General features: G+C 67.5%; 57 protein-coding genes (2 of these 57 running past the window's edge). 29 read left to right on the top strand and 28 right to left on the bottom strand.

Annotation, left to right across the window (positions count from 1 at the left end):
- Together ACWV14_RS29380 and ACWV14_RS29375 are read right to left on the bottom strand one after the other, a co-directional pair.
- Positions 1–605 carry the start of a sensor histidine kinase gene (locus ACWV14_RS29380; protein WP_454905247.1) on the bottom strand. Its footprint begins 856 nt before the window's first position, so only the first 605 of its 1,461 coding nucleotides appear in the window; it begins with the start codon at positions 603–605; its stop codon lies beyond the left edge, outside the window.
- A gap of 38 nt (positions 606–643) precedes the next feature.
- Positions 644–2,176, bottom strand: coding sequence for a class I adenylate-forming enzyme family protein (locus ACWV14_RS29375; RefSeq protein ID WP_454906121.1), 1,533 nt, complete (start codon positions 2,174–2,176; stop codon positions 644–646).
- 193 nt (positions 2,177–2,369) lie between these two features.
- Between ACWV14_RS29375 and ACWV14_RS29370 the strand changes: the two genes are divergently transcribed.
- Entirely contained in the window at positions 2,370–2,612 is a 243-nt protein-coding gene (locus ACWV14_RS29370) for a GlsB/YeaQ/YmgE family stress response membrane protein (protein WP_081266107.1), read from the top strand.
- A gap of 13 nt (positions 2,613–2,625) precedes the next feature.
- Positions 2,626–3,120, top strand: coding sequence for a hypothetical protein (locus ACWV14_RS29365; protein WP_454905245.1), 495 nt, complete (start codon positions 2,626–2,628; stop codon positions 3,118–3,120).
- A gap of 19 nt (positions 3,121–3,139) precedes the next feature.
- Here the strand turns inward: ACWV14_RS29365 and lipA are convergent, their stop codons facing one another.
- From lipA to ACWV14_RS29340, 5 genes are read right to left on the bottom strand one after another with little or no spacing between them, the layout of a single operon-like run.
- Positions 3,140–4,141, bottom strand: coding sequence for a lipoyl synthase (gene lipA, locus ACWV14_RS29360; protein WP_454905244.1), 1,002 nt, complete (start codon positions 4,139–4,141; stop codon positions 3,140–3,142).
- Positions 4,142–4,148: 7 nt separating this feature from the next.
- Positions 4,149–4,844, bottom strand: a complete 696-nt coding sequence (gene lipB, locus ACWV14_RS29355; RefSeq protein ID WP_454905242.1) for a lipoyl(octanoyl) transferase LipB — start codon at positions 4,842–4,844, stop codon at positions 4,149–4,151.
- Positions 4,841–6,046, bottom strand: coding sequence for an MBL fold metallo-hydrolase (locus ACWV14_RS29350; protein WP_454905240.1), 1,206 nt, complete (start codon positions 6,044–6,046; stop codon positions 4,841–4,843). The genes lipB and ACWV14_RS29350 overlap by 4 nt, the downstream gene beginning before the upstream one ends.
- Positions 6,043–6,351 (bottom strand): YbeD family protein, encoded by a 309-nt coding sequence (locus tag ACWV14_RS29345; RefSeq protein ID WP_081266103.1) that lies wholly within the window; start codon positions 6,349–6,351, stop codon positions 6,043–6,045. The genes ACWV14_RS29350 and ACWV14_RS29345 overlap by 4 nt, the downstream gene beginning before the upstream one ends.
- Positions 6,348–7,241, bottom strand: coding sequence for a D-amino acid aminotransferase (locus ACWV14_RS29340; protein ID WP_454905238.1), 894 nt, complete (start codon positions 7,239–7,241; stop codon positions 6,348–6,350). Before ACWV14_RS29340 ends, ACWV14_RS29345 begins: the two co-directional genes overlap by 4 nt.
- 157 nt (positions 7,242–7,398) lie before the next feature.
- Here ACWV14_RS29340 and ACWV14_RS29335 point away from each other — a divergent pair, with 157 nt between their 5' ends.
- The 20 genes from ACWV14_RS29335 (at position 7,399) to ACWV14_RS29240 (ending at position 28,299) form a co-directional block, all read left to right on the top strand.
- Positions 7,399–7,884 carry an ATP synthase subunit I gene (locus ACWV14_RS29335; RefSeq protein WP_454905236.1) on the top strand — a complete coding sequence of 162 codons (486 nt, stop codon included), beginning with the start codon at positions 7,399–7,401 and terminating at the stop codon, positions 7,882–7,884.
- A 4-nt stretch (positions 7,885–7,888) separates the two neighbouring features.
- On the top strand, positions 7,889–8,758 hold the full coding sequence (gene atpB, locus ACWV14_RS29330; protein WP_454905234.1) for a F0F1 ATP synthase subunit A: 870 nt from the start codon (positions 7,889–7,891) through the stop codon (positions 8,756–8,758).
- Positions 8,759–8,818: 60 nt separating this feature from the next.
- Positions 8,819–9,082 (top strand): F0F1 ATP synthase subunit C, encoded by a 264-nt coding sequence (gene atpE, locus ACWV14_RS29325; RefSeq protein ID WP_019657641.1) that lies wholly within the window; start codon positions 8,819–8,821, stop codon positions 9,080–9,082.
- Between the two features lie 82 nt (positions 9,083–9,164).
- Complete coding sequence (locus ACWV14_RS29320) at positions 9,165–9,635, top strand: F0F1 ATP synthase subunit B (RefSeq protein WP_081266099.1); 471 nt, start codon at positions 9,165–9,167, stop codon at positions 9,633–9,635.
- An 8-nt stretch (positions 9,636–9,643) separates the two neighbouring features.
- Positions 9,644–10,174 carry a F0F1 ATP synthase subunit delta gene (locus ACWV14_RS29315; RefSeq protein ID WP_081266098.1) on the top strand — a complete coding sequence of 177 codons (531 nt, stop codon included), beginning with the start codon at positions 9,644–9,646 and terminating at the stop codon, positions 10,172–10,174.
- Positions 10,175–10,212: 38 nt separating this feature from the next.
- A complete protein-coding gene (atpA, locus tag ACWV14_RS29310) occupies positions 10,213–11,826 on the top strand; it encodes a F0F1 ATP synthase subunit alpha (protein WP_106936601.1) in 1,614 nt (537 codons plus the stop codon).
- Positions 11,827–11,847: 21 nt separating this feature from the next.
- Positions 11,848–12,723, top strand: coding sequence for a F0F1 ATP synthase subunit gamma (gene atpG, locus ACWV14_RS29305; RefSeq protein WP_081266096.1), 876 nt, complete (start codon positions 11,848–11,850; stop codon positions 12,721–12,723).
- 99 nt (positions 12,724–12,822) lie between these two features.
- A complete protein-coding gene (locus tag ACWV14_RS29300; RefSeq protein WP_454905231.1) occupies positions 12,823–13,215 on the top strand; it encodes a hypothetical protein in 393 nt (130 codons plus the stop codon).
- Positions 13,216–13,342: 127 nt separating this feature from the next.
- Complete coding sequence (gene atpD / locus ACWV14_RS29295) at positions 13,343–14,743, top strand: F0F1 ATP synthase subunit beta (RefSeq protein ID WP_081266094.1); 1,401 nt, start codon at positions 13,343–13,345, stop codon at positions 14,741–14,743.
- Positions 14,744–14,755: 12 nt separating this feature from the next.
- On the top strand, positions 14,756–15,175 hold the full coding sequence (locus ACWV14_RS29290; protein ID WP_454905229.1) for a F0F1 ATP synthase subunit epsilon: 420 nt from the start codon (positions 14,756–14,758) through the stop codon (positions 15,173–15,175).
- A 245-nt stretch (positions 15,176–15,420) separates the two neighbouring features.
- Positions 15,421–16,590, top strand: a complete 1,170-nt coding sequence (locus ACWV14_RS29285; protein WP_454906119.1) for an ROK family protein — start codon at positions 15,421–15,423, stop codon at positions 16,588–16,590.
- Complete coding sequence (locus ACWV14_RS29280) at positions 16,587–18,209, top strand: sugar ABC transporter ATP-binding protein (protein ID WP_454905227.1); 1,623 nt, start codon at positions 16,587–16,589, stop codon at positions 18,207–18,209. The genes ACWV14_RS29285 and ACWV14_RS29280 overlap by 4 nt, the downstream gene beginning before the upstream one ends.
- Complete coding sequence (locus ACWV14_RS29275; protein ID WP_454905225.1) at positions 18,172–19,197, top strand: ABC transporter permease; 1,026 nt, start codon at positions 18,172–18,174, stop codon at positions 19,195–19,197. Before ACWV14_RS29280 ends, ACWV14_RS29275 begins: the two co-directional genes overlap by 38 nt.
- A gap of 44 nt (positions 19,198–19,241) precedes the next feature.
- Positions 19,242–20,204, top strand: a complete 963-nt coding sequence (locus tag ACWV14_RS29270) for a substrate-binding domain-containing protein (RefSeq protein ID WP_454905224.1) — start codon at positions 19,242–19,244, stop codon at positions 20,202–20,204.
- Positions 20,205–20,241: 37 nt separating this feature from the next.
- Complete coding sequence (locus tag ACWV14_RS29265) at positions 20,242–21,369, top strand: Gfo/Idh/MocA family protein (protein WP_454906117.1); 1,128 nt, start codon at positions 20,242–20,244, stop codon at positions 21,367–21,369.
- A 25-nt stretch (positions 21,370–21,394) separates the two neighbouring features.
- The gene (locus tag ACWV14_RS29260) at positions 21,395–22,102 is read left to right on the top strand and encodes a phosphatase PAP2 family protein (RefSeq protein WP_454905222.1); all 708 of its coding nucleotides are present in this window, start codon (positions 21,395–21,397) and stop codon (positions 22,100–22,102) included.
- Positions 22,103–22,182: 80 nt separating this feature from the next.
- The gene (locus ACWV14_RS29255) at positions 22,183–22,704 is read left to right on the top strand and encodes a DUF3617 domain-containing protein (protein WP_454905220.1); all 522 of its coding nucleotides are present in this window, start codon (positions 22,183–22,185) and stop codon (positions 22,702–22,704) included.
- A 101-nt stretch (positions 22,705–22,805) separates the two neighbouring features.
- The gene (locus ACWV14_RS29250; protein ID WP_454905218.1) at positions 22,806–23,891 is read left to right on the top strand and encodes a ligase-associated DNA damage response exonuclease; all 1,086 of its coding nucleotides are present in this window, start codon (positions 22,806–22,808) and stop codon (positions 23,889–23,891) included.
- Positions 23,888–25,543, top strand: coding sequence for an ATP-dependent DNA ligase (locus ACWV14_RS29245; protein WP_454905216.1), 1,656 nt, complete (start codon positions 23,888–23,890; stop codon positions 25,541–25,543). Before ACWV14_RS29250 ends, ACWV14_RS29245 begins: the two co-directional genes overlap by 4 nt.
- On the top strand, positions 25,540–28,299 hold the full coding sequence (locus tag ACWV14_RS29240; protein WP_454905214.1) for a ligase-associated DNA damage response DEXH box helicase: 2,760 nt from the start codon (positions 25,540–25,542) through the stop codon (positions 28,297–28,299). The genes ACWV14_RS29245 and ACWV14_RS29240 overlap by 4 nt, the downstream gene beginning before the upstream one ends.
- 22 nt (positions 28,300–28,321) lie before the next feature.
- Here the strand turns inward: ACWV14_RS29240 and trxC are convergent, their stop codons facing one another.
- Positions 28,322–28,771 carry a thioredoxin TrxC gene (trxC, locus tag ACWV14_RS29235; RefSeq protein ID WP_454905212.1) on the bottom strand — a complete coding sequence of 150 codons (450 nt, stop codon included), beginning with the start codon at positions 28,769–28,771 and terminating at the stop codon, positions 28,322–28,324.
- A 77-nt stretch (positions 28,772–28,848) separates the two neighbouring features.
- Between trxC and pdeM the strand changes: the two genes are divergently transcribed.
- Positions 28,849–29,529: a ligase-associated DNA damage response endonuclease PdeM gene (gene pdeM / locus ACWV14_RS29230; RefSeq protein ID WP_454905210.1), complete on the top strand. Its 681-nt coding sequence runs from the start codon at positions 28,849–28,851 to the stop codon at positions 29,527–29,529.
- A gap of 117 nt (positions 29,530–29,646) precedes the next feature.
- Here the strand turns inward: pdeM and ACWV14_RS29225 are convergent, their stop codons facing one another.
- The 3 genes from ACWV14_RS29225 to ACWV14_RS29215 form a co-directional block, all read right to left on the bottom strand.
- Positions 29,647–30,174 (bottom strand): TPM domain-containing protein, encoded by a 528-nt coding sequence (locus ACWV14_RS29225; protein ID WP_422084737.1) that lies wholly within the window; start codon positions 30,172–30,174, stop codon positions 29,647–29,649.
- Between the two features lie 5 nt (positions 30,175–30,179).
- Positions 30,180–31,070, bottom strand: a complete 891-nt coding sequence (locus ACWV14_RS29220) for a TPM domain-containing protein (protein ID WP_454905208.1) — start codon at positions 31,068–31,070, stop codon at positions 30,180–30,182.
- An 87-nt stretch (positions 31,071–31,157) separates the two neighbouring features.
- Positions 31,158–31,757: a LemA family protein gene (locus tag ACWV14_RS29215; RefSeq protein WP_422084739.1), complete on the bottom strand. Its 600-nt coding sequence runs from the start codon at positions 31,755–31,757 to the stop codon at positions 31,158–31,160.
- Between the two features lie 45 nt (positions 31,758–31,802).
- Between ACWV14_RS29215 and ACWV14_RS29210 the strand changes: the two genes are divergently transcribed.
- On the top strand, positions 31,803–32,561 hold the full coding sequence (locus tag ACWV14_RS29210; RefSeq protein WP_454905206.1) for a hypothetical protein: 759 nt from the start codon (positions 31,803–31,805) through the stop codon (positions 32,559–32,561).
- A 10-nt stretch (positions 32,562–32,571) separates the two neighbouring features.
- Here the strand turns inward: ACWV14_RS29210 and ACWV14_RS29205 are convergent, their stop codons facing one another.
- From ACWV14_RS29205 to ACWV14_RS29175, 7 genes are all read right to left on the bottom strand, one after another.
- Positions 32,572–33,246, bottom strand: a complete 675-nt coding sequence (locus ACWV14_RS29205; protein ID WP_454905205.1) for a cysteine hydrolase family protein — start codon at positions 33,244–33,246, stop codon at positions 32,572–32,574.
- Positions 33,243–34,175: an ABC transporter permease gene (locus ACWV14_RS29200; RefSeq protein ID WP_454905203.1), complete on the bottom strand. Its 933-nt coding sequence runs from the start codon at positions 34,173–34,175 to the stop codon at positions 33,243–33,245. Before ACWV14_RS29200 ends, ACWV14_RS29205 begins: the two co-directional genes overlap by 4 nt.
- Entirely contained in the window at positions 34,172–35,320 is a 1,149-nt protein-coding gene (locus tag ACWV14_RS29195) for an ABC transporter permease (protein WP_422084743.1), read from the bottom strand. The genes ACWV14_RS29200 and ACWV14_RS29195 overlap by 4 nt, the downstream gene beginning before the upstream one ends.
- A complete protein-coding gene (locus ACWV14_RS29190) occupies positions 35,313–36,839 on the bottom strand; it encodes an ABC transporter ATP-binding protein (RefSeq protein WP_454905201.1) in 1,527 nt (508 codons plus the stop codon). The genes ACWV14_RS29195 and ACWV14_RS29190 overlap by 8 nt, the downstream gene beginning before the upstream one ends.
- 4 nt (positions 36,840–36,843) lie before the next feature.
- A complete protein-coding gene (locus ACWV14_RS29185; RefSeq protein WP_454905199.1) occupies positions 36,844–37,953 on the bottom strand; it encodes a BMP family ABC transporter substrate-binding protein in 1,110 nt (369 codons plus the stop codon).
- A 60-nt stretch (positions 37,954–38,013) separates the two neighbouring features.
- A complete protein-coding gene (locus ACWV14_RS29180) occupies positions 38,014–38,400 on the bottom strand; it encodes a VOC family protein (protein WP_454905197.1) in 387 nt (128 codons plus the stop codon).
- Between the two features lie 99 nt (positions 38,401–38,499).
- On the bottom strand, positions 38,500–39,501 hold the full coding sequence (locus ACWV14_RS29175) for an isopenicillin N synthase family dioxygenase (RefSeq protein WP_454905195.1): 1,002 nt from the start codon (positions 39,499–39,501) through the stop codon (positions 38,500–38,502).
- A 226-nt stretch (positions 39,502–39,727) separates the two neighbouring features.
- Between ACWV14_RS29175 and rutR the strand changes: the two genes are divergently transcribed.
- Positions 39,728–40,435, top strand: coding sequence for an HTH-type transcriptional regulator RutR (rutR, locus tag ACWV14_RS29170; RefSeq protein WP_454905193.1), 708 nt, complete (start codon positions 39,728–39,730; stop codon positions 40,433–40,435).
- Positions 40,436–40,574: 139 nt separating this feature from the next.
- On the opposite strand, the gene rutF is transcribed toward rutR, so the two are convergent.
- The 6 genes from rutF to rutA are packed head-to-tail and all read right to left on the bottom strand — an operon-like array spanning position 40,575 to position 44,885.
- Positions 40,575–41,126 (bottom strand): NADH-dependent FMN reductase RutF, encoded by a 552-nt coding sequence (rutF, locus tag ACWV14_RS29165; protein WP_454905191.1) that lies wholly within the window; start codon positions 41,124–41,126, stop codon positions 40,575–40,577.
- A 14-nt stretch (positions 41,127–41,140) separates the two neighbouring features.
- The gene (locus ACWV14_RS29160) at positions 41,141–41,740 is read right to left on the bottom strand and encodes a malonic semialdehyde reductase (protein WP_454905189.1); all 600 of its coding nucleotides are present in this window, start codon (positions 41,738–41,740) and stop codon (positions 41,141–41,143) included.
- Positions 41,737–42,543, bottom strand: a complete 807-nt coding sequence (gene rutD / locus ACWV14_RS29155) for a pyrimidine utilization protein D (RefSeq protein ID WP_454905187.1) — start codon at positions 42,541–42,543, stop codon at positions 41,737–41,739. The genes ACWV14_RS29160 and rutD overlap by 4 nt, the downstream gene beginning before the upstream one ends.
- An 8-nt stretch (positions 42,544–42,551) precedes the next feature.
- Entirely contained in the window at positions 42,552–42,944 is a 393-nt protein-coding gene (rutC, locus tag ACWV14_RS29150) for a pyrimidine utilization protein C (RefSeq protein ID WP_285413130.1), read from the bottom strand.
- Between the two features lie 22 nt (positions 42,945–42,966).
- A complete protein-coding gene (rutB, locus tag ACWV14_RS29145; RefSeq protein WP_454905186.1) occupies positions 42,967–43,758 on the bottom strand; it encodes a pyrimidine utilization protein B in 792 nt (263 codons plus the stop codon).
- A gap of 14 nt (positions 43,759–43,772) precedes the next feature.
- Entirely contained in the window at positions 43,773–44,885 is a 1,113-nt protein-coding gene (gene rutA, locus ACWV14_RS29140) for a pyrimidine utilization protein A (RefSeq protein ID WP_454905184.1), read from the bottom strand.
- Between the two features lie 217 nt (positions 44,886–45,102).
- On the opposite strand from rutA, the gene ACWV14_RS29135 reads away from it, so the two are divergent.
- The 3 genes from ACWV14_RS29135 (at position 45,103) to ACWV14_RS29125 (ending at position 47,176) form a co-directional block, all read left to right on the top strand.
- The gene (locus ACWV14_RS29135) at positions 45,103–45,555 is read left to right on the top strand and encodes a YybH family protein (RefSeq protein WP_422084756.1); all 453 of its coding nucleotides are present in this window, start codon (positions 45,103–45,105) and stop codon (positions 45,553–45,555) included.
- 66 nt (positions 45,556–45,621) lie between these two features.
- On the top strand, positions 45,622–46,599 hold the full coding sequence (locus ACWV14_RS29130) for a YheT family hydrolase (protein WP_454906115.1): 978 nt from the start codon (positions 45,622–45,624) through the stop codon (positions 46,597–46,599).
- Between the two features lie 19 nt (positions 46,600–46,618).
- Positions 46,619–47,176 (top strand): DUF2946 family protein, encoded by a 558-nt coding sequence (locus ACWV14_RS29125; protein WP_454905181.1) that lies wholly within the window; start codon positions 46,619–46,621, stop codon positions 47,174–47,176.
- Between the two features lie 48 nt (positions 47,177–47,224).
- Here the strand turns inward: ACWV14_RS29125 and ACWV14_RS29120 are convergent, their stop codons facing one another.
- From ACWV14_RS29120 to ACWV14_RS29105, 4 genes are all read right to left on the bottom strand, one after another.
- Positions 47,225–47,911, bottom strand: a complete 687-nt coding sequence (locus tag ACWV14_RS29120) for a c-type cytochrome (protein WP_454905179.1) — start codon at positions 47,909–47,911, stop codon at positions 47,225–47,227.
- Positions 47,912–48,035: 124 nt separating this feature from the next.
- Positions 48,036–49,460, bottom strand: coding sequence for an efflux transporter outer membrane subunit (locus ACWV14_RS29115; protein ID WP_454906114.1), 1,425 nt, complete (start codon positions 49,458–49,460; stop codon positions 48,036–48,038).
- Between the two features lie 156 nt (positions 49,461–49,616).
- The gene (locus ACWV14_RS29110) at positions 49,617–52,781 is read right to left on the bottom strand and encodes an efflux RND transporter permease subunit (protein WP_454905178.1); all 3,165 of its coding nucleotides are present in this window, start codon (positions 52,779–52,781) and stop codon (positions 49,617–49,619) included.
- Between the two features lie 18 nt (positions 52,782–52,799).
- A complete protein-coding gene (locus tag ACWV14_RS29105) occupies positions 52,800–54,068 on the bottom strand; it encodes an efflux RND transporter periplasmic adaptor subunit (protein WP_454905176.1) in 1,269 nt (422 codons plus the stop codon).
- A 206-nt stretch (positions 54,069–54,274) separates the two neighbouring features.
- Between ACWV14_RS29105 and ACWV14_RS29100 the strand changes: the two genes are divergently transcribed.
- Positions 54,275–54,294, top strand: the beginning of a protein-coding gene (locus ACWV14_RS29100) for a TetR family transcriptional regulator (RefSeq protein ID WP_454905174.1). Its footprint extends 622 nt past the window's final position; 20 of the gene's 642 nt are visible here — the first part of the coding sequence; the start codon lies at positions 54,275–54,277; the stop codon falls past the right edge of the window.

Raw genomic sequence — 54,294 nt, 5'->3', positions numbered from 1 at the left:
ATGAAGCCCAGCCACAGGCCCGAGGCCAGCACCAGCACCAGCAACACGCCCAGGCCGGTGCGCAGGCTGTCCTGGGCGGCCAGCGCGCCGCCGCTGGTGCGCGTCATGGTCCAGGCGGCCAGGTCATTGCGCGGGGTTGCCAGCGGGCAGGCCGAGACGATCAGCGCCTCGCGGCTGCCGCGCACCACGTCGGTCTGCGGCTGCTGCGTGCGCGCCGCGAGCTGCGCCAGCTCGGCGATCAGCGGCTGCTCGGCCGCGGGCACGTCGCGCTTGACGCCGCTGCCTTCGTAGGTGGGGTAGGCGTAGGCCAGGTGGCCGCCGCTGGCCTGCCATACGCCGCCTTCGACATGCGGCGCCTCGATCAGCACCAGCTGCAGCAGCACCTGCAGCAGGTCGACCTGCGGCTGGGCGGCCGGGGGGGCGGTGGCCGAGCGGACATAGCGCGCCGCGATGGCCCGGCACGACTGCTCGGTGGCGGTGCGCCCCGCCGCCACCTGCGCGCCCGCGCTGCTGCGGTACAGCGTGAGCATCACCACCGCCAATGCGGCGCACATGCCGAACAACAACACCCAGAAAAAGAGCAACTGACCGCGTAGAGATTTCATCTGCCGCAATCGTGCCCTGTTTTCAGGGCTTCGGCGTGTCAGCTGCGGTCGCGTTCGCGCAGTTCGCGCTTGAGCACCTTGCCGATCGCGCTGCGCGGCAGTTCGTCGATGAAGCTCAGCCGCGCCAGCCGCTGGGTCTTGCCGAGCTGGTCGTTGGTCCATTGCAGCAGCGCGGCTTCGGTGGTGGCGTCGCCCTCGCGGCGCACCACGAAGGCCACCGGCGTCTCGCCCCATTGCTCCGACGGCACGCCGACCACGGCCGCGTCGGCCACCGCCGCATGGCCGCGCAGCACGGCCTCGAGGTCGCTCGGATAGATGTTGAAGCCGCCGCTGATGATCATGTCCTTCTTGCGGTCGAACAGCGTGAGGAAGCCCTCGGCGTCGAAGCGGCCCACGTCGCCGGTGCGGATGAAGCGCTTGCCGGTGGCGTCGAACCACTCGGCCTCGCGTGTCTTCTCGGGCTGGCGGTGGTAGCCGGTCATCATGCCGGCCGAATGGCCCACAACCTCGCCGGCCACCTCGGTGTTGTCGCGCGGCAGTTCGTTGCCTTGCTCGTCGATCAGGCGGATGTCGCTGCCCTCGGCGGGTCGGCCCACGGTGTGCAGCTTGGTCGGGTTCAGGTGCGCTTCCAGGATGCAGGTGCCGCCGCCTTCGGTCATGCCGTAGAACTCGACCAGCCCGCCGGGCCAGCGCTTGAGCACGTCGGCCTTGAGCGTGGCGTTGAAGGGCGCGCTGGTGCTGAACTTGTGGCGGAAGGAGGAGAGGTTGTGCTCGTCGAAGCGCGGGTGCGCCATCAGCCGCTGGTACTGCACCGGCACGAGCATGGTGTGCGTCACGCGGCGCTGCGAGGCCAGCTGCAGGTAGCCGAGCGCGTCGAACTTGGGCATCAGCACCACGCAGCCGCCGAAGGCGATGGTGGGGAAGAACACCACCAGCGTGGTGTTGGAGTAGAGCGGCGTCGACAGCAGCGTGACGGTGTCGGGGCTGTACTCGTACTTGGCGCCGCGCTGCACATGGGCCCAGCGCATGCCGTGGCCCTGCACGATGCCCTTGGGCTCGCCGGTGGTGCCCGACGAATAGATGATGTTGAACGCCCACGATGGCTGCGCCTCCACGGGCGCGGGCCGCGTGCCGGCCGGCGCGAGCCAGCCTTCGAAGCCGCGGCCCACGGCAGAGCCGTCGAGCGCGATGCGCGCAATGCCGCCTTCCCTGGCGGGGCCGATCACCTCGGCCGCCGATGCGTCGCTGAACAGGATGCGCGCCTCGGCGTCCTCGATCATGCGGGCCAGGCTGGCGGGCGTGGAGCCGGGCGCCAGCGGTGCCACCGCGACGCCCGCGCGCAGTGCGCCCAGGAACACCGCCGCATAGTTGACCGACGACGACGCGCATATCGCGATGGCGTCGCCGGGCTTGAGACCGTCGCGTTGCAGGCTGGCCGCGATGCGGTCCATCAGCGCGTCCAGCGCGCGGTAGTCCAGCGTGTGGCGGGCGTCGGCCAGCGCGGCGTTCCCGGGCGTGTGTTGCGCATGGAGACGGACCAGGTCGGCGATGGCGCCGAAGTTGCGTTCCATCGCGGCTTGAACGGCAGGGTGCGTTTGCAAAATCATTCCTTCTTCTTGACCAACCAAAGGGCAGGATAGCGAAATGTTCACGCTTTCGGCCAGCGCCTTGGCGACCCCGCGGCAGCAGGGCGCAGCCGTCAGCCAGCGCTCAGGATGGCCGGTCCACGATGACTCGTCACCATCAGCAAACAGGGAGCTTCTCGTGCACATCATCTGGACGATCCTGATCGGTTTCATCGCGGGGCTGATCGCCCGCGCCGTCTTGCCGGGCAACAACTCGATGGGGTTCATCCTCACGGTCATCCTGGGCATCGCCGGGTCGCTCGTGGCGACCTATGCAGGACAGGCCCTGGGGCTGTACGCTGCGGGCGCGGGTGCCGGCTTCATCGCCTCGGTGATTGGCGCGGCCCTGCTGCTCGGGGTCTGGCATCTCGTCACCCGCTGACAAGGAGTTCCAAATGGGTCTACTCGACATCCTCCAGCAGGCCATCGGCGGCAACAGCAGCCCCGAGGCCCACATCGACCAGGTCACGCAGCACGCTTCCACCGACGAGGTCGGCGCGGGGCTCGCGGCGGCCATGCGCTCCGACCAGACGCCGCCCTTCGGCAACATGGTCGGGCAGCTGTTCGGCCAGTCGTCGCCGCAGCAGCAGGCCGGCGTGCTCAACCAGATCCTGGCCACGCTCGGGCCGGCGGCCGCTTCGGCGCTGGCGGGCGGCGTGCTCGGCCGCATGCTGCAGCCGGGCCAGGCACAGATCACGCCCGACCAGGCCTCGCAGCTGTCACCCGCGCAGGTGACCGAAATTGCCGCGCATGCCGAGCAGCAGCACGCGGGCGTGATCGACGAGGTGAGCCAGTTCTATGCGCAGCACTCGGGGCTGATCAAGACGCTGGGCGGCGCGGCGATTGCCATTGCACTGGCGAAGATGAAAGAAAACGCCACGCGCGGCTGAGGACGCGCGGGCTGCTGGTTCACTCGTGGTGAGTCACGGCCTGCTGGGCCGCATGCGCCTGCTGGTCGGCGTGGTAGCTCGAGCGCACCATCGCGCCCACGGCGGCGTGGCTGAAGCCCATCTTGTAGGCCTCTTCCTCGAACATCTTGAAGGTGTCCGGGTGCACGTAGCGGCGCACCGGCAGGTGCGAGCCCGACGGCGACAGGTACTGGCCGATCGTCAGCATGTCGATGTCGTGGGCGCGCATGTCGCGCATGACCTGCAGGATTTCCTCGTCGGTCTCGCCCAGGCCGACCATGATGCCGCTCTTGGTCGGCACGCTGGGGTGCAGGGCCTTGAACTTCTTCAGCAGGTTCAGGCTGAACTGGTAGTCGCTGCCCGGGCGCGCTTCCTTGTAGAGGCGCGGCGCGGTTTCCAGGTTGTGGTTCATCACGTCCGGCGGCGCGGCCTTGAGGATCTCGAGGGCGCGGTCGTCGCGGCCGCGGAAGTCGGGCACCAGGATCTCGATCTGCGTCATCGGCGAGAGCTCGCGGATGTTCTTGATGCAGTCGACGAAGTGCTGGCTGCCGCCGTCGCGCAGGTCGTCGCGGTCGACGCTGGTGATCACCACGTACTTCAGGCGCAGCTTGGCGATGGTCTTCGCGAGGTTGAGCGGCTCGTCCTTGTCCAGCGGGTCGGGGCGGCCGTGGCCCACGTCGCAGAACGGGCAGCGGCGGGTGCACTTGTCGCCCATGATCATGAAGGTGGCGGTGCCGTTGCCGAAGCATTCGCCGATGTTCGGGCACGAAGCCTCTTCGCAGACGGTGTGCAGGTTGCTCTCGCGCAGGATCTGCTTGATCTCGTAGAAGCGCGTGGTCGGGCTGCCGGCCTTGACGCGGATCCATTCGGGCTTCTTGAGCACCTCGCCGCCCTGCACCACCTTGACGGGGATGCGCGAGAGCTTGGCCGCTGCTTTCTGCTTGGCCAGGGGGTTGTAGTTTTCGGCGCTTTGCGCGTCGCGGACGACTTCTGTGGTGCTCATTGGTATGTCAAGGCGCCAGGAAGGCGCGGAGCTTCTGGCTCAGCACCGTGGCGGCTTCTTCCCATGTGGTTTGAATGCCGATTGTAGAAAGGTCGACCGTTTGCAGCCCCGCGTAGCCGCAAGGGTTGATGCGGGAGAAGGGTTCGAGGTCCATGTCGACGTTGAGCGCCACGCCGTGGTAAGTGGCGTGGCGGCTCACCTTGATGCCCAGCGCGGCGATCTTGCCGAGGCCGCGAAACGGGTCGGCGGCGGGCAGCGGGCCGGTCAGGGCGGCGTGCGAAAACGGGTCGTCCAGCCGCACGTAGATGCCCGGCGCGCCCGGCACGCGGTGGCCTGTCACGCCGAAGTGGGCGAGGGTGCGCAGCACCGATTCCTCGATGCGGTAGACGTATTCCTTGACGAAGTAGCCGGCGCGCCGCAGGTCGATCAGCGGATAGGCCACCACCTGGCCGGGACCGTGGAAGGTGACTTGGCCCCCGCGGTCGGTCTGCACCACGGGAATGGCGCCGGGGTTCAGGATGTGGTCCTGCTTGCCGGCGATGCCCTGGGTGAACACCGGCGCGTGCTCGCAGACCCACAGCGCGTCGGGCGTCTCGGGCGTGCGGTCGAGGGTGAACTGCTTCATGGCCGCGAAAGTAGTCGCGTAGTCGACGCGGCCCATCGGATGCAGCTCGACGGCGGGAGCGGTGGTGGTGTCTGTCATGGCGTGGCCTGCCGCGCGGGCAGCCTGCGGGTCTCGCCGATGGCGAGCGTGAAGAAGGCGTCGTCCGCCACGCCCTGGGCCTTGCGGGCTGCGGCAAGGTCCTTGGGTGGCTGGTCGAGGGCTTCGTCGGTGAGCGAGAAAGTGCCCCAGTGCACGCCCAGGCTGCGCCTGGCATGCAGTTCGCGGTGGATGCGCACGCTCTCGTCGGGGTTGACGTGCTGGTCCTTCATGAACCAGCGGGGCTCGTAGGCGCCGACGGGCAGCAGCGCGAGGTCGAAGCCGCCACCTTGCGCGTCGGCCTGGCGCGGCGCGAGACGGGCCTGGATATCCGCGAAATCCTTCGAGTAGCCGGTGTCGCCGGAATAGAAGACGTGCAGCTTCGGCGAAAGCAGCGCGAATCCGCCCCAGAGCGTCTTCATGCGGTCGCCGAGGCCGCGCGCGCTCCAGTGCTGCGCTGGTGTCAGGAACACCTGCACGGCGTCGCTGTTTGCGCCAGCGGCGATGCCCGCGCCGTTGCGCTGGACGAGTGTCTGCGCGGAAGGTGCGGAAGGCGTGGCCGGCAGCGTGACGCTGTCCCACCAGTCGAGTTCCACTGCATTGGTGATGCCGCGCTCCGCGAGCCATGGCTTGATGCCCAGCGGCACCACGAACAGCGGCGGGCCGCCGGCCTGCGCGTTGAGCGCTTTCACGCTGTCTTCGTCGAGGTGGTCGTAGTGGTTGTGGCTGATCAGCACGAGGTCGATGCGCGGCAGGTCCTTCAGGGCCACGCCGGGCGGCTGGAAGCGCTTCGGTCCCGCGAAGGAGACAGGCGAGGCGCGCTCGCCGAACACCGGGTCGGTCAGAACGTTGAGGCTGCCGTTCGCAGTCGGCACCTGCACCAGCACGGTGGCGTGGCCGATGAAGGTGGCGGCGGGCCGGGCCTGTGCGCCGGTGTTCGACGCGATGAAGGCAAGGTCTGGCGCGACCACCGGCGGTGGCGCTTCGGGCGCGGGCGGCAGGCCCTTGAACCACGAAGGCAGCTGCCAGCCCAGCAGCACGTCGGTGAAGAAATTCTTCGGCTTGAACTCGACGTAATTGTCCTGGAAGCCGTCGGGCCGGTGGTGTCTGCGGCTGGCGTCGTAGTACGGGTTCGGCGGCGTCGAGCAGGCGGCCAGCAGGCCACCCGCGCAGAGCGCCGCCGCGACGTGCCGCAGACGGGTCAAAGCACGACCTTGACCTGCGGGTGCGACGACAGCGCGCGGTACAGGTCGTCGAGCTGTTCGCGGCTGGTGGCCGTGACGGTGATGGTCACGCCGAGGTAGTTGCCGGCCTTGCTGTCGCGCAGTTCGACCGTGGTGGCGTCGAAGGTCGGGTCGAAGCGCTCAGCGATCTGCGTGACGGCATGCACGAAGCCGTCGACCTTGGCGCCCATCACCTTGATCGGGAACTGCGAGGGGTACTCGATCAGCGACTCCTTGCGCGGGTCGGGAATCGAGGTGGTTTCGGTGGTGGTCGTGTTGTCGGTCATGCCGGGACTCCGTGCTTCTGTGCGTTGCGTAGCTTGGCCTGCTGGTAGGCCGCGTACAAGCTCTTGTAGATGGGGCCGGGGTGGCCGTTGCCAATAGCCTTACCGTCGAGCGTGACGACGGGCAGCAACTCCTTGCTGGCCGAGGAAATCAGCAGCTCGTCGACGGCGAACACCTCGTCGCGCGAGATGCGGCGCAGCGCGAACGGAATGCCTTGCTCCTCGCACAGGCGCTCCAGCAGGCCGTAGCGGATGCCGGTCAGCACGAGGTTGTCCCTGGGCGGCCCGGCGAGGATGCCGTCCTTCACGATCCACACATTGCTCGACGAAGCCTCGCTGAGCCAATCGCCGCGGAACATGATGGTCTCGGCCGCGCCGGCCTCCACGCTGATCTGCCGCGCGAGCACGGCGCCCAGCAGGCTGGTGCTCTTGATGTGGGCCTTCTGCCAGCGGAAATCTTCCGCCGTCACGCAGGCCACGCCCTTGGCGCGGATGGCCTCGGAGATGGGCGGCAGCGGGTTCACCATCACGAACACAGTGGGGCGAATACCGCGCACCATCGCGTGGTCGCGCGGAGCCACGCCGCGTGTCACCTGAAAATACACGGACTGTGGTGCTTCGCCGCCGGGGGCGACCAGGCGCATCACAATTTCGCGCCACTGCGCGAGCGAGAGCGGATTCTCGATCTGCAGCTCGGCGAGCGAGCGGTCGAGGCGGGCCATGTGCTCCTCGAAACAGAAGGGTTGGCCGAAGTAGACGGGAACGTATTCGTAGATGCCGTCGCCGAAAATGAAGCCGCGGTCCAGGACGCTGATCTTCGCGTCGCGCAGCGCGGTGTACTCGCCATCGAGGTAACAAAGCGTGGCGGGCAGGGCGTCGGTGATAGGGTGCATGAAGGAATTATGGTTGCGTGCGCCGGGTCGGGCTCGCGTCAGGGAATGCAGGAGCGATTTGCATGCGCGACACGTGGGGTGGCGGGATGGGTTGGGTTTTTACTTATAATCAATGGCTTTGTAGAAATTCTGGGTCGTCATCCGGGCTTCATTCAAAATGAAAACAATCGCCCGACAAGACTCGGAGGTCGCTGAAGACCTCGACGCAGAATTCAAGCCGTTGACCGCCGAGGAGGCGCGTGAACTGCGTGCAAAGAACCCTTCGATCTCCCCCTGGCGGGTGGTCGTGGGGCAGTTGGTTGTCGGTCTGCTGGTGGCTCTGGCCATCTGGGGACTGACGGGGAGGCAAAATCTGGGTTGGTCCGCCGCTTATGGTGCGATCGCGGTGGTCATTCCATCGGCGGTATTCGCACGAGGGCTGACCGGTCGGTTTTCTTCCCTGAATCCGGGCACTACAGTGTTCGGATTCTTCCTGTGGGAAATGGTCAAGATGGCCTTGTCGGTGGCGATGCTGATCGCTGCGCCAAGGCTGATTACGGCGCTGAGCTGGCCAGCAATGCTGGTCGGCCTGGTGGTGACAATGAAGGCGGCCTGGTTGGCGGTGATGTTCTCGCCCCGGCGCCGGAAACAGAGAGACGAGTAACGGAATGGCTGCTGAAAACGCTGCGGAACATAGTCAGACCGCGGGTGAATACATCGTTCACCACTTGACGCACCTGCAAAGCTCCAAGCCTGGAGGTGTGGCTGACTTTACGGTTTTCAATTTCGACTCGCTCTTTTTCTCGATCTCGCTCGGCATCCTGGGCTGCTGGCTGCTGTGGCTTGCCGCACGCAAGGCCACTTCGGGCGTTCCCGGCCGTTTTCAAGCGGCGGTCGAACTGCTGGTCGAAATGGTCGATCAGCAAGCCAAGGGCATCGTTCACAACGCCACGAGCCGCAAGTTCGTGGCCCCGCTGGCACTCACGATCTTCGTCTGGATCTTCCTGCTGAACGCGATGGACCTGTTCCCGGTCGATCTGTTCCCGGCAATCTGGGCCAAGATCTTCGGCCTCGCCGGCGAAGACCCGCACCACGCCTACCTGCGCGTCGTGCCCACCGCCGACCTCTCGGTCACCATGGGCATGTCCGTGGCCGTGCTGCTGATCTGCATCTACTACAACATCAAGATCAAGGGCGCTGGCGGCTGGATCCACGAGCTGTTCACCGCACCCTTCGGCAACCACTGGGCGCTGTACCCCTTCAACTTCGCCATGCAGATGATCGAGTTCGTCGCCAAGACGGTCTCGCACGGCATGCGGTTGTTCGGCAACATGTACGCCGGTGAACTGATCTTCCTGCTGATCGCCCTGATGGGCGGTGCCTGGTCCATGTCGGCCACCGGCATCGGCCTGGCCATCGGCCACATCATCGCGGGCACGGCCTGGGCCATCTTCCACATCCTGATCATCACGTTGCAAGCCTTCGTGTTCATGATGTTGACGCTGGTCTACATCGGCCAGGCCCACGATCACCACTGATCATCAGTTTTCGTTTCTGTTTTTGTTTTTCTCTTCAACCAAAGTCCTCTAGGAGTCATCATGGAAGTTATTAGCTTTGTTGCACTGGCCGCCGGCCTGATCATCGGTCTGGGCGCTGTTGGCGCATGTATCGGCATCGGCATCATGGGCAGCAAGTACCTCGAGTCGGCCGCACGTCAGCCCGAACTCATGGGTGAACTCCAAACCAAGATGTTCCTGCTGGCTGGTCTGATCGACGCCGCTTTCATTATCGGCACCGGTATCGCCCTGTGGTTCGCAACGGCCAACCCGTTCCTGTCGCAAATCGCCAACCTGCCGAAGTAAGTCTTTCTCGTCGGACCTGCGTCGTCGTTCTCTAGAGCCCCTAGCGAATGGCTTCGATTCAATCCCATAGAGAGGGTGAAAAGTGAGCATTACCGGTACCCTGATCGTTCAGATGATCGTGTTCCTGATCCTGGTCGGGTTCACGATGAAGTACGTGTGGCCGCCGATCGCGAAGGCGTTGGACGACCGCGCTGCGAAGATCGCCGAAGGCCTCGCTGCTGCCGACAAGGCCAAGTCCGAGCTGACCGCCGCCAACAAGCGCGTGGAAGCCGAACTGGGCCAGGCACGCAACGAGTCCGCACAGCGTCTTGCCGACGCCGAACGTCGCGCCCAGGCCATCGTTGAAGAGGCCAAGGCCCGTGCGACCGAGGAAGGCAACAAGATCGTTGCAGCCGCACGCGTCGAAGCCGACCAGCAGGCACTGAAGGCCCGTGAGGCCCTGCGCGAGCAGGTTGCCGCTCTGGCCGTCAAGGGCGCGGAGCAGATTCTGCGCAAGGAAGTGAATGCAGGCGTTCACGCCGATTTGCTCGCCCGTCTGCAGACCGAACTCTGATAGAAGCCATGGCAGAACTCGCCACCATTGCACGCCCCTACGCCGAGGCGCTTTTCAAGGCGTCGTCGTCCGACCTCGCCGGTACCAGCGCCTGGCTTGAAAAGGTTGCCGCCATCGCGGCCAGCCCGGAGCTCAAGCAGTTCGCCGAGAACCCCAAGGCCACGGCCGAACAGGTGATCGGCGTGGTCGCCGGTGCATTCGGTGCACCGCTTGCTGCTCCTGCCCAGAACTTCCTGGGTGCGCTCCTCGAGAACGGACGCTTTTCGGTGCTGCCGGAAATTGCGAAGCAGTTCCGGGCACTGGCCAACGCGAAGAGCGGTTCGTCCGACGCCGTTGTCTACAGCGCCTTCCCGATCGATGCCGCGGCCCTCGCCAACGTGTCGGCCGCGCTCGAAAAGCGTTTCGGTCGCAAGCTCCAGGTCACGGTCCAGCAAGAGCCGGAACTGATCGGTGGCATTCGTGTGGTGGTCGGCGACGAGGTGCTCGACACCTCCGTCAAAGCGCGCCTTGAACAAATGAAAGTTGCGCTGGCGGCCTGACGGTCTCCATCGCCTTACAAAGAAAGAAGGAAAGAGTCATGCAACTCAATCCCGCAGAAATTTCCGAACTGATCAAGAGCCGCATCGAGGGCCTCGGGGTCAGCGCCAACATCCGCAACGAAGGCACCGTGGTTTCGGTGACTGACGGCATCGTGCGCGTGCACGGCCTGTCGGACGCGATGCAGGGCGAAATGCTCGAATTCCCGCCGAGCGCAGACGGCACGCCGTCGTTCGGCCTCGCACTGAACCTCGAGCGCGACTCCGTCGGCGCCGTGATTCTGGGTGAGTACGAGCACATCTCCGAAGGCGACACCGTCAAGTGCACGGGCCGCATCCTGGAAGTGCCGGTCGGCCCCGAGCTCATCGGCCGCGTGGTGAATGCACTGGGCCAGCCGATCGACGGCAAGGGTCCCATCAACGCCAAGATGACCGACGTGATCGAAAAGGTCGCTCCCGGCGTGATCGCACGGAAGTCCGTCGACCAGCCGATGCAGACCGGCCTGAAGTCCGTCGACTCGATGGTGCCCGTCGGCCGCGGCCAGCGCGAGCTGATCATCGGCGACCGCCAGACCGGCAAGACCGCAGTGGCCATCGACGCGATCATCAACCAGAAGGGTCAGAACATGACCTGCGTCTACGTCGCGATCGGCCAGAAGGCTTCGTCGATCAAGAACGTGGTGCGCGCTCTCGAACAGGCCGGCGCGATGGACTACACCATCGTGGTGGCGGCATCGGCTTCCGAATCGGCAGCCATGCAATACGTGTCGGCCTACTCGGGCTGCACGATGGGCGAATACTTCCGCGATCGCGGCCAGGACGCACTGATCGTCTATGACGACCTGTCCAAGCAAGCCGTTGCATACCGCCAGGTCTCGCTGCTGCTGCGCCGCCCGCCAGGCCGCGAAGCCTACCCCGGCGACGTGTTCTATCTCCACAGCCGTCTGCTCGAACGCGCAGCCCGCGTGAATGCCGACTACGTCGAAGCCTTCACCAAGGGTGAAGTCAAGGGCAAGACCGGTTCGCTGACCGCACTGCCGATCATCGAAACGCAAGCCGGCGACGTGTCCGCCTTCGTTCCGACCAACGTGATCTCGATCACCGACGGCCAGATCTTCCTGGAAACCAACCTGTTCAACGCCGGTATCCGTCCCGCCATCAACGCCGGTATCTCGGTGTCGCGCGTGGGTTCGTCGGCCCAGACCAACCTGGTGAAGAACCAGTCCGGCGGTATCCGTACCGACCTGGCGCAGTACCGCGAACTCGCGGCCTTCGCCCAGTTCGCATCGGACCTGGACGAAGCCACCCGCAAGCAGCTCGACCGCGGCGCCCGCGTGACCGAACTGCTGAAGCAGACCCAGTACAGCCCGCTGCCCATCTCGCTGATGAGCGCCACGCTGTTCGCGGTGAACAAGGGCTTCATGGACGACATCGACGTCAAGAAGGTGCTCTCGTTCGAACACGGCTTCCACCAGTACCTGAAGTCGAGCCACGCCTCGCTGCTGGAAACGATGGAAAAGCACGGCGCCAAGTGGGACGTCAAGCCTGCCAAGGCGGACGACAGCGACGCCAAGAAGGCACTGAAGAAGACCTGCCAGGACGCCGAAGCCGAACTGCTGGCCGCCGCCACTTCGTTCAAGAAGTCGTTCGCCTGATCGACGCAAGAAGGAGCTCTCATGGCAGCTGGTAAGGAAATCCGCGGCAAGATCAAATCGGTGGAAAACACCAAGAAGATCACCAAGGCCATGGAAATGGTCTCGGTTTCCAAGATGCGCAAGGCGCAGGAACGCATGCGCGCCGCTCGCCCCTACAGCGAAAAGATCCGCAACATCGCGGCCAATCTCGGCAAGGCGAATCCGGAGTACACCCACGCGTTCATGAAGACGACCGAGGCCAAGGGCGTCGGTTTCATCATCGTGACCAGCGACAAGGGCCTGTGCGGCGGCTTGAACACCAACCTGCTGCGTGCAGTGACGGCCAAGCTGCGCGAAGCGCAGTCGGCCGGCAACGTGGTGGAGTCGGTGGCCATCGGCAGCAAGGGCCTGGGTTTCCTGAACCGCATCGGCGCCCGCGTGGTGGCTCATGTGACGCAGTTGGGCGACACGCCGCATCTCGACAAGCTCATCGGGCCGGTCAAGACGCTGCTCGACGCCTACGCCGAAGGCAAGCTGTCGGCCGTGTACCTGTGCTACACGAAGTTCATCAACACCATCAAGCAAGAGCCGATGGTGGAGCAGCTGCTGCCGCTCAAGGCCGAGACGCTGCAGACCGAGTCGGGACACCATTCGTGGGACTACATCTACGAACCCGACGCGCAAAGCGTGATCGACGAGCTGCTGGTGCGCTACGTGGAATCGCTGGTGTACCAGGCCGTGGCCGAGAACATGGCGTCCGAGCATTCGGCGCGCATGGTGGCCATGAAGGCTGCAACGGACAACGCGGGCAACGTGATCAGCGAGCTGAAGCTGGTCTACAACAAGACCCGCCAGGCCGGCATCACCAAGGAACTGTCGGAGATCGTTTCCGGCGCCGCGGCCGCCGCGGGCGTTTGATGGTTGGCGGGGCAATGGAACGGGCCACATTGCCTGCCGTGCGCGCTTCGCGTGCACAGTGAGTGACTCAAGGCCTTCTTTTAAGGGGACTACGCGCAAATGAAGAAAATTCTTGCTCTGGTGGCAGTTGCTGCCGCTCTGACCGCCTGCTCCAAAAAGGAAGAGGCGCCCGCGCCTGCACCGGCTCCGGCTGCTGCACCCGCGGCGCCTGCGCCCGCTCCCGCAGCCGCAGCCGCAGCCGCAACGCCTGCAGCCCCCGCAGCGGCATCGACGGCTTCGGCCGACCTGCCGCAAGAGTGCAACGACTACCTGGCCAAGGTGCAGACCTGCGTTGCCGCGCAAAGCGGTGCTGCCGCCGACGCGATGAAGGCAAGCCTCGACCAGACCAAGGCCACCTGGGCTTCCATGGGTGCCGACAAGGCTGCGCTGGGTCAGGCCTGCAAGGCTGCCTCGGACGCATTCGCTGCGCAAGCCACGGCAATGAAGTGCTGATCTGAACTGAACCAATCAAGGGTGCCGGCCCGTCCGGCATTCTTGCAAAAGCGGCCCGTTTCGGCACCAGGACGCTTCTGCAAGAACCTGTCGCAAATTTATTGAGATCCATCCAGAAGGAAACGCCATGGCTGAAGGAAAAATTGTCCAATGTATCGGCGCCGTGGTCGACGTGGAGTTCCCGCGTGACCAGATGCCCAAGGTGTACGACGCCTTGAAATTCGAAGGCAGCGCGCTGACTCTCGAAGTCCAGCAACAGCTCGGCGACGGCGTGGTGCGCACGATTGCACTGGGCTCGTCCGACGGCCTGCGCCGCGGCCTGATCGTCACGAACACCGGCGCACCCATCACGGTGCCCGTCGGCAAGGCCACGCTCGGCCGCATCATGGACGTGCTGGGCGCGCCCATCGACGAACGCGGCCCGGTCGGCCAGGAGCTCACCGCTTCGATCCACCGCAAGGCTCCCGCGTACGACGAACTGTCGCCTTCGCAAGACCTGCTGGAAACCGGCATCAAGGTGATCGACCTGGTGTGCCCGTTCGCCAAGGGCGGCAAGGTGGGCCTGTTCGGCGGCGCCGGCGTGGGCAAGACCGTGAACATGATGGAACTCATCAACAACATCGCCAAGGCTCACTCGGGTCTGTCGGTGTTCGCTGGTGTGGGTGAACGTACCCGCGAAGGCAACGACTTCTATCACGAGATGGCCGACTCCGGCGTCGTGAACCTCGAGAAGCTCGAGGACTCGAAGGTGGCCATGGTCTACGGCCAGATGAACGAACCCCCGGGCAACCGTCTGCGCGTGGCGCTGACCGGCCTGACCATCGCCGAGTCGTTCCGCGACGAAGGCCGTGACGTTCTGTTCTTCGTGGACAACATCTACCGCTACACGCTGGCCGGTACCGAAGTGTCGGCTCTGCTGGGCCGCATGCCTTCCGCCGTGGGCTACCAGCCGACGCTGGCTGAGGAAATGGGCCGCCTGCAGGAGCGGATCACGTCGACCAAGGTCGGCTCGATCACCTCGATCCAGGCCGTTTACGTTCCCGCCGACGACTTGACCGACCCGTCGCCCGCCACCACCTTCGCCCACTTGGACTCGACCGTGGTGCTGTCGCGTGACATCGCTTCGCTGGGTATCTACCCCGCCGTGGACCCGCTGGACTCGACCTCGCGCCAGCTCGACCCGAACGTGGTCGGCGAAGAGCACTACAACGTGGCCCGCGCCGTGCAAGGCACGCTGCAGCGCTACAAGGAACTGCGCGACATCATCGCGATTCTGGGCATGGACGAACTGGCTCCCGACGACAAGCTCGCCGTGGCCCGCGCCCGCAAGATCCAGCGTTTCCTGTCGCAGCCGTTCCACGTGGCCGAAGTGTTCACGGGCTCGCCCGGCAAGTACGTGCCGCTGGCCGAAACCATCCGTGGCTTCAAGATGATCGTGAACGGCGAAGCCGACCACCTGCCGGAACAAGCGTTCTACATGGTGGGCGGCATCGACGAAGCGTTCGAAAAGGCCAAGAAGGTCGCTTAAGAAGGAATCACCATGGCAGGCACCATTCATGTGGACGTGGTCAGCGCGGAAGAGTCGATCTTCTCGGGCGAAGCCAAGTTCGTCGCGCTGCCCGGTGAAGCCGGTGAGCTCGGCATCTACCCGCGCCACACCCCGCTGATCACGCGCATCCGCCCCGGCGCCGTGCGCATCGAAATGGCCGATGGCGGCGAAGAGTTCGTCTTCGTGGCCGGCGGCATTCTCGAAGTGCAGCCCAACGCCGTGACCGTGCTGTCCGACACCGCGATCCGCGGCAAGGACCTCGACGACGAGAAGGCCAACCAGGCCAAGGCCGCGGCCGAGGAAGCACTGAAGAACGCGAAGAGCGACATCGACATCGCGATGGCGCAATCGGAGCTGGCCGTGATGGCCGCCCAGATCGCGGCGCTGCGCAAGTACCGCCAGAAGAAGTAAGCAGGCAAGAGAAGAGCCCACAGGCTCTCTTCCCGAAAAGCCGCCTCCGGGCGGCTTTTTTGCGCCCGGCGTTTCCCCACTCAAGCCAACTTCGGTTTGAACTTGGCCGAAGTTCGGCCTTGTCCGGCTGAAGACCTGCACCTAGTATTCGCCTTCGCCCGACAGCCGAAGGTTGCAGGCGGCGACTTCAAAAGAACACCGGAGACAAACGCGTGGCACCCTGGAGCGGCATCACTGCCGATGAAATGCGGCTGCTGGAAACGACCTTCTGGTCGGCCGGCGGATCACGCCACGCCATGGCCGAGCAGCTCGGCTTCTCCAAGAGCAAGGCGAATGCGCTCATCGCCGGACTCGTCGAACAGGGGCTACTGGCCGAAGCGGGCCTGCAGCGTTCCTCAGGGGGCAGGCGCGCTGAAAACCTGCAGCTGCACTTCGGGCTCGGCGTGCTGGTCGGCATCGACATCGGCGCGACCAGCCTCGGCGTGGCCGTGCTGCGCCCCGACCTCACCGTGCTGGCGCAACACGAAGAGCCCGCCGACGTCCGCGAAGGCCCGGCCGTGGTGCTGGCCCGGGTGCGGGTGCTGATGCGCGAGCTGCTGGCGCAATGCGGCCACGCCGCGCGCGACGTGCTCGGCATCGGCATCGGCGTGCCCGGCCCCGTCAACTTCGAGATCGGCCAGCTCGTGAACCCGCCGCTGATGCCCGCGTGGGACAGCTTCTCGATCCGCGACTACCTGCGCGAGGACTACGCCGCGCCCGTCTTCGTCGACAACGACGTGAACCTCATGGCGCTCGGCGAGCTGTGGCGCCTCAAGCGCTCGCTGACCAATTTCCTCGTCATCAAGATCGGCACCGGCATCGGCTGCGGCATCGTCTGCCACGGCGAGGTTTACCGGGGCGCGGCCGGCTCGGCGGGCGACGTGGGCCACATCTGCGTCGACCAGGAAGGCCCGCGCTGCCACTGCGGCAACCTGGGCTGCGTCGAGGCCATGGCGGCCGGCCCCGCGATCACGCGGATGGCGGTGCAGGCGGCCGAGGCCGGCGAAAGCGAACTGCTGGCCGAGTGCCTGCGCGTGCATGGCCGCATCGACGCGATCGACGTCGGCCAGGCCAGCCGCGGCGGCGACACCGCGGCCAACGGCATCATCCAGCGCGCGGGCAGCCTCATCGGCCAGATGCTTGCCTCGGTCGTCAACTTCTTCAATCCGTCGCATGTGTTCATCGGTGGCGGCATCACGCGCATCGGGCCGCTGTTCCTCGCGGCGGTGCGCCAGAGCGTGTACCAGCGCTCGCTTGCGCTGTCGACGCGGCACCTGGAAATCCAGTACACCCCGCTGGGCATGCAGGGCGGCCTGATCGGCGCCGGCGTGCTCGCGATGCACGAGACCCTGAAGGTCCGCGGAGTGGCGCCATGAGCGACAGCACGGCAAGCAGCAAGGGCAGCGTCGCCGTCGAGTTCGACGGCGTGGTCAAGGCCTTCGGCCCGGTGCAGGTGCTGCACGGCGTGAGCTTCGCGCTCGCCCCCGGCCGCGTTTACGGCCTGCTTGGCGAAAACGGCGCGGGCAAATCGACGCTGATGAAGATCCTTGCCGGCTACGAACAGCTCACCGGTGGCACGCTGCGCATCAACGGCCAGCCGCAGCGGTTCGGCAGTTCGCGCGATGCCGAGGCGCTGGGCATCGTGCTGATCCACCAGGAGTTCAACCTCGCCGAAGACCTGAGCGTGGCGCAGAACATCTTCCTGGGCCACGAGAAGAAGATGTCGCCCCTTGGCCGCCGTTTCACGGCGCCCGTCCGCCGAGGGGAGCAAGGAGGCTCGGGGCGCCCTGGCGCTTTCTTGGCGGGCTGGCTGCTCGACGACGCAGCCATGGAGCGCGAAGCCGCCGCCGCGCTCGCCGCCGTGGGCCTGAACATCGACCCGCGCACCAAGGTGCGAAAGCTCATCGTCGCCGAGAAGCAGCTCGTCGAGATTGCGAAGGCTATCGCCCGCCGCGCGCGCCTGCTCATCATGGACGAACCCACCGCCACGCTCACGCCCGGCGAGACCGAGCGCCTGTTCAAGCTCATCGCGCAGCTGCGCGCGGACGGCGTGACCATCGTCTACATCTCGCACAAGCTCGACGAAGTGGAGCAGGTGACCGACGAGGTGATCGTCATGCGCGACGGCCGTTTCGTCGCGCGCGCGCCCACGCCCGAGGTCACGCGCCAGCAGATGGCCAACCTCATGGTGGGCCGCGAGCTGGCCGACCTGTACCCGCCGCGCGATGTGGTGGTGGCGGCGGACGCGCCCGCCATGCGCGTGCGCAATTTCAACGTGCCCGGCTGGGCGCGCGACGCGAGCTTCGAGGTGCGCCCCGGCGAGATCCTCGGTTTCGCGGGCCTCGTCGGCGCCGGCCGCACCGAACTCTTCGAAGGCCTGCTCGGCCTTCGCCCCGCGAGCGGCAGCGTCGAGATGCTCGGCAAGCCCGTGCCCGGCGGCAAGGGCTGGCGTAACCCGCGCGACGCGGCGAAGCACGGCCTCACCTACCTCAGCGAAGACCGCAAGGGCAAGGGCCTGCACGTCAACTTCGGCCTGCGCCAGAACCTCACGCTGATGGCGCTCGAACGCTATGCGCAGCCCTGGCTGAAGCCCGAAGCAGAACGCGGCGCTCTGGCCGAGGCGGTGAAGGACTACGGCATCCGCACCGGCTCGCTCGAGGTCAAGGCTTCGTCGCTGTCGGGCGGCAACCAGCAGAAGCTCGCGCTCGCCAAGGTGCTGCAGCCGCAGCCGAAGGTGGTGGTGCTCGACGAGCCCACGCGCGGCGTGGACGTGGGCGCCAAGCGCGACATCTATTTCCTGATCCAGCGACTGGCCCGCGAAGGGCTCGCGGTGATCGTCGTCTCGTCGGAGCTGATGGAGCTGATCGGCCTGTGCCACCGCGTCGCGGTGATGCGCGCGGGCCGCCTCGTCGCCACGCTCGACGCAGACCATTTGACAGAAGAGGAGCTCATCGCTCATGCCACCGGAACAGCAGACACCACCGCCGCAGCCTGAAGTCGCCGCACACCGCAGCGAGGCCAAGCCGCGCTGGACCGAGCGGCTGCACGGGCTCGGCCCGGTCATCGGCCTCGTGCTGCTGTGCATCGCCGGCACGCTGCTCAACAGCGACTTCGCGACCGTCGACAACGCGATGAACGTGCTCACGCGCACCGCCTTCATCGGCATCATCGCGGTGGGCATGTGCTTCGTGATCATCTCGGGCGGCATCGACCTGTCGGTGGGCTCGATGGCGGCGCTCATCGCGGGCAGCGTGATCATGTTCATCAACTGGGCCGGCCCGGCTTCAGGCTCGCCGCTGCTCGCGGTGGTGATGGGCGCGGTGCTGGCCATCGTGCTGGGCGCTGTGTTCGGGCTGGCGCATGGCCTGCTCATCACCAAGGGGCGCATCGAGCCCTTCATCGTGACGCTGGGCACGCTCGGCATCTTCCGCGCGTACCTCACGTACTTTGCCGACGGCGGCGCGCTCACGCTCGACAACGACCTGTCGGACCTCTACGCGCCGGTGTACTACGCCAGCCTCGCGGGCATTCCGGTGCCGGTGTGGGTGTTCGTGATCGTCGCGATCATCGGCGGCGTCATATTGAACCGCACGGCCTATGGGCGCTACGTGCAGGCCATCGGCTCGAACGAGCAGGTGGCGCGCTATGCGGCGGTGGACGTCGACCGCGTGAAGATCATGACCTATGTGCTGCTCGGCGTGTGCGTGGGCATCGCGACGTTGCTCTACGTGCCGCGCCTGGGCTCGGCCTCGCCGACCACCGGCCTGCTGTGGGAGCTGGAAGCCATTGCCGCAGTGATCGTCGGCGGCACTGCGCTCAAGGGCGGCGCGGGCAGCATCACCGGCACCGTGGTGGGCGCGATCCTGCTCTCGGTCATCAGCAACATCCTGAACCTCACCAGCATCATCAGCGTGTACCTCAATGCTGCCGTGCAGGGCTTCGTGATCATCATCGTCGCGTTCCTGCAGCGCGGCCGGCGCTAGTTTCTTCGCGTTCCCGTTCCATCAACCACAAGGAGACATCCAGCATGACAAGCTTCACACGTCGCATCGCACTCACGGCCGTTGCCGCCGCAGCCTTCGCCAGCCTGCCCGCGCTTGCCGCGGAGAAGGTCAATCTCGGCGTTTCGATTCCCGCGGCCACGCACAGCTTCATGGGCGGCATCAACTACTGGGCCAACCAGGCGAAGAAAGACCTCGAGAAGGAACACAAGGACCTGAAGATCACGATCAAGACGGCAGCCAACGCGCCCGAGCAGGCCAACCAGCTGCAAGACCTGTCGACGGTGACCAAGATCAATGCGCTGGTCGTGTTTCCGTTCGAATCCGCCGCGCTGACCAAGCCGGTCGCGCAGGTCAAGGCCAAGGGCGCCTATGTGACCGTGGTCGACCGCGGCCTCACCGACACCAGCGCACAAGATGCCTACGTGGCCGGCGACAACACCGCCTTCGGCAAGATCCCGGCCGAGTACATCGTGAAGCAGCTCAACGGCAAGGGCAACGTGGTGGCGCTGCGCGGCATTGCAACCACGCTCGACAACGAGCGCATGGACGCCTTCAACGCCGTGCTCAAGGGCAGCCCCGACATCAAGCTGCTGGATGCCAAGTACGCCAACTGGAACCGCGACGACGCCTTCAAGGTCACGCAGGACTACCTCACGCGCTTCAAGAACATCGACGCCATCTGGGCGGCCGACGACGACATGGCCGTGGGCGTGCTCAAGGCCATCGCGCAGGCCAAGCGTGACGACATCAAGATCGTGTTCGGCGGCGCGGGCGCGAAGGACATGGTCAAGACCATCATGGACGGGAAGGACCCGCGCATCACGGCCGACGTGAGCTACTCGCCGAAGTTCATCTACGACGCGATCAAGCTCACTGCCGAAGCGCGCCTGAAGGGCGAGAAGCTGCCTGCGACGACGATCATTCCTTCGGTGCTGATCACGAAGGAAAACGCCAAAGAGTTCTACCACCCCAACTCGCCGTTCTGAGGTGATCGAGATCGCTCCACGCAAGCTCCGCTACGCCATGGTCGGCGGCGGCCGCGATGCCTTCATCGGCGCCGTGCACCGCAAGGCCATGGCGCTCGACGGCCAGATCGAGCTCGTGGCGGGGGCGCTGTCGTCGAGCCCCGACAAGGCGCGCGCCTCGGGCCGCGACCTCGGCCTGGCCGACGCGCGCAACCACGGTGACTGGCAGTCGCTGCTGGCCGACGAGCTGAAGCGGCCCGTCAATGAACGCATCGACTTCGTGTCGATCGTCACGCCCAACCATGTGCACTTTCCGGTGGCGCAGGCCTTTGCCGACGCCGGCTTCCACGTGGTGTGCGACAAGCCGCTGGTGCACACGCGCGAGCAGGCCGATGCGCTGGTCGCCACGGTCGCGAAGCGGGGCACGGTGTTCGGCGTCACCTACAACTACACCGGCTACCCGATGGTGCGGCAGGCACGCGAGATGGTGCGCTCGGGCCAGATCGGCGAAGTGCGCAAGGTCGTCGTCGAATACAACCAGGGCTGGCTTGCCAGCCATGTCGAAGTCGGCACCAACAAGCAGGCCGACTGGCGCACCGACCCCGCGCGCAGCGGCGCGGCCGGGGCCATCGGCGACATCGGCTCGCATGCCGAGAACCTCGTGGCCAGCGTCACCGGCCTGGAGATCGAAAGCCTCTGCGCCGACCTCAGCGCGCTGGTGCCGGGCCGCATGCTCGACGACGACGGCAGCCTGCTGCTGCGCTTCAAAGGGGGGGCGCGCGGCGTGCTCGTGGCCTCGCAGATCAGCACGGGCCTGGAGAACGACCTGCGCCTGCGCGTCTCCGGCACGCTGGGCACGCTCGAATGGCACCAGGAGCAGCCCAGCCAGTTGCTGCACCTGCCGCACGACGGACCCAGGCGCGTGCTGACGCGCGGCGCGCCCTGGCTGTGCGAGGCCGCGCAACGCGCGAGCCGGCTGCCGGCGGGGCACCCCGAAGGCTTCATCGAGGCCTTCGCCAACGTTTATGCCGGCGTGGCGGCGGACATCCGCGCCCGGCTCGAAGGGCGGACGGCCGACGCGCTGGCCGCCGACTATCCGCGGGTGGAAGACGGCGCGCGCGGCGTGCGCTTCATCGAACGCACGGTGGCTTCCGCGCAAAGCGAATTAAAGTGGACGCCCTGGTAGCGCATGCGCGCTGCCGCGGGCTTCCATGACATCGACCATCACCAACAACACCGGCGCCTCGCCCTCGACCACGCAGACATGGCCCGCGGCGCTCTGGCGGCGCTGCATCACGCTGTTCCCGCTGAAGCTGGTGGGCAACACGGTCGCCACGCTCGGCTTCTTCCCGCTGTACTTCTGGATCGCGAAGAACGCGGGTCAGGCCTGGGTGCTGCCGCTCACCGCCTTCGACCGGGCGATCGCCTTCTGGCCGGCGCTGCTGCCGGTGTATCTCTCGCTGTGGGGCTACATCGCGCTGCCGGTGCTGCTGGCCAGGGACATGCGCGAGCTGACGCGCTTTTCCCTCGGCTGCGCGGCGATGACCTTGCTTGCGCTGCTCGTGTTCTGGTTCATGCCCACGGCCATTCCCAATTTCGCGGTCGCCACCACGCCGGGCACTTCGCTGCAGTTCCTGAAGATGGTGGATTCGGCCGGCAACGCCTTTCCGTCGCTGCATGTGTCGTTCTCGGTGTTCGCCTGCGTCATGCTCGCGCGGCAGTTGCGCGATGCGGGCGCGCCGGCGTGGTTGCGCTTCGTCAACGTGGCGTGGGCCGTGGGCATCGTCTATTCGACGATGGCTGTGCGCCAGCATGTGCTGGTCGACGTGCTCGGCGGCCTTGCGCTGGGTGTCGCGCTCGGCGTGGCCACGCGGCAGCGGGAGCCGGCCGCGTTGGCGGCGCATGCGCGTCCGGCGTAGGCCGATAGCGGTATTCCGCCGCCACCGGGCGCGCGGTACAAATCCGGCATCGTCGTTGTCCAAGCGATGCGGAGCCCGCCATGAAGATTCGCCCGTCCGCCGCCGCGGCAGCCTGCCTTGCGGCGGCTGCCATCGCCATGCCCGCGTTCGCGCTCGACTACCCGGCGCGCAAGCCCGGCCTGTGGGAGATCCAGACCGGTGACGGCGGCAAGGGCCAGGGCCACACCATGCAGCAGTGCATCGACGCGGCCAGCGACAAGTCGCTGCGCGAAATGGGACAGGGCATGGGCAAGGAAATGTGCTCCAAGCAGGAGTTGCGGCTCGACGGCGGCAAGCTGGTGATGGACTCCGTCTGCAAGGTCGGCAACACCACAGCCACGTCGCATGCGGTGATGAGCGGCGACTTCAACTCGGCCTACCGCATGGAAAGCAAGTCGAGCTACAACCCGCCGCTGATGGGCCGCGCCGAAGGCACCAGCGTGATCGAGGCCCGGTGGATCGGCCCCTGCAAGGCCGACCAGAAGCCTGGCGACATGGTCATGCCCAACGGCATGAAGATGAACGTCATCGACATGATGAACAACCGGCCCAAGCGGCCCTGACCGCGCCCCTGCGGCAAGCCGGCGGGTAGGCGCCGGCCCACAGCGCTTCGCGGCTGACGTTCGGCGCCGGGCAACGCCGGCTGCGCCTACGATGGCGTGCCATGCCCGCAACGCAGCAGCAAGAAGATCTCGTCGTCGCCCGGCCCGAAGGCCTGTATTGCCCGCCGGGCGATTTCTACATCGACCCCTGGCGGCCGGTGGCGCGCGCCGTCATCACCCACGCTCATTCGGACCACGCACGCACGGGGCACGCCCACTACCTGGCCCACACCGACAGCGCCGGCACCCTGCGCACGCGGCTGGGCGCCGACATCGACCTGCAGACGCTGGCCTACGGCGAAGCCGTCAGCCACCACGGCGTGCGTGTCTCCCTGCATCCGGCCGGCCATGTGCTGGGCTCGGCGCAGGTGCGGCTCGAGCACGGCGGGCGCGTATGGGTGGCCTCGGGCGACTACAAGACCGAGCCCGACGGCACCTGCACTCCCTTCGAGCCGGTGCCCTGCGACACTTTCATCACCGAATCGACCTTCGGCCTGCCGATCTACCGCTGGCCCACGCAGGCCGCGCTGTTCGCGGAAATCGACGCGTGGTGGCGCGCCAATGCCGAGGCGGGGCGCGCGTCGGTGTTGTTCTGCTACGCCTTCGGCAAGGCGCAGCGCATCCTGCACGGGGTGGACGCGAGCATCGGGCCGATCGTGGTGCACGGGGCGGTGGAACCGCTCAATGCCGTGTACCGCGCGGCGGGCGTGGCGCTGCCGCCGACGCTGCGCGTGACCGACGAAGGTGTCGATGCGGCAGTGCTGAAGCGCGCGCTGGTGCTGGCCCCGCCGTCGGCGCAGGGCACGCCGTGGATGCGCCGCTTCGGCAACTACGCCGATGCGTTCGCGAGCGGGTGGATGCAGCTGCGCGGCACCCGTAGGCGGCGCGGCGTGGACCGCGGCTTCGTGATGTCGGACCACGCGGACTGGCCCGGGCTGCAGCAGGCGATTGCCGGCACGGGTGCGCAGCGCGTGTTCGTCACGCATGGCAGCGTGCAGGTGATGGTGCGGTGGCTGACCGAGAACGGGCTGGATGCGCAAGGGTTCAAGACCGAGTACGGCGATGAAGACGACCAGGCGACGCCCGATGGAGCCGCCGACAGCCCCCATACCAGCCTTCCCCCGGAGGGGGAAGGAGCGGACACATGAAAGCCTTTGCCGCGCTCTACCGCGAGCTCGACGCCAGCACCTCGAACCTCGCCAAGCAGGCCGCGCTGCAACGCTACCTGCGCGAGGCCGACGCGGCCGATGCCGCATGGGCCGTCTACTTCCTGGCCGGCGGCAAGCCGCGCCAGCTCGTGCCCACCAAGCTGCTGCGCCTGCTCGCGCAGGAAGCCGCGGGCCTGCCGGAGTGGCTGTTCGACGAAAGCTACGACGCGGTGGGCGACCTCGCCGAGACTATCGCGCTGCTGTTGCCGCCGCCCAGCGAGGTGCATGACCTCGGGCTCGCGGGCTGGGTCGAGCAGCACCTGTTGCCGCTGCGCGATGCGGCGAAGACATCGCCCGAACAACTGGCCGACCGCCTGCGTGCGCAGTGGCGCCAGCTCGCGGCCGAAGAACGGCTGGTGTACTTCAAGCTCATCACCGGCGCGTTCCGCGTGGGCGTGTCGAAGCTGCAAGTCACACAGGCGCTGGCGGCCGTCGGCGGCATCGATCCCAAGCGCGTCGCGCAGCGGCTCATGGGCTACACGCACATCGGCGCGCGGCCGCATCCGGACGACTACCAAGCGCTCATCGCACCCGAGTCGGGCGTGGAGCAGGTGCAGAAGACCAGCGGGCAGCCGTATCCCTTCTTCCTCGCGCATCCATTCAACCTGCCGCTGGAGCAGTTCGACGCCGTGCTCGGCCCGCCTTCCGGCTGGATCGTGGAATGGAAGTGGGACGGCATCCGCGCGCAACTGGTCAAGCGTGCGGGCGTGCCATGGGTGTGGTCGCGCGGCGAAGAGCTGGTGACGGAGCGATTCCCCGAACTCGCGGTGCTCGGCGAAGCCCTGCCCGACGGCACCGTGCTCGACGGCGAGATCGCGGTATGGCGCGACGGCAAGGTGCAGCCCTTTGCCGAACTGCAGAAGCGCATCGGCCGCAAGACGCTCGGCGCCAAGCTGTTGCGCGACATTCCGGTCGTGCTGCTGGCCTACGACCTTCTCGAATGGGAAGGCCGCGACCTGCGCATGCTGCCGCAGTCGGAGCGCCGGGCACTGCTCGACGAACTGGTCGCGCGCATGCAGCATCCTTCGTTGCTGCCCAGCCCGATGCTCACCGGCGCTGACTGGACCGATCTGGCCACGCAGCGCGAAGCTGCGCGCGCCATGGGTGTCGAAGGCATGATGCTCAAGCGCCGCGACGCGCAGTACGGTGTGGGGCGCACCAAGGATGTCGGCGTGTGGTGGAAGTGGAAGATCGACCCGCTGAGCATCGACGCCGTGCTGATCTACGCGCAGCGCGGCCATGGCCGCAGGGCGAGCCTGTACAGCGACTACACCTTCGCTGTGTGGGACGGACCGCCCGGGCAGGAAGACCGCAGGCTCGTGCCCTTCGCCAAGGCCTACTCGGGTCTTACCGATGCCGAGATGGCGCGCGTGGACGCGATCATCCGCAAGACCACGGTGGAGAGCTTCGGCCCGGTGAAGAGCGTGAAGCCGACGCTGGTGTTCGAGCTGGGCTTCGAGGGCATAGCGCGCAGCACGCGCCACAAGAGCGGCATCGCGGTGCGCTTCCCGCGCATGCTGCGGTGGCGGGAAGACAAGCCGGTGGAAGAGGCGGATACCTTGCAGACGCTTGCTGCGTTGCTGCCGGCATGAGCACCGCGCCGGACCCTGATTTTCTCCCTCCCCCGCTGGGGGAGGGCAGGGGTGGGGGCAAGCGGCGCATCAAAGACGCGCCCTCTCTCGAAGGCCGCTTGCCCCCATCCCAGCCTTCCCCCAGCGGGGCAAGGAGCAAGACAAGGGTCAAGGCTGCGCTGGATGCGTGGTTCGACGCGCGCGGGTGGAAGCCCTTCAAATTTCAACGCGACGTCTGGAAAGCGATTGCGCAAGGCCAGTCCGGCCTGCTGCACGCCACCACCGGCGCGGGCAAGACCTACGCCGTCTGGCTCGGCGCACTGCAGGCCCTCTCGCAGGCCCGCAAGGAAACGGCCCGGCCCTCGCCCCAGCCGCTCACCGTGCTGTGGCTCACCCCGATGCGCGCGCTCGCGGCCGACACGCTGCGCGCATTGCAACAGCCGCTCGAAGCGCTGGGCGCCGAGGTGCATCCCTGGAGCACCGGCGCGCGCAGCGGCGACACCTCGTCGGCCGAGCGCAGCGCTCAGAACCAGCGCTTGCCCAGCGTGCTTGTCACCACGCCCGAAAGCCTCTCGCTGCTGCTGGCGCGCGCCGATGCGAGCGAGGTGCTGGGCAGCGTGCGGATGGCGGTGGTCGATGAATGGCACGAGCTGCTCGGCAACAAGCGCGGCGTGCAGGTGCAGCTCGCGCTCGCGCGGCTCAAGCGCTGGAACCCGGGCATCGCGATCTGGGGCATGTCGGCCACGCTGGGCAACCTGCGCGAGGCCATGCGCGCGCTGCTGGGCCATGACGAAGGCGTGCTGGTGCAGGGCCAGGTGCCCAAGAAGCTCGTCATCGATTCGCTGCTGCCCGGCCGCGCCGAGCGCTTTCCGTGGGGCGGCCACCTGGGCCTCACGATGCTGCCGCAGGTGATCGAGGAAATCGCCGCGAGCAAGACCACATTGGTCTTTACCAACACGCGCTCGCAGTCGGAGATCTGGTATCAGGCCCTGTTGGAAGCCCGGCCCGATTGGGCAGGCCTGATCGCGCTGCACCACGGCTCGCTCGACCGCGAGGTGCGCGAGTGGGTCGAACTGGGCCTGAAGAGCGGCGAGCTGAAAGCCGTGGTCTGCACATCGAGCCTCGACCTGGGCGTGGACTTCCTGCCGGTCGAGCGCGTGCTGCAGATTGGTTCGCCCAAGGGCGTGGCGCGGCTGCTGCAGCGCGCGGGGCGCTCGGGCCATGCGCCCGGGCGGCCTTCCCGCATCACGCTCGTGCCCACGCACAGCATCGAGATGGTCGAGGGCGCGGCCGCGCGCGCTGCCATTGCCGCCGGGCACATCGAGGCGCGCCATTCGCCCGACCAGCCGCTCGACGTGCTGGTGCAGCACCTGGTGACTGTGGCGCTCGGCGGCGGTTTCGTGCCCGACGACCTGTACGCCGAAGTGCGCGGCACGGCCGCCTACGAAAACCTTTCGCGCGAGAACTGGCAGTGGTGCCTCGACTTCGTCTCGCAGGGCGGCCCCTCGCTCTCGGCCTACCCCGACTACCGCCGTGCCGTGCCCGACGCCGAGGGCGTGTGGCGCGTGCCCGATGCGCGGCTCGCGCGGCGGCACCGCATGAACATCGGCACCATCGTGAGCGACGCGAGCATGTCGGTGCAGTTCCTCGGCGGCGCGAAGATCGGCAGCGTCGAAGAGGGTTTCGTCGCGCGCATGAAGCCCGGCGACTGCTTCCTGTTCGGCGGGCGGCTGCTCGAACTCGTGCGCATCCACGACATGACGGCCTGGGTGCGGCGTGCCAGCGGCAAACGGCCCGCGGTGCCGCGCTGGAACGGCGGGCGCATGCCGCTGTCGAACACGCTGGCCGACGCGGTGGTGCAGCAGCTGGCGCTGGCCGGCGGCGGCGCCTACGGCTCGCCCGAGCTGCAATGCGTGCGCCCGCTGCTCGAGATCCAGCAGCAATGGTCCGCGCTGCCCACGCCACAGACGCTGCTGGCCGAGACGCTGACCACGCGCGAGGGCTCTCACCTGTTCCTCTATCCGTTCGCCGGCCGGCATGTGCACCTGGGGCTCGCGAGCCTGCTGGCCTGGCGCGTCGCTCAGCACGAGGCGCGCACCTTTTCCATCGCGGTCAACGACTACGGCTTCGAGCTGCTGAGCGCGACCGAGGTCGACTGGCCTGCGCTGCTGCCGCAGGTGCTGCGGCTGCCTGAAGGCAATGAGGAAGGCGACGGTGAGGGCGCGCGTGCGGCGCTGCTGCACGAAGTGCTCGCATCGCTCAACGCCGGCGAGCTTGCACAGCGCCGCTTCCGCGAGATCGCGCGCGTGTCGGGCCTGATCTTCCAGGGCTACCCGGGCGAAAAGCGCAGCAGCAGGCAGCTGCAGGCCTCGTCTTCGCTGTTCTGGGAGGTGTTCCGCAAGTACGACCCCGGCAACCGGCTGCTGCAGCAGGCCGAGCAGGAACTGCTCGCGCAGGAGCTGGAGATCGGCCGGCTGCGCGCCAGCCTCACTCGCATGGCCGGGCAGCAGCTGGTGCTGAAGCCGCTCGCGCGGCCCACGCCCTTCTCGTTCCCGCTGATGGTCGAGCTGTTCCGCGAGAAGCTGTCGAACGAGAACGTGGCCGACCGCATCGCGCGCATGGTCGAACAACTGGAGAAGGCCGCGGGCGGCGTGGTGACAGCCGGCGGCGTCGATCGCGTGAAGAGCACGATGGCGTTCGGCCAGGAAGGGGCGGGCAAGCCGCCGGCGCCGCGGCGCGAACGCAGGCGGCCCTCACGCCCGCTGCCGCCACTGTGAGGCTGCCTTGAAAGGCCGTTGCCTAGCCGGCGCCGTGCGCCTTCACCCAGCGCACGATGTCCGCCGCGCTCATTGCGCCGGCCTGCCGCGCCACCTCCCGGCCGCCCTTGAACAGCGCCAGCGTCGGGATGCTGCGGATGTTGAAGCGCGCGCCCAGCGAGCGCACCGCCTCGGTGTCGACCTTGGCCAGCCGCACCTTCGGCTCGAGCTGGGCCGCGGCCTGCTCGTAGCCCGGCGCCATCTGGCGGCACGGACCGCACCAGGGCGCCCAGAAGTCGACCAGCACCGGGATCTCGTTGCGCGCGATGTGGCGGTCGAATGTGGCCTCGTCGGGCAGCGCGGTCGAATGGCCGGCGAACAGCGGGTGGTGGCAGCTGCCGCAGTCGGGCGCGCTGCCCAACTGGTCCGCGCGCACGCGGTTGGTCGTGTGGCAGTGCGGGCAGACGATGTGCAGCGAGGTCGATTCGGTCATGCGCAAGAACTGGGGGCCGCAGGGGCCAATTGCAAGGCATCCGCCGGGCCAGGCGTCTTTTGCGAAACTTGCCAGCCGTGACGCTCGCAGAATCCTCCGAATCGACCACCGCCACTGTCCGCTGGGCAGGTGAACTGCTCCACCTGCTGCCCGAACGGGCGCTGTGGTGGCCCGCCGCGGGCGTGCTCTTCGTGGCCGACCTGCACCTGGGCAAGGCCGCGACCTATCGCGCGCTGGGCCAGCCGGTGCCGGGCGGCACCACGCAGGAGAACCTCGCGCGGCTCGATGCGCTGATCGCGCGGCGGAACCCACGGCGCATCGTGTTCCTGGGCGATTTCCTGCATGCGGCGCAGGCGCGCACGGTGCTCGCCGGCGTGCAGGCCTGGCGCGAACGCCATGAGGGCGTCGCGATGACGCTGGTGCGTGGCAACCATGACAGCCGCGCGGGCGACCCGCCCGAAGCGCTGGGCATCGAGGTGGTCGACGAGCCGCACCTGATGGGCCCGTTTGCCTGCTGCCACCATCCGCAGCCGCATGCCACGCATTTCGTGCTCGCCGGGCATTTGCACCCGGTCTGCCGGCTTCATGGGCCGGGGCGCGACAGGGTGCGGCTGCCTTGCTTCGTGAGCGAGGCGGGGCAGGCGGTGCTGCCTGCGTTTGGTGAGTTCACCGGCGGGTGGTTGATGGAGCGCGTGCCGGGGCGGCGCTTCCACGCAGTGGGTGGGGCGGCCGTCTTTGCGCTGCCGGCGTCGGAGTGATCTTTGCTCCTTCCCCCTCTGGGGGAAGGTTGGGATGGGGGCAGGCAGAGCGCCCGCAACGATCGCCGCTTGCCCCCACCCCGGCCCTCCCCCAGAGGGGGAGGGAGAAAGAAAGCCTCAGAGCACGACCGGTTCGTCCGGCAACTCGTTCACGTCCAACTCGCCTTCGCCCAGCGGAAAGTGCTCGACCAGCAGCGCCGAAATCTCTTCGAGCGCCTGCGTGAGCCCGTCTTCGAAGCGCCCTTCGCGGAACGCCGCGCTCATGCGCTGCATCATCGCCGTCCACGCCGCGGCGTCCACGCGCGAATGGATGCCCCGGTCGGCCACGATCTCTATCGCATGCTCGGCCAGCAGCAGATAGATCAGCACGCCGTTGTTGTGCGCGGTGTCCCACACGCGCAGCTTGCCGAACAGCATGACGGCGCGCTCGCGCACCGAGGCATGGCGCCACAGGTACGACATCGGCAGGCCGGCCTCTATGCAGATGCGGATCTCGCCGCTGTGGCGGCGCTCGCTCGCGGCCACGCGGCGCGTCAGGCGCTGCATTGCCTCGTCGGGCAGGGCGCGGCGAACCTCGGCTTCGTCGATCCAGCGGTGGCGCCAGATGCGGCCGAGCTTGGTGAACAGGGTTGCTTCGGTCGTCATCGTGTTCACCAGTTGCCCGAGGCGCCGCCGCCGCCGAAGTTGCCGCCGCCGCCGGAGCTGAAACCACCGCCCCCGCCACCACGACTGAAGCCACCGCCGCCACCAAGACCGCCGCCCCAGCCGCCACCACCGCCGCTGCCCGGCCGTCCGGCGCCTGCGACCAGCGAAAACACCAGCGCCACCAGGCCGGCGATCACCGCGATGGCGATGCTGGCGGTGATGAAGAACACGATCACGCCCACGCCGCCGCCCACGACCATCGTGCCCAGCTTCTTGCCGAGGATGGCGCGCGCGACCGGCGCACCGATGAACACGCCCACGAACAGGAAGATCGCGAGGTTCTCCCAGTCGAAGCCGCTGCCTCGGCTGGAGCCGCCCGTGTCCTGCGCCGGTGCCGGCAGCGGCTCGCCGTCGACCAGCCCGATGATCCGGTCGACCGCCGCGTTCAGCCCGCCGGAGAAGTCGTTGTTGCGAAAGCGCGGCTTCATCTCCTCGTCGATGATGCGGCTGGCCGCGAGGTCGGGCACCACCCCTTCGAGCGTCTTGGCGGGCGCGATGCGCATGCGGCGGTCGTTCTTGGCCACGACCACCAGCAGGCCGTCGCCCACGCCCTTGCGGCCGATCTTCCAGGCGTCGCCCACGCGCTGGGTGTAGCTCTCGATGTCCTCGGGCGCGGTGGTCGGCACCATCAGCACCACGATCTGCGAGCCCTTGCGCTGCTCGAAGGCGGCGAGCTTGGTCTCGAGGCCGCTGCGCTGCGGGCCGTCGAGCGTGCCGGTCTGGTCGATCACGCGCGCGGTGAGCGCGGGCACCGGCAGCAGGCCTTGCGCGAATGCGCCGCCCATCGTCAGCAGCATGAGTGCCGCAAGGAGGCGTGCGGCCCATTCCAGAAACAACGCGGAACCGGCTTTGCCGGGCCGCCGGTGTTGCCCCCGGTGAGGGGGAAGGCGCAGTGACACGAAGTGCACGAAGACTGGGGGAGGTTACTTTTTCGGGTTACTGAAATCGACCGTCGGTGGCACGGAGATTTGCGCCTCGTTCTGCACCGTGAAGGTCGGCTTCGGCGCGTAGCTGAAGATCTTGGCGGTGATGTTGGTCGGGAAGCTGCGCGCGAGCACGTTGTACTCCTGCACGGTCTCGATGTAGCGGTTGCGCGCCACGGTGATGCGGTTCTCGGTGCCCTCGAGCGTCACGCGCAGGTCGCGGAAGGCCTGGTTGGCCTTGAGGTCGGGGTAGCGCTCCGACACCGCCATCAGCCGCGACAGCGCGGAAGACAGCTCGCCCTGCGCCTGCTGGAACTTGGCGAAGGCCTCGGGGTTGTTCAGCGTCTCCGGCGTGACCTGGATCGAGGTGGCCTTGGCGCGGGCCTCGACCACCTTGGTGAGCGTGTCCTGCTCGAAGGAAGCCTCTCCCTTGACGGTGGCGACGATGTTGGGCACCAGGTCGGCGCGGCGCTGGTACTGGTTGAGCACCTCGCTCCAGGCCGACTTGCTGGCCTCGTCGAGGGACTGGAACTGGTTGTAGCCGCAGCCGCTCAGGGACACGACCGCCGCAAGAATCAAGAACCAGCGCTTCATCATCATTTGCATTACCTCCGCAGAAGAGGCGGAAGTTAGCATAGATGCCCCATGGCCCTAGACCCGCTCCACGCCCTCCAGGCCGCGAACCGCGCGGCATTGCCCGTGGCGTCGGCCGCGTTCGGCACATTGCTGATCGCAGGCGCGACCGGTGCGCTGGGCGCCGAACTGCTGCGGCGGCTGGCGGGCAGCCACCGCCATGCCCACACCCGCGTGCTGGCGCGCGAGCCGATCCGCGACGGGGTGCGCGGCGTGGAAGCCTGCCTGAGCCCGGCCCGGCCGATCGCGCAATGGCCGCTCACCTCGGCGCACACCGCCATCATCGCGTTCGACCCGCCGCGCCTGTACCACGACCGCGAGCGCGCGCTGTGGGTGCCCGAGCCGTCCGACCTGCCGGAGCTGGCCCGCTGGCTGCGCGCCTGCGGCGTGCAGACGCTGGCCATCGTGCAGCCGCACGACCAGGGCCGGCTGCCCGAGGCGCTGAAGCGCGGCCTCGCCAGCCTCGACGAGCAGGCGGTGGTGGCCAACGGCTTCGAGCGCGTGATCCTCGTGCGCTCGGCGCGCAAGCCGGCCGATGCGAAGCTCGTCAATCCCTTCGAGCGGGTGGCCGCGTGGATGCTGTCCATCGTGCGCTTCATGGTGCCGAGCAGCGAACAGCCGGTGCGCGCTTCGAAGGTGGCGGAACTGGTCGACATCGCCTTGCGCATCGCGCCGCCGGGCGTGCACGTGGCCGCGCCGGAGATGGTGTGGCGCGCGTCTCAGGGCGACATGGAAGGCGAGGCGCGCCGCTGGCTGGGCGCGCCGGCCTAGGCTGGCGCGGTCATTCGCGCCACTTGCGCAGCAGCTCGGCCGAATCCATCACCAGCCCCAGGTGCAGCGACACCATCGCCAGCGCCGCGCCTTCCAGGTGCGCGTCGGTGCCTCGCACCAGGTCGCGCAGCACGATCACGCGGTAGTTGTGGTTGTTGGCGTCGAAGGCGGTGTTGAGCACGCAGCAGTCGGTGAAGCCGCCGTCGAGCACCACCGTCTCGATGCGCTGGTTGCGCAGCAGAAAGTCGAGGTCGGTCGGATAGAACGCCGAGAGCCGGCGCTTGCTGTCCACACGCATGTCGCCGGGCTCCACGCGCGTGACCCACTCGGTCCACTTCGAGCCCTCGATGGCATGCGCATCGGCATTCGGAATCTCGCCCACGTGCAGCGGAAAGGTGCGGCGCCATGCAGCCGGAATGCCGCGCGTGTCGTCCTCGCCGCCGGGCCGCAGCACCGACCTGATGTGCACGATGCGCACGCCCAGCGCGCGAACTTCGTCATGGAAGCTGTCGATGGGCACCACCACGTCGCGCGCGCGCGGCGCGGGGCAGGGGCAATCGGGGTCGTCGTCGAGATGGCCCCGGTGCATGTCGATGGAGACCACGGCCGTGGTGGCCGGGTTCAGGTAGTCGGCGAACTGCGCCGCGTCCAGCTCGCGCTCCTTGTTGTAGACCCAGGCCTTCATCGGCGTTCTTCCCGCACATAGGGTTGGCCCAGCGCGCCGGGCTCTTCATCGGCGCCGCGCCGGGAGAGCGCGACCCACACCATCACGCCCAGCGTCACCGCATAGGGCGTCATCATCACGAAGTACTGCGGCAGCTGCACGCCGGCGGCGGCCAGTTGCGGAATCAGCGCCTCGATGCAGCCGAACAGCAGCGCGCCCACCAGCGCCTTCCAAGGCGACCAGCGCGCGAAGATGACCAGGCCCACCGCGATCCAGCCGCGCCCGCCGGTCATGCCCGCGATCCACAGCTTGGTGCTGACCACCGAGATGTACGCACCCGCCAGCCCCACCAGCGCCGAGCCCGCGAGCACCGCCGCGAAGCGCCATGCCGTCACGCGGATGCCGGCGGCGTCGGCGGCCTGCGGGTTCTCGCCCACCGCGCGCAGCCGCAGGCCGGTGGAGGTGCGCGCGAAGAACCACGCCACCGCGCCGAAGATCGGCAGCGTGAGCCACACCATCGCGTTCTGCTCGAACAGCTTGCCCACACCCGGCAGCATCGATAGCGGCCACAGGCCCATCGCACCGATGCCTTCGGTGGCATGGTTGGTCCAGTCGGCCATGGAGCCGACCAGCGCGGTGAGCCCCTGGCAGAAGAACACCAGCGCGAGCCCGGCAATCACCTGGTTCACGCGCAGCCAGATCACCATCACCGCGAACAGCACCGACACCACGCTGGCTGCGAGCATGGCCATCACCAGCGACACCGCCGGCTGCCCGATGGCGATCTGCGCGCCGATGCCGGCCAGCGCGCCGACCAGCATCAGCCCCTCGGCGCCGAGCGCGAGCACTCCCGCGCGCTCACAGATGATGAGACCGAGCGCAGCGAGCGCATAGGGCACCGCGAAGTCGGGCGTGCTCGCGAGCCAGTTCAGCAAGATGCCGCCGTTCATCGAAAAGCCTCCGCGCCCACGCGGCGCAGCCGGTGGCGAATGAAGAAATCGCTTGACGCCACGCACACCACGATGATGGCCTGTATGAGCTGCACCATCGAGAAAGGCACTTGGTAGAACACCTGCAGGCTGCGCCCGGTGACGAACAGCGCCGCCACCAGCAGCGCGACCACCGTGGCCGCCAGCGGGTTGTTGCGCGCAAGGAAGGCAATGAGGATGCCGGAGAAACCGTAGCCCTGATAGAAGGCCTGCGTGAGCCGGCCTTCCTGCCCAGCCGCGACGGCGAAGCCAGCGAGCCCGGCCATCGCACCCGACAGCAGCACCGCGCCATAGATGGTGCGCCGCACCGGCACGCCGTTGGCATGCGCGACGCGCGGGTTGGCGTCGACGAAGCGCAGGTACAGGCCCGCGCGGCTCACGCTCACCAGCCACCATGCGAGCAGCGCGACCACGCCCGCCAGCAGGATCGAGCTGCCCACGCCGCCGCCGAGTTCGGGCAGCCGCTCAAACGCGCGGAACTGCGGCGAATAGGGAAAGTTGTCCTTCGGGTCCTTCCAGCTTCCGTACACAAGATGAAGCAGGAAGTTGGCCGCCATGTAGTTGAGCATCAGCGTCGAGATGATCTCGTTCACGCCCAGCTTCAGCTTGAGCCACGCCGGGCCCAGCACCCACAGCAGGCCGCAGCCGACGGCAGCGACGAACATCAGCGGCAGGCGCAGGTTCTCGGGGCCGATCTGCCACATCGACACTGCCGTGGCGCCGATGGCGCCCCAGATCATCTGGCCCTCGAGCCCGAGGTTCCAGAAGCGCGCGCGGAACGCGATGGCGCCGGCCAGGCCGACGAGGATCATCGGCGCGGCCTGGAACAGCACCGCACGGAAGTTCTGGCCGTCGAAGAAGGTCTGCGTGACGAACTCGTTGGCCAGTTCGTCGGCTGGCACACCGGCCGCCACCAGGATGGCGGCGGAGATGGCAAAGCCCACCAGCAGCGCGGCCGCGAGGATCAGCGCCTGCCAGCGCCATGCCATGTGCTGGCGGATCTCGAGCGCATAGCGGCGGCGCGCGAGCGGCTGGGGTTGCGGCGGCTTTGCCGCGATGGTCTTCGGTGCGCGTGCCATGTCTGCGGAGAGGGATGCTTCAACCATGGTCCACCATCGCCTGTCCGATCGCCTGCCGGTCGGCGGGCTGCGCGAACTCGCCGGCGATGCGCCCGCGCGTCATCACGCCCACGCGGTCGGCGAGCTGCAGCACCTCGTCGAGGTCTTCGCTGATCAGCAATACGGCTGCGCCGCCGTCGCGTGCCGCGCGCAGCCGCGCATGCACCTCGGCGCTGGCTCGCACGTCGAGGCCGCGGCTCGGGCTGTGCGCGAGCACCAGCGTCGGCGACTTGCCGAACTCGCGCGCCAGCACCAGCTTCTGCGCATTGCCGCCCGACAGCAGCGCCGCCTTCTGCGCGACAGAGCGCACGCCCTGCACGTCGAAGGCGCGCACCGCTTCCTGCGTGTCTGCCTGAATGCGGCCCCGGCGCAGCCGCCACACGGGGCCGTAGCGGCCGGTGTGCACGCGGCCGATGGCGTAGTTCTCCGCCACCGACAGACCGCCCGCGAGCGCCAGGCCGTAGCGGTCGGCCGGAATCGCTGCAATGCCGATGCCGCGCCGCGCGGATGCGGCCATCGTCTTCAGGTCGCCGTGGCCTTCGAGCCTGATCTCGCCTTCGGTGGCTTCGCCCGGCAGGCCCATGATGGCGCCCGCCAGTTCGCCTTGCCCGTTGCCGCCCACGCCGGCAAGACCGTAGATCTCACCGGCATGCAGTTCGAGGTCGACGCCGTCGAGCACCCGCCGGCCTTCAGGCGAAGCAGGTGTGCGCAGCCCGCGCACCGTCAGCCGCACCGGGCCGCGCGATGCAGCCGGCGCCTGGAATCCCTGGGCGGCGATCGACTCGCCCACCGTGAGCCTCACCAGCTCGGCGGTCGTGGCCTCGGCCGGCTTCAGCGTGGCCACGGTGCGTCCGCCGCGCATCACCGTCACGCGGTCGGCATAGGTCTTCACGTCGGCCATCTTGTGCGTGACCAGCACCACCGCGGCGCCCTTGCGCGCCAGCCCCTGCACCGTCTGCAGCAGGCGCGCGGCTTCCTGGTCGGTCAGCACGGCGGTGGGCTCGTCGAGGATCAGGATGCGCGCGCCCGCGAGCAGCACCTTGAGGATCTCCACGCGCTGCTGCTCGGCAATCGACAGCGCATCGACACGCTTCGACGGATCGATGTCGAAGCCCAACTCCGAGGCCTTGTTGCGGATGTCGCGCTCTATCTCGCGCAGCCTTTCGCCGTGGCTCTGGAAGCCGACAGGCGGCGGCGCGGTGAGCAGGATGTTCTGCGCCACGGTGAATGGCCGCACCAGCTTGAAATGCTGGTGGACCATGCCGATGCGCTGCCTGGCCGCATCGCGCGGACCCGCGAAGCGCACCGCGTTGTCGTCCACCAGCAGTTGGCCTGCCTCGGGCGCATAGAGCCCGGCCGCGATGTTCATGAGCGACGACTTGCCCGCGCCGTTCTCGCCCAGCAGCGCATGCACCTCGCCCCAGCGCGCGGTGAAGTGGGCGTCGGTCAGCGCCGCGAAGCCGTCGAAGGACTTGCGGATGCCGGTGAGTTCTAGCGCGTTGGGCATGGGCTTACTTCTGCGTGACCACGCCCTTGACGAACCAGTCCATCTTCCAGAGGTCGGCATCGGACAGCACCGCGCCCTTGGCGACGCGCTCCTTGCCGTCGCGGTCGGCGAGCGGGCCGGCGTAGATCTGCTTGCCCTTCATGATCGCGTCGCGCTCGGCGGTGATGAGCGCGGCCTTGTCCTTGGGCACTGCCGGGCCAAAGCCGGCGATGTCGGTGCCGCCGTCCTTCATCTCGATGAAGGCACCGTAGGGTTCGGGCTTCCAGTTGCCGGCCATGATCTTCTTGAGCTCCGGCGTGAGGAAGCGGTCCCACACCCACACCGACGAGCACAGCGTGGCCTTGGGCGCGAACTGGCGCAGGTCGCGGTGGTGGCCTGTGCCGTACACGCCACGCTCCTGCGCCACGATCTGCGGCGTGGGGCTGTCGACGTGCTGGCCGATCACGTCGGCGCCCTGGTCGATCAGCGCGGCGGCGGCGGCGCGTTCTTTCACCGGGTCGTTCCATGCGCCGGTGTAGATCACGTTGACGGTGGCGTTCGGGTTCATCTTCTGCGCGCCCAGCGCGAAGGCGTTGATGGTCCAGTTCACCACGCCGAAGGGGTTGGCCGCGACGAAGCCGAGCTTGCCGGTCTTCGAAGCCGCGCCGGCGGCCATGCCGCAGAGGTACTGGCTCTCGTAGGTGCGGCCGTAGAACGATTCGAGGTTGCTGCCGTTGGTGGTGCCCGAGCCGTTGAGGAAGGCCACGTTGGGGTACTTGGCGGCCAGGTCCTTGAAGCTGTCGGAGTATCCGAAGGCGGTGCCGATGACGATGTTGGCGCCGCGCTGGATGAACTTCTCCGCGGCGGGCTTGATGGCCGATGCGTCTTCGGGAACGTTCTCGACGAACTGGATCTTCTGGCCGATTTCCTTTTCGATCTTCACACGGGCTTCGTCGAAGGCCTGCGTCCAGCCGCCGTCGTTCTTGGGGCCGAAGTAGAGCATTGCGATCTTCGGCTTGTCCTTGAGCGTGAAGCCGTCGGCCGCAGCGGCGGGCAGCGTGGTGAAGAGCGCGCCGCCGGCTGCGAGGGTCATGGCAAGCCCGAGGACGGGGCCGTGGGAGGGAGTGCGCAGCATGAAGCAACCTTTCGTGAGGAGCATGGGAAGAGAGAAGGGGAGGAAGAAGGCTGCGTGCGGCTACATCATGAAGTTGATGCGGAACACGTTGCCTTCGGGGTCGAGCAGTACCGACTGGTACCAGTTGTAGTAAGTGACGTAAGGCGCCTTCACCAGCGTGGCGCCGGCCTCCAGCGCGGCGGGCACCATGCGGTCGACGTCGGCCTGGCTGTCGACGTCGATGTTCAGCAGGAACTTGACGCCGCGCGTGTCGGAGAACTCGCTCAGGTGCAGCAGCTCGTAGGCGTCGAGCGCGTTGAAGCCGAGGCTCGATTTGCCGGTGTCGAGGCCGCGGAAGATGGGGGAGCGGATGGCTTCTATCTCTTGGAAGCCGAACACGCGCTGGTAGAAGCCGCTTAGCGCGACCACGTCTTTGGCGAAGACGTTGACGTAGGAGAGATGAGCCATGTGTCGGTTGCCTATTGCGCGTTTGCCGGGATGCTTGTTGGGGGTGCGTGCACAGGCCACGCTGCTGGTGCGTGCCCCGAAGAACAGCGGTAAGTCATCTCAAGCCACCACCTTGGTCCCGCCGAAGGTCGTCTGCTTTACGAACTTCGACGTCAGGTGGTCTCCAGAGGAAATAGGCGCGTACTTGGCGACCTCGCCCGGTGCGAGGCAACTGGGCAGGCACTCGACCATCGCGTCGTAGTTCGGCTGGTGGAAAAACACCAGCGACTGGCGGCGGTTGGTGCTCGCCACCTCGAACGGGGGGTTGATCACGCGGTGCAGCGTGGACACCCACTGGTCGTTGGTCCACTGCATCATCAGGTCGGCGATGTTGACGACCAGCCCGCCCTCGACCTGCGGCACGTCGACCCACTGGCCTGCCTTGTTGAACACCTGCAGGCCCTTGTCGTCGGGCAGCACGATGGTGAGGCTGCCGTAGTCGCTGTGCGCGCCCGCGCGCAACTGCCCCGGCAGCGGCTGCTCGCGCTGCGGCGGATAGCTCAGCACGCGGAACATGCTGATGTGCTCGTCGATCTTGTCGTCGAAGAAAGTCTCGGGCAGCGAAAGGCCGAGCGCGAAGATGCGCATCAGCGAGCGCGAGAGATCGCTCATGGCCTCGAAGTAGCCTTCGTAGGCTTCACGGAAACCGTCGATGGGCGGCCAGCTGTTGGGCTCGAAGTGCGGGCCGGCAGCGGGGCCGCGGTGATAGTCGTCGTCGGGCACGTTCGACGGGCCGATGGAGAACGACTCCTTCAGGTCGCCGGGTGCCGCCTCTTCGAGGCTGTACGACAGCCCCTCTTCGCCGACCGCGCTGTAGCCGCGCACCGCGTCTTCGCGCGGCCTGTCGACCTTGCGCTTCTCGGCCAGCGGCATGTCGAAGAACTTGCGCGAGAGCGACGACACGCGCTCTATCAGCTCGGGCGAGATGCCGTGGTTGGTGATGACGAGAAAGCCGATGCTTCGGCAGGCTTCGTCGACTTTTCTCGCAACCGCCGACTTGCCTTCGGCGGTGCCGTCGAAGTAGGGCGCGAGATCGATGATGGGAACGGACAGCAGGGTCATGGCGGCTTCCTCATTCAGTCAGTCATGCATTCGTGCATGCGTTGGCATGCCTTTCGCCATGCAACGTCTGTGCCAGTTGGACCAAATGGACAAATCGCATTCGCCGCGTCAGCATGGTGCGCAACAGCGCCCTGTGCCGCCGGTTGCGACGCAAGGCGATGCACCGTGGCCTTACAGTGGTGCGCCGTTTGAAAATCGATGAACGTGAAGAGAAGAGCGAGGGAAGATGCCGAAGACCAAGGCGCTGGCCGCAGCCAGCAGCAGTACCGACAAACCGGCGCGCAAGCGTGCCAAGCCGGCCGTGCGCAGTGCGTCGGCCGTGAACCGGCGGCTGCGTCAGATAGAGGACAAGCGCAGCGCGATCCTCGGCGCGGCGCTGGGGCTGTTTTCGCGCTTCGGCCTGCATGGCACGTCGATCGACCAGGTGGCGGCACGCGCCGATGTGTCGAAGAGCAACCTGCTTTATTACTTCGCGAACAAGGAGGAGCTGTACGTCAACGTGCTGCGCGACCTGCTCGCGCTGTGGCTCGAACCGCTGCGCGGCTTCAGCGCAGAGCAGGACCCGGCGGAGGCGATTGGCGGGTACATCCGCCGCAAGCTGGTGGTGTCGCGCGACCGGCCCGATGCGTCGCGGCTGTTCTGCCTTGAAATGATCCAGGGCGCGCCGCTGCTGCGCGACGAACTGGACCGCGAGCTGCGCACGCTGGTGGAGAAGAAATCGGAAGTGATCCGCGCCTGGGTCGAGGCCGGCAAGCTGGCGCCGGTCGATCCGCATCACCTGATCTTCGCGCTGTGGGCGGTGACGCAGCACTATGCGGATTTCGGCGTGCAGGTGCAGGCGCTGACGGGGCACACGCTGGAAGATGCGGCGTTCTTCGAAGAGACGGTGGAGAACGTTCAGCGCATCGTGCTGCAGGGCATTACGCCGCGCTGAGTCTTTGCCTTGCTCCCTCCCCCTCTGGGGGAGGGTTGGGGTGGGGGCAAGCAGCTTGTCCATCGAGCGCTCTGCCTGCCCCCATCCCAGCCTTCCCCCAGAGGGGGAAGGAGCAATCCAAAGGGAGGGAAAAGAGGGTTCAGTGCTGCGGCGGCGCCGCGATCTCGTGATAACGCCGGTCGAAGTAGATCAAGCCCTGCGCCGCACCACCGATCGCAATCGCCACCGCCTCGCAGAACAGCACGTCGTGCGTGCCTGCACTCGTCGCGTGCACCACGCGGCAGTCGAAGGACACGGCTGCATCGTCGAGCATCGGCGAGCCGGTGGTCTTGCGGCTCCAGCAGCCGGCGGCGAAGCGTTCGTCCATTGGCGTCTTGCCGCCGAACAACGCAGACAGCGACTGGTGGCCGGCGGCCAGCACGTTCACGCACAGCACGCCGTTGGCCTTGAACGCCGGGTACACGGAAGCGGACCGGTTCAGGCACACCAGCAGTGTCGGCGGCTCGTCGGTCACGCTGCACACAGCCGATGCGGTGAAGCCGGCGCGGCCTGCCGGGCCGTCGGTGGTGATGATGTTCACCGCCGCGCCCAGGCGTGCCATCGCGTTGCGGTAGTCGGCCTTCTGCAAGCCCGGAGGCAGGCCGGCGGGGTTCGATGACGAAGAGGCGTGGGAGGCCATGGCATTCAACATGGAGAGTGACTCCTTCAGGCCAGCACGCAGGCTTCGTCGAAGGGCAGCCGCGGCAGGCGGCCGAACACCTTCGACGCATCGCCGTGGCCGAGGTTGATGAGGAAATTGACGGTCCACTCGGTGCCCTCGAAAAAAGCCGCATCGACCTTGGCCTTGTCGAAGCCCGACATCGGGCCGGCGTCCAGGCCCACCGCGCGCGCGGCCAGCAGCAGGTAGCCGGCCTGCAGGCTCGCGTTGCGGAAGGCGGTCTCGTGTGCGGCCTCCGGGCTGCCCGTGAACCAGCTGCGCGCGTCGGCATGCGGGAACAGCGTGGGCAGCTTGTCGTAGAACTTGCGGTCCCATGCAGCGATGACGGTGACCGGCGCGCTCATGGTCTTGTCGAGGTTGCCCTTGGACAGCGCGGGCGCCAGGCGCTGCTTGCCTTCGGGCGTTCGCACGAACACGAAGCGCGCGGGCGAGCAGTTGGCCGAGGTCGGGCCCAGGCTCGCGAGCGAATAGATCTGCTGCAGTTGTGCGTCGGTGACGGGCTCGTCGGTCCAGCCGTTGTGGCTGCGTGCGGCGGTGAACAGCAGCGACAGCGCTGCGTCGTCGAGTGTGGATGCAAGTGTGGTCATGCTGGAACTGCGGGTGCGGTGACCCGCGAAAGAAAGTCGAGCAGGCTGCGGTTGAAGGCTGCGGCCTCGGTCACGCTGTGGGCGTGGCCGCCATGCGGCATGAAGTCGAGCGTGACGTCGCCCAGGCCATCGGCCAGGCGCTGGGAGCAGGTCCAGGGCACGAGTGCGTCGTCCTTGGCCGCGGCCACCAATGCGGGAGCGGCGATGTCGCCCAGGCGTGCGTCGATGTCGAAGGCGCGCAAGGCGGCGATGCGCGCGCGCATGTTGGCCTCGCCGGGAAAATGGGCGAAGGCGTGATCGACTTCGTCGGCCACGCGCTGTGCGTGTTCGGCGGCCCAGGCTGCGGGGTAGAGAAAGATCGGCTGCGCTTCCACGTAGGCGCGCGGGCCGCATGCGCCGAGCAGCGCGAGCCGTGCATCGAAGCAGCGCGCCGAATGCGGATTGGGCTTCGACCATGCGTTGATGAGAACGAGGCTCGCAATGCGCGAGGGGGCATCCAGCGCGAGCTGCAAGCCCACGAGGCCGCCGAGCGCATGGCCCGCGAAGTGGCACCGCGAAGTGTTCGTGGCGTCGAGGATTTCGAGCACGTCCTGCGCCATGTCCTCGATGGCATAGGCAGCGGGCAACGTGCCAGGGCTGCGGCCCGTGCCGCGCTGGTCGTAGGCGATGACGCGGTGCCCGGCCGCGATCAGCGCGCCGAGTTGCGGTTGCCAGAAACCGGCCGAGCCACCGAGGCCCGACGACAGCAGCACGGTGGCGGGTGCGTCGGACGGCCCGTGCACCTCGTAGTGCAGCGAAGGCATGCGGCGCCTCAGGCCTTGTTGCCGATGTGCGCGATCGAGGCGATCTCGATCAGCGCATCGGGCTTCACCAGGCCGCACTGGATGCAGTACCGCGCGGGCTTGGTGCCGGGAAAGAACTCGGCGTACACCGCGTTGATCTTCGCGTAGTCGGCCCAGTCCTTGAGCATGATCTGGTTGAAGGTCACGTCGTCCATGGTGCCGCCGGCGGCTTCGACCACGCCCTTGATGATGGTGAGCACATGCCTGGCCTGCGCGCTCGCGTCGCCGACGTGCACCACGTTGTTGTCCTTGTCGAAGGGCAGCGTGCCCGACACGTAGAGCACGCCGTCGGCGAGCGTGCCGGGAACATAGGGGGCGAGCGGCACGCCGGTGCCGGGAGGGATGATGGCTTGCTTGGGCATTGGGAAGCTCCTTGTAGGTGAATCAGGCGATGGCCGCTTCGGCCGCTGCGGGTTGGGAAACGGCTTGCGGCGCGAAGGTGGCGCAGAACTGGTCCACCGTGGAGACCCATCCGAAGAAGGTCTCGACGTTGTAGACCGATGCCTTCTGGATCGCCGGGCCACCGAGTTCGTGCGTGGCGTCTTCCAGCATCACGGCGAAGTACTCGAGGTGGAAGGCGTCTCGCAGCGTCGACTCCACGCACACGTTGGTCGCGATGCCGGTGAAGGCCAGGTGCCGGATGCCGCGTGCGCGCAAGGTGCTGTCGAGCGTGCTGTTGAAGAAGCCGCTGTAGCGCGTCTTGGGCACGACGATGTCGCCGGGCAGCGGCTTCATCTGGTCGATGAGTTCGTAGTCCCACCCGCCCTTGGCGAGGAACTTGCCCTGCAGCTCGGGCTTGGCGCGCATGGTCTTGAGCGCGTTCGACTTGTGCCAGTTGGGCGAGCCGGGGCCGCCGGCTTCCACGTATGCGGCGTCCCAGCCGTTCTGCAGGAACACGACCAGCATGCCGGCCGCGCGCGCCGCGGCAATGGCTCGCACGATGTTGGCGATGGTGCCCTGCGCACCGGAGATGTCGAAGCCGGCCGAGTCGACATAACCGCCGATCGACGCATAGGCGTTCTGCATGTCGACGACGATGAGCGCCGAATCGCTGGCGTGCATCGCAAGCGGCTCGGGGCGTGCCGGCAGCACCAGCGGTGCGGGTGTGCCGGGCAGGCGGGGTGCGCCGACGGGCGTGGTCGAGGTGAGGGTGGTGTTGCGTGCGGGTGCGGTCACGTTGGTGCTCCTCTTCAGGCCGCGAGGCGCTCGGGCTCGACCTGCGACGGCACGGGGCTCTGCACGTGCGCGCGGCTCTTCATGAGCGGCTGGATGCGCTCGCCGAAGGCTTCCACGCCTTGCAAGAAGTCGTCGAAGGTCAGCAGCACGCCTTCGGTGCCGGGCACCTCGGCCATTTCGTCGAGCATGCGTGCCACGCTTGCGTACGAACCCACCAGCGTGCCCATGTTGATGTTCACGGCCGAGGTCGGGTCGGCCATCTGGCGCACGTTGGTGTCGGCGCCCGACTTGGTGTCGGCCGCGCCCTGCTGGCCCAGCCATGCAATTGCCTCGTGGTCGGCGCCGGCCTTGTAGTGCTCCCACTTGGCACGCGCGGCTTCGTCGGTCTCGTCGGCGATCACCATCATCAGCACGTAGGTGGTGACGTGGCGGCCGGTCTTCGCGGTGGCCTCGATGAGCTTCTGGGCCGCGGGTGCGAAGGCCTTGGGCGTGTTCACGCCCTTGCCGAAGCAGAAGTTGTAGTCGGCGTACCTGGCGGAGAACTCCATGCCCGCGTCGCTCTGGCCTGCGCAGATCACCTTCATGTCGGCCTGCGGTTGCGGGCTCATGCGGCAGTCGTCCATCTTGAAATGCTCGCCCTTGAAGTCCGACTGGCCGGTGCCCCAGAGGTCGCGCAGCACCTGGATGTATTCGCTGAGGTACTGGTAGCGCGTGCCGAAGAACTGGTCGCCGGGCCACATGCCCATCTGCGAGTACTCGGGCCGCTGCCAGCCGGTGACGAGGTTCAAGCCGAAGCGGCCGTTGGAGATGGAGTCGATGGTCGACGACATGCGCGCGACGATGGCCGGCGGCATGACCAGCGATGCGGCCGTGGCAAACAGCTTGATCTTGCTGGTGACGGCAGCGAGGCCGGCCATGAGCGTGAACGACTCCAGGTTGTGGTCCCAGAACTCCGTCTTGCCGCCGAAGCCGCGCAGCTTGATCATGGACAGCGCGAAGTCCACGCCATAGCGCTCGGCCTTCAGCGTGATCTGCTTGTTGAGTTCGAAGCTGGGCTTGTACTGGGGGGCGTTTTCGGAAAGCAGCCAGCCGTTGTTGCCGATGGGAATGAAGATGCCGACGTTCATGAAAGGACTCCTGTTGCGTGATTGCGCAGCTCCTTGCATGCGGCGTGCCAGCTGGATAAGTCGTTATTAATCAATGGTTTAGGAGAATTCTTTGTCTTGTGTTTGACCATTTGGTCCAAAACGGAGCAGGCGATTCGCCGGGATTGCGGCACCGCGGTGCGGCCCGTGCCAAAGCGGTGCAGTCCCCTCGTCACCGACGGCGCGGCAGAATCACGCCATGCCCAAGACTCCACTCCGCGCCGCCGCGGCCATCGGCGGCACTGCCGACGACGTCGAAGCGGCCTTCTACGAAGCGCTGCAACGCGGCGACATCGATGCGCTGATGGCCTGCTGGGCCGACGAGGACGAGGTGTTCTGCGTGCACCCCGGCGGTCCGCGGCTGGTGGGCGCGGCCGCGATCCGCGCCGCCTTCGAGCAGATGTTCGGCAACGGCGCCATCCATGCCACGCCCGCGCGGGTGCGCAAGATCGAATCGCTCGCCAGTGCCGTGCACAACGTGCTGGAGCGCATCGAGGTGCTCACGGCCGAAGGCCCGCGACACGCCTTCGTGCTGGCCACCAACGTCTATCACAAGACCGCGCAGGGCTGGCGGCTGGTGGCGCACCATGCGAGCCCCGGCAGCGCGCGCGAACCCGACGACGCCAACGATCCGCCCCAGACCCTGCATTGATAGATGCCGTCCTTCGTTCCTTCCGCGCCTTCCTCTTCTTCTTCAGGCCCCTCCCCCTTCACGGCCATGGGCTACATGGCGCCGCGCTGGCTGCCCGGCGGCAACCTGCAGACGATCTGGCCCGCGCTCTATGCACGGCGCTTCGACGGGCCGGCGCCGGTCTACCGGCGCGAGCGCTGGCAGACGCCCGACGGCGACTTTATCGACGTCGACTTCGTCGATGCGCCCCGGCAGCAGGCGCCGCTGCTGGTGCTGTTCCACGGCCTGGAGGGTTCATCGCGCAGCCATTACGCCGAAGCCTTTGCCGCATTCGCCGCATCGCAGGGCATGGCCTTCGCGGTGCCGCATTTCCGCGGCTGCAGCGGCGAGCTGAACCTGGCGCCACGCGCCTATCACTCGGGCGACTTCGAGGAGATCGGCTGGATCCTCACGCGCATGCGCGAGCAGCATGCGCGCAAGGGCGGCGGCCCGGTGCTGGCCGCGGGCGTGTCGCTCGGCGGCAATGCGCTGATGCGATGGGCTTCGGAGGCCGGTGAAACGGCTGCCGGCGTGGTGAACGCGGTGGCCTCGGTGTGCGCGCCGCTCGACCTCGCGGCTGGCGGCGAAGCCATCGGCCGGGGCTTCAACAAGCTGGTCTACACGCGCATGTTCCTCGCGACCATGAAGCCCAAGGCCATGGCCAAGCTGGCGCAGTTCCCGGGCCTGTTCGACCGCGACCGCCTGCTGGCCGCGCGCGACCTCTACACCTTCGACGACATCTTCACCGCGCCCCTGCACGGCTTTCGCGACGCCGACGACTACTGGGCCCGGGGCTCGGCCAAGCCGCACCTGGCATCGATCCGCGTGCCCGCGCTGGTGGTGAACGCGCGCAACGACCCGTTCATTCCCGCCAGCAGCCTGCCGCAAGCCGGCGAGGTGGGTGCGCACGTCACGCTGTGGCAGCCCGCGCACGGCGGGCACGTGGGCTTTCCCATGGGGCTGCCGCCGGGGCATGTGCGCGGCATGCCCGAGCGCGTAGGCGGCTGGCTGGCCCGCCACGCCTGACGGCGAGCAAAATAGCTTTATGGATGACATCGTCAAACAGGCACTCGCCAAATGGCCCAACGTGCCTCACTGCTACGGCTGGCTCGGTCTGGACGCTCGCGGCAACTGGTACATGCGCGACGACCGCACGCAGGCCGAAGGCCCCTTTCCCTTGGCGAAGGGGGCGATGCTCAGGCACGACAAGCTGATCGAATTCATTCACCGCAACTACGAGCACGACGACGAGGGGCAGTGGTTCTTCCAGAACGGGCCGCAGCGCGTGTACGTGGAACTGGAGGCGGCGCCGCTGGTGTGGCGCGTGGCCGAGCAGGGCGACGGCTTCACGGTCACCGCGCACACCGGGCAGCCCGCCGAGGTGACTGGATGCCTCCTCGACGAGGACGGCAGGCTCTACCTCTCTTCGCCGATCGGGCTGGGGCTGGTGCACACGCAGGACGTCGGCATCGCGGCGGAGGCCATCGAACGCGGTCTCTGGACGCCGGAGGAAGTGCGTGCCGGGCAACTGCCCGGCCGCTTCAGGCACGTGCTGAGCCCGGCGCAACACCACGCCGAAGCCGCTGCTGCTGCACGCCCATGAAAAAAGCCGGCGCTGGGCCGGCTTCGTTCTTGAGACTAGGGTAAACGCCTAGTTGGCGGCGGGAGCGCTTGCCGCGGGGGCAGGGGCTGCTGCCGCTGCAGGGGCCGCGGGTGCAGCAGCAGCGCCGGCTGCAGCAGCTGTGGGCGCCGCTCCGGCAGCGCCTTCTGCCGCTGGTGCATCGGCTGCGGCCGGGCGATCGGGCACCGGGAACTTGGCGCCACCGGCATTGGCCATGTAGACCACGGCACGGCCCACTTCGAGGTCTTCGAAGTCGCCGCCGCCCTGGGCGGGCATGGCGCCCTTGCCCTTCAGGGCATGTTCGAGAAGCGTGGCGTAGCCCTGTCCGATGCGCGGGCCCCAGGCTGCGGCATCCTGGAAGTGCGGCGCGCCGGGAATGCCGGGCGAGCCGTGGCAGGTGGCGCACTGGGCCTTGAAGACGGTTTCGCCGGTGGCCAGCGGACGGTTGGCGTCGCGGATCTCGATGGCGCCGACCTTCTTGAGGCGTTCCGCCACTTCGCGGTCGCGCGCTTCCTTGGTCACGCCGTAGAGGGACATGTTGTCGCCCTGCGCGGTGCCCGAGGGCTTGTCGCCCGAGACCACGTAGGAGACAAGACCCACGATGATCAGGATCGGGGCAATGAAGGAAAAAAATACCGCGAGAAGCAGCTGCTTCGGGTTCTTGATCGGCCCGGTGTGGGCTTCTTCTGTGGCCTGGTAATGCGGGTCTGCGCTCATTGGCGTCCTCAATATCGGGGGCTCGTCGGGGGGCTTTTCCTAACCAACCGGCGATTATAGAGAGACCCCTTGCCCAAGCGGGCAAGGGACCTACCCTTAGCGGACGCCAAAGTTTCTCAACGCATCAGCCCTTGTTGCCGTCGCGCGTGGCCCAGCCGCCGCCCAGCGTCTTGTACAGCGTGACCTGGTTCTGCAGCTGCAGCAGCTGCGTGGTCACTGCCGACTGCTGCGCCGAGAACAGCGAGCGCTGCGCGTCGAGCAGGTCTAGCGCGCTGGCGATACCGTTGCGATAGCGCAGGTCGGACAGCTTGAAGCGCACCGCCTCCGCATCGGCCTGCGCACGCAGCGCGCGCACCTGTTCGCCCAGCGTGGCGCGGCCAGCGAGCGCATCGGCCACTTCGCGGAATGCCGTCTGGATCGACTTCTCGTACTGCGCCACGGCGATTTCGCGCCCGGCCTTGGCCGATTCGAGCGTCGCGCGGTTGCTGCCTGCATTGAAGATCGGCAGCGTCACCGTCGGCGCGAACGACCAGGCCTTGGAGCCGCGGTCGAACAGGCCCGAGAACTCGGTGCTCGCGGTGCCGATGGAGCTGGTCAGCGACACGCGCGGGAAGAAGTTCGCGCGCGCCGCGCCGATGTTGGCGTTGGCCGCGATCAGCTGCTGCTCCGCCGCGCGGATGTCCGGGCGCTCGGCCAGCAAGTCGGAGGGCAGGCCGGCCGGCACGTCGGGCATCGGCTTGATGCCGTTGAGGCCCTTGGCGCCACCCGCCGTGGCGTCGGCGGGCACCGGCGCGCCCAGCAGCAGGGCGAGGGCGTTCTCGTCCTCCGCGCGGGTGCGCAGTTGCTGCGCATAGGCAGCGCGCGCGCTTTCGAGCTGGCCGTTAGAAGCCTGGAAATCGAGCTCGGACGACACGCCGTTGTCGAAGCGCAGCTTCGTGAGGCGCACCGACTCTTCGCGCGTGACCAGGGTCTGGCGCGTGATCTCGAGCAGTTCGTCGTCGGCCAGCAGCGTGAGCCAGCCGTTCGCGACCGACGCGATCAGGCTGATCTGCACCGCCTTGCGCGTTTCGTCGGTGGCCAGGTACTGCGCCAGGGCCTGGTCCTTCAGCGCGCGGATGCGGCCAAAGAAGTCGAGCTCCCAGGCCGTGAAGCCGAAGTTGACGCTGTACTGCGAGGCCACGCTGCCCGCGCCGGGCTCGATGCCCTGGTACGGGTTGGGACCCGAGCGCGAGCCCGAGCCCGTCAGGCCCAGCGCCGGGAACAGCGCCGAGCGCTGGATCTGGAACTGCGCGCGCGCCTGCTCGATGTTGAGCACCGACACACGCAGGTCGCGGTTGTTCGAGAGCGCCGTCTGGATCAGGCCCGCCAGGCGCGGGTCGGTGAAGAAGTCCTGCCAGGCCAGGTTGGCCGCGGCCTGTCCGGCCGGCTGCGCCGGGTCACCCGGGAAGGTGGTCGGCACCGGCGCGGCAGGGCGCTCGTAGGTCGGGATCAGCGAGCAGCCGGCCAGCAGCATTGCCGCTGCCAGGGCTGTTGGAACGAATTTCGTCATTGTCATAGCGACTCCATGGCCGTTCGCGCTGCATGCACGGCGCGGCCTGTTCGGGAAACACCGCGGAACCGGCTCTGCCGGGCCGCTGGTGTTGCCCCCTGCAAGGGGGTGGGCGTAGCGACACGCAGTGCGCGAAGCCTGGGGGTGTGCCCGAGTTCAGTCATGTTTTGGTTCCTCCGTGATGCCGGCTGCTTCCGCATGCCGCTTGTCGGCCTCGCGCTGGCGAGCGCTGCCCTTGAACAGGCTGCGCACCACCACGAAGAACACCGGCACGAAGATCACGGCCAGCGCCGTGCCCGTCACCATGCCGCCCAGCACGCCGGTGCCGATGGCACGCTGGCTGGCAGAGCCGGCACCCGAGGCGAGCACCAGCGGCAGCACGCCCAGGCCGAAGGCCAGCGAGGTCATCACGATCGGGCGGAACCGCAGGTGCGCGGCGGCCAGTGCCGATTCGATGACGCCCTTGCCCTGCGCCTGCAGGTCCTTGGCGAACTCGATGATCAGAATCGCGTTCTTCGCCGAGAGGCCGATGATGGTGATCAGCCCCACCTGGAAGTACACGTCGTTCGAATAAGCGCGCAGCATCGTCGCCAGCAGCACGCCCAGCACGCCGAGCGGCACCACCAGGATCACCGACAGCGGGATCGACCAGCTTTCGTACAGCGCGGCCAGGCACAGGAACACCGCCAGGATCGCGAAGCCGTACAGAACGATGGCCTGCGAACCCGCGAGCTTTTCTTCGCGCGACTGGCCGGTCCATTCGAAGCCGAAGCCTTGCGGCAGCTGCGAGGCGAGCTTTTCCATCTCGGCCATCGCGGCGCCGGTGCTGTAGCCGGCCGCCGCGTCGCCGCTGATGCGGATCGCGGGGTAGCCGTTGTAGCGCACCGTCTGCGTGGCGCCCGTGACCCACTTGGTGGTCGCGAAGGCCGACAGCGGTACCGGCAGGCCCTGCGTGTTGCTGGCGTTCAGCTTGAGCAGGTCGTCGGGCTGCATGCGGGCCGGCGCGTCGGCCTGCACCACCACGCGCTGCAGGCGGCCGCGGTTCGGGAAGTCGTTGATGTAGCTCGAACCCAGCGCGGTCGACAGCGTCGCGTTGATCGCGTCGAAGCTCACGCCCAGTGCGTTCGCCTTGTCGCGGTCGATGTCGATCTGCAGTTGCGGCGCGTCTTCCAGGCCGTCAGGACGGACCTGCGACAGGATCTTGCTCTGCGAGGCCATGCCCAGCAGCTGGTTGCGTGCGTTGATCAGCGCCTCGTGGCCCGCGCCGGAGCGGTCCTGCAGGCGGAAGCTGAAGCCGCTGGCGTTGCCCAGTTCGGGAATGGGCGGCGGGCTCAGCGGGTAGATGAAGGCGTCGCGGATGCCCGACAGCGCACCGAAGGCACGGCCGGCCAGCGCGCTGGCCGAGTGGGCGGGGTCCTTGCGCTCGTCCCAGTCCTTCAGCGTCACGAAGGCGAGGCCCGCGTTCTGGCCCTGGCCGGAGAAGCTGAAGCCCATCACGCCGACCATGCTCTGCACTTCGGGTTGCTTCAGGATGAAGCCCTCGACCTGCTGCATGACCGACAGCGCGCGTTCCTGCGTGGCGCCCGGGGGCAGCTGCACGTTCACGATGATGTTGCCCTGGTCTTCCTGCGGCAGGAACGAGCTGGGCAGGCGGCTGTAGGTGAACACCACCGCGCCGATGATCGCGGCGTAGATCACGAGGTAGCGCGCGGCGCGGCGCAGCACGCGGGCGACGAGGCTCTCGTAGCCCTTGGCCGTGCGCGTGAAACCGCGGTTGAACCAGCCGAAGAAGCCGGTCTTCTCGTGGTGGTGGCCGGCCTCGACCGGCTTGAGCAGCGTGGCGCACAGCGCCGGCGTGAGCGACAGCGCCATGAACGCCGAGAAGCCGATTGACGCCACCATCACCGCCGAGAACTGGCGGTAGATGTTGCCGGTGGAGCCCGCGAAGAACGCGAGCGGCACGAACACCGACACCAGCACCACCGTCACGCCGATGATGGCGCCGGAGATCTGGCGCATGGCCTTGCGCGTGGCTTCGAGCGGCGACAGCCCCTCCTCGCTCATGATGCGCTCGACGTTCTCCACCACCACGATGGCGTCGTCCACCACGATACCGATCACCAGCACCATGCCGAACATGGTCAGCACGTTGATCGAGAAGCCCAGCGCCAGCAGCGAGGCGAAGGTGCCCAGCAGCGCGATCGGCACCACGATGGTCGGGATGATCGTGTAGCGCCAGTTCTGCAGGAACAGGAACATCACCACGAACACCAGCGCCACGGCTTCCAGCAGCGTCTTGACCACTTCGGTGATCGAGATCTGCACGAAGCGCGAGCTGTCGTACGGAATGGCCCACTTCACGCCCTGCGGGAAGTAGCGCTCGAGTTCGGCCATCTTGGCGCGGATCGCCTTGGCCGACTGCAGCGCATTGCCGTTGGGCGTGGGCTGCACGCCCACGCCGACCGCCGGCACGCCGTTCAGGCGCGCCGAGGTGGCGTACGACTGGCCGCCGAGTTCGACGCGGGCCACGTCCTTCAGCCGCACGGTCGAGCCGTCGGTGTTGGCGCGCAGCACGATGTCCTTGAACTGGTCGACGTTGGCGAGCTGGCCGTTCACCACCACCGTGGCCGCGATGGCCTGGCCGGGGATGTTGGGCAGGTCGCCGATGGTGCCGGAGGACACCTGCGCGTTCTGTGCGCGGATCGCGTTGTTGACGTCGGTGGCCGACAGGTTGAAGCCTTGCAGCTTGGCCGGGTCGATCCAGATGCGCATCGCGTTCTCGGAGCCGAACAGCTGGGCCTGGCCCACGCCTACCACGCGCTGCAGCTCGGGCACCACGTTGCGCGCGGCATAGTCGCCGAGCGCCACCGGGTCGATGTTCGGGTTGTCGGAGGACAGCATCACGAACATCAGGAAGTTGTTGCGCGACTTGTCCACGCGCACGCCCTGCTGCGTCACGGCGGACGGCAGGCGCGGCGTCGCGCGCGACAGCCGGTTCTGCACGTCCACCTGCGCGAGGTCGTCGTTGGTGCCAGCCTCGAAGCTGATCGTGATGGAGCCGGTGCCGTCGGCCTGGGCCACCGATTCCATGTAGATCATGCCCGGCGAGCCGTTCATTTCACGTTCGATGACGGACAGCACGCTGTCTTCGAGCGTCTGGGCCGAGGCGCCGGGGTAGGCGACGTTGATCACGATGGCGGGAGGCGCCACCGGCGGGTACTGCGAGATCGGCAGCTGGGTGATTGCCACGCCGCCCACCACGAGGATGAACAGTGCGATCACCCACGCGAAGATCGGGCGGTCGATAAAAAATTTGGCCATTTGCGGGCGCGCTCCTGATTACTTCTTCTCGGCCGTGGCCGCCGGTTCTGCGGCGGCAGGCGCCGCCGCAGCCGGCTTGGCCGCGGCGCCGGGGTTCGGCTTGGTCCACGGCACTGCCTTCACGGGCGTGCCGGGCGGCATCATCTGCAGCTTCTGGAAGCCGTCGACCATCACCTGTTCGCCGGCCTTCAGGCCGTCGAGCACCACCCACTGGTTGTCCTTGGCGGCGCTGATCTTCACGTTGCGCTTGGACAGCTTGCCGTCCTTGTCGACCACCGTGACGGTGTCGCCCTGCTGCGTGCGCGTGACCGCCTGCTGCGGCAGCGTGATCGCATTGGTGGCCTGGGCCTGCTCCAGCCTCACGCGAACGTACAGGCCGGGCAGCAGCTCGCCCTTGGGGTTGGGCACTTCGGCGCGCAGCGTGATCTGGCCCGTGGTCGAGTCGACCGTGAGGTCGGAGAACAGCAGCTTGCCTTCCTGTGCGTACTCGCTGCCGTCTTCCAGCACCACGCGCACGCTGGCAGCTTCCTCGCCGCCCGCGCGCTTGTACTGGCCGTCGGCCAGCGCGCGGCGCAGCTTCAGCACGTCGGTGGCCGACTGCGTGAAGTTGACGTACACGGGGTTGATCTGCTGCACCACTGCCAGTTCGGTGGCGTCGCCCTGGCCCACCAGCGCGCCTTCGGTCACGAGGGCGCGGCCGATGCGCCCGGCGATGGGCGAGGTCACGTCGGCATAGCCGAGGTTGATCTTGGCGGTCTGCACGGCGGCGCGGCCGGAGGCCACGTCGGCTTCGGCAGTTTTCTGCGAGGCCACGGCCGTCGCGTATTCCTGCTTGCTCACGGCGTTGGCCTCGACCAGCGGCTTGTAGCGGTCGGCCAGGGCCTTGGCCTGCACTGCGTTGGCTTCGGCGCGCGCCAGCGTGGCCTGTGCGTTCTGCAGGGAGGCCACCAGCGGCGCGGGGTCGATGCGGAACAGCAATTGGCCGGCCTTCACGTCGCTGCCTTCGCGGAATTCGCGCTTGAGCAGGATGCCCGAAGCGCGGGCGCGGACCTGCGCGACGCGCGAAGCCTCGAGGCGGCCGGGCAGTTCGGTGACGAGGCCGACGTCGGCCGGAGCCGCCACCACCACGCCGACTTCGGGCGCCGGGTGCCCGCCACCGCCGGATGCGCCTGCGCCGGCGGGCGCATCGCTCTTGCCACAGCCCGCGAGGACCAGCAGGACAACGGCGGCCACGGTCGCGAGACGCGGCGAAAAGGACGATTGACGCGAAACATGCAGGAGAGGCATGCGATTCCTTTGAAGCGAAGACGGGAGATGGCGCGTTCTCGGGCGAGCCGGAAACCTGTACGGGCAGGCGGGCCATCGGGGAAGCCCGGTAGTTTACATACATTCATGGATGTATAGTGACGGCCGTGCAATGGCCCCACGATCCGGAAAGGGCGTTGCTTTACAAATCAGGAGACTTGGTGGCACGTCGTACGAAGGAAGAAGCAATGGCCACGCGGCATCGGTT

It is taken from the genome of Variovorax durovernensis (assembly GCF_977011995.1).
The sequence above is the reverse complement of the archived record's forward strand: the minus strand, read 5'-3'. Positions and strand labels throughout refer to the sequence as shown.

What these genes read in the sequence shown, in the direction of transcription:
- ACWV14_RS29200 (WP_454905203.1), bottom strand. Translation starts at nt 34,175, where the DNA reads ATGAACGGCGGCATCTTGCTGAACTGGCTCGCGAGCACGCCCGACTTC.
- ACWV14_RS29345 (WP_081266103.1), bottom strand. Translation starts at nt 6,351, where the DNA reads ATGACCGACAACACGACCACCACCGAAACCACCTCGATTCCCGACCCG.
- ACWV14_RS29375 (WP_454906121.1), bottom strand. Translation starts at nt 2,176, where the DNA reads ATGGAACGCAACTTCGGCGCCATCGCCGACCTGGTCCGTCTCCATGCG.
- rutC (WP_285413130.1), bottom strand. Translation starts at nt 42,944, where the DNA reads ATGCCCAAGCAAGCCATCATCCCTCCCGGCACCGGCGTGCCGCTCGCC.
- ACWV14_RS29135 (WP_422084756.1), top strand. Translation starts at nt 45,103, where the DNA reads ATGCCCAAGACTCCACTCCGCGCCGCCGCGGCCATCGGCGGCACTGCC.
- ACWV14_RS29185 (WP_454905199.1), bottom strand. Translation starts at nt 37,953, where the DNA reads ATGCTGCGCACTCCCTCCCACGGCCCCGTCCTCGGGCTTGCCATGACC.
- atpB (WP_454905234.1), top strand. Translation starts at nt 7,889, where the DNA reads ATGGCTGCTGAAAACGCTGCGGAACATAGTCAGACCGCGGGTGAATAC.
- lipA (WP_454905244.1), bottom strand. Translation starts at nt 4,141, where the DNA reads ATGAGCACCACAGAAGTCGTCCGCGACGCGCAAAGCGCCGAAAACTAC.
- ACWV14_RS29290 (WP_454905229.1), top strand. Translation starts at nt 14,756, where the DNA reads ATGGCAGGCACCATTCATGTGGACGTGGTCAGCGCGGAAGAGTCGATC.
- ACWV14_RS29105 (WP_454905176.1), bottom strand. Translation starts at nt 54,068, where the DNA reads ATGCCTCTCCTGCATGTTTCGCGTCAATCGTCCTTTTCGCCGCGTCTC.
- ACWV14_RS29250 (WP_454905218.1), top strand. Translation starts at nt 22,806, where the DNA reads ATGCCCGCAACGCAGCAGCAAGAAGATCTCGTCGTCGCCCGGCCCGAA.
- ACWV14_RS29190 (WP_454905201.1), bottom strand. Translation starts at nt 36,839, where the DNA reads ATGCCCAACGCGCTAGAACTCACCGGCATCCGCAAGTCCTTCGACGGC.
- ACWV14_RS29260 (WP_454905222.1), top strand. Translation starts at nt 21,395, where the DNA reads ATGACATCGACCATCACCAACAACACCGGCGCCTCGCCCTCGACCACG.
- ACWV14_RS29225 (WP_422084737.1), bottom strand. Translation starts at nt 30,174, where the DNA reads ATGACGACCGAAGCAACCCTGTTCACCAAGCTCGGCCGCATCTGGCGC.
- ACWV14_RS29280 (WP_454905227.1), top strand. Translation starts at nt 16,587, where the DNA reads ATGAGCGACAGCACGGCAAGCAGCAAGGGCAGCGTCGCCGTCGAGTTC.
- ACWV14_RS29255 (WP_454905220.1), top strand. Translation starts at nt 22,183, where the DNA reads ATGAAGATTCGCCCGTCCGCCGCCGCGGCAGCCTGCCTTGCGGCGGCT.
- ACWV14_RS29110 (WP_454905178.1), bottom strand. Translation starts at nt 52,781, where the DNA reads ATGGCCAAATTTTTTATCGACCGCCCGATCTTCGCGTGGGTGATCGCA.
- ACWV14_RS29180 (WP_454905197.1), bottom strand. Translation starts at nt 38,400, where the DNA reads ATGGCTCATCTCTCCTACGTCAACGTCTTCGCCAAAGACGTGGTCGCG.
- rutF (WP_454905191.1), bottom strand. Translation starts at nt 41,126, where the DNA reads ATGTTGAATGCCATGGCCTCCCACGCCTCTTCGTCATCGAACCCCGCC.
- ACWV14_RS29175 (WP_454905195.1), bottom strand. Translation starts at nt 39,501, where the DNA reads ATGACCCTGCTGTCCGTTCCCATCATCGATCTCGCGCCCTACTTCGAC.
- atpA (WP_106936601.1), top strand. Translation starts at nt 10,213, where the DNA reads ATGCAACTCAATCCCGCAGAAATTTCCGAACTGATCAAGAGCCGCATC.
- ACWV14_RS29300 (WP_454905231.1), top strand. Translation starts at nt 12,823, where the DNA reads ATGAAGAAAATTCTTGCTCTGGTGGCAGTTGCTGCCGCTCTGACCGCC.
- lipB (WP_454905242.1), bottom strand. Translation starts at nt 4,844, where the DNA reads ATGACAGACACCACCACCGCTCCCGCCGTCGAGCTGCATCCGATGGGC.
- ACWV14_RS29240 (WP_454905214.1), top strand. Translation starts at nt 25,540, where the DNA reads ATGAGCACCGCGCCGGACCCTGATTTTCTCCCTCCCCCGCTGGGGGAG.
- ACWV14_RS29285 (WP_454906119.1), top strand. Translation starts at nt 15,421, where the DNA reads ATGCGGCTGCTGGAAACGACCTTCTGGTCGGCCGGCGGATCACGCCAC.
- trxC (WP_454905212.1), bottom strand. Translation starts at nt 28,771, where the DNA reads ATGACCGAATCGACCTCGCTGCACATCGTCTGCCCGCACTGCCACACG.
- atpG (WP_081266096.1), top strand. Translation starts at nt 11,848, where the DNA reads ATGGCAGCTGGTAAGGAAATCCGCGGCAAGATCAAATCGGTGGAAAAC.
- ACWV14_RS29125 (WP_454905181.1), top strand. Translation starts at nt 46,619, where the DNA reads ATGGATGACATCGTCAAACAGGCACTCGCCAAATGGCCCAACGTGCCT.
- ACWV14_RS29315 (WP_081266098.1), top strand. Translation starts at nt 9,644, where the DNA reads ATGGCAGAACTCGCCACCATTGCACGCCCCTACGCCGAGGCGCTTTTC.
- ACWV14_RS29120 (WP_454905179.1), bottom strand. Translation starts at nt 47,911, where the DNA reads ATGAGCGCAGACCCGCATTACCAGGCCACAGAAGAAGCCCACACCGGG.
- ACWV14_RS29275 (WP_454905225.1), top strand. Translation starts at nt 18,172, where the DNA reads ATGCCACCGGAACAGCAGACACCACCGCCGCAGCCTGAAGTCGCCGCA.
- ACWV14_RS29335 (WP_454905236.1), top strand. Translation starts at nt 7,399, where the DNA reads ATGAAAACAATCGCCCGACAAGACTCGGAGGTCGCTGAAGACCTCGAC.
- rutA (WP_454905184.1), bottom strand. Translation starts at nt 44,885, where the DNA reads ATGAACGTCGGCATCTTCATTCCCATCGGCAACAACGGCTGGCTGCTT.
- ACWV14_RS29340 (WP_454905238.1), bottom strand. Translation starts at nt 7,241, where the DNA reads ATGCACCCTATCACCGACGCCCTGCCCGCCACGCTTTGTTACCTCGAT.
- ACWV14_RS29365 (WP_454905245.1), top strand. Translation starts at nt 2,626, where the DNA reads ATGGGTCTACTCGACATCCTCCAGCAGGCCATCGGCGGCAACAGCAGC.
- ACWV14_RS29195 (WP_422084743.1), bottom strand. Translation starts at nt 35,320, where the DNA reads ATGGTTGAAGCATCCCTCTCCGCAGACATGGCACGCGCACCGAAGACC.
- ACWV14_RS29215 (WP_422084739.1), bottom strand. Translation starts at nt 31,757, where the DNA reads ATGATGATGAAGCGCTGGTTCTTGATTCTTGCGGCGGTCGTGTCCCTG.
- ACWV14_RS29130 (WP_454906115.1), top strand. Translation starts at nt 45,622, where the DNA reads ATGGGCTACATGGCGCCGCGCTGGCTGCCCGGCGGCAACCTGCAGACG.
- ACWV14_RS29115 (WP_454906114.1), bottom strand. Translation starts at nt 49,460, where the DNA reads ATGACGAAATTCGTTCCAACAGCCCTGGCAGCGGCAATGCTGCTGGCC.
- atpD (WP_081266094.1), top strand. Translation starts at nt 13,343, where the DNA reads ATGGCTGAAGGAAAAATTGTCCAATGTATCGGCGCCGTGGTCGACGTG.
- ACWV14_RS29265 (WP_454906117.1), top strand. Translation starts at nt 20,242, where the DNA reads ATGGTCGGCGGCGGCCGCGATGCCTTCATCGGCGCCGTGCACCGCAAG.
- ACWV14_RS29270 (WP_454905224.1), top strand. Translation starts at nt 19,242, where the DNA reads ATGACAAGCTTCACACGTCGCATCGCACTCACGGCCGTTGCCGCCGCA.
- ACWV14_RS29245 (WP_454905216.1), top strand. Translation starts at nt 23,888, where the DNA reads ATGAAAGCCTTTGCCGCGCTCTACCGCGAGCTCGACGCCAGCACCTCG.
- rutD (WP_454905187.1), bottom strand. Translation starts at nt 42,543, where the DNA reads ATGCCTTCGCTGCACTACGAGGTGCACGGGCCGTCCGACGCACCCGCC.
- atpE (WP_019657641.1), top strand. Translation starts at nt 8,819, where the DNA reads ATGGAAGTTATTAGCTTTGTTGCACTGGCCGCCGGCCTGATCATCGGT.
- ACWV14_RS29160 (WP_454905189.1), bottom strand. Translation starts at nt 41,740, where the DNA reads ATGACCACACTTGCATCCACACTCGACGACGCAGCGCTGTCGCTGCTG.
- ACWV14_RS29210 (WP_454905206.1), top strand. Translation starts at nt 31,803, where the DNA reads ATGGCCCTAGACCCGCTCCACGCCCTCCAGGCCGCGAACCGCGCGGCA.
- rutR (WP_454905193.1), top strand. Translation starts at nt 39,728, where the DNA reads ATGCCGAAGACCAAGGCGCTGGCCGCAGCCAGCAGCAGTACCGACAAA.
- ACWV14_RS29205 (WP_454905205.1), bottom strand. Translation starts at nt 33,246, where the DNA reads ATGAAGGCCTGGGTCTACAACAAGGAGCGCGAGCTGGACGCGGCGCAG.